The organism is Streptomyces endocoffeicus (assembly GCF_016741935.1).
In the GTDB taxonomy this organism is placed as follows: Bacteria; Actinomycetota; Actinomycetes; order Streptomycetales; family Streptomycetaceae; genus Streptomyces; species Streptomyces endocoffeicus.
In genome coordinates this window covers 114281-171951 of record NZ_JAERRG010000023.1, presented here as the reverse complement: position 1 = coordinate 171951, position 57671 = coordinate 114281, and the positions used below count along the sequence as shown (strand labels likewise).

Annotated in this window: 39 protein-coding genes (1 of these 39 cut by a window edge); 31 read left to right on the top strand and 8 right to left on the bottom strand. The window is 71.8% G+C overall.

Going from position 1 to position 57671, the window contains the following annotated elements:
• The 22 genes from JK364_RS40025 to JK364_RS39920 form a co-directional block, all read left to right on the top strand.
• On the top strand, positions 1–737 hold the 3' portion of the coding sequence (locus JK364_RS40025) for an ABC transporter permease (protein ID WP_201856329.1). It extends 52 nt beyond the left edge of the window; 737 of the gene's 789 nt are visible here — the last part of the coding sequence; its start codon lies beyond the left edge, outside the window; it ends in the stop codon at positions 735–737.
• A 275-nt stretch (positions 738–1012) separates the two neighbouring features.
• Positions 1013–10219, top strand: a complete 9207-nt coding sequence (locus tag JK364_RS40020; RefSeq protein WP_201856328.1) for a non-ribosomal peptide synthetase — start codon at positions 1013–1015, stop codon at positions 10217–10219.
• The gene (locus JK364_RS40015) at positions 10216–25224 is read left to right on the top strand and encodes a non-ribosomal peptide synthetase (protein WP_201856327.1); all 15009 of its coding nucleotides are present in this window, start codon (positions 10216–10218) and stop codon (positions 25222–25224) included. Before JK364_RS40020 ends, JK364_RS40015 begins: the two co-directional genes overlap by 4 nt.
• A gap of 32 nt (positions 25225–25256) precedes the next feature.
• Entirely contained in the window at positions 25257–25475 is a 219-nt protein-coding gene (locus JK364_RS40010; protein ID WP_201856326.1) for an MbtH family protein, read from the top strand.
• Between the two features lie 69 nt (positions 25476–25544).
• On the top strand, positions 25545–25802 hold the full coding sequence (locus JK364_RS40005) for an acyl carrier protein (RefSeq protein WP_201856325.1): 258 nt from the start codon (positions 25545–25547) through the stop codon (positions 25800–25802).
• Between the two features lie 57 nt (positions 25803–25859).
• Positions 25860–26387 (top strand): DUF3995 domain-containing protein, encoded by a 528-nt coding sequence (locus tag JK364_RS40000; RefSeq protein WP_201856324.1) that lies wholly within the window; start codon positions 25860–25862, stop codon positions 26385–26387.
• Positions 26387–27391, top strand: coding sequence for a 2,3-diaminopropionate biosynthesis protein SbnA (gene sbnA / locus JK364_RS39995; protein WP_201856323.1), 1005 nt, complete (start codon positions 26387–26389; stop codon positions 27389–27391). The genes JK364_RS40000 and sbnA overlap by 1 nt, the downstream gene beginning before the upstream one ends.
• A gap of 1 nt (position 27392) precedes the next feature.
• On the top strand, positions 27393–28400 hold the full coding sequence (gene sbnB / locus JK364_RS39990; protein WP_201856322.1) for a 2,3-diaminopropionate biosynthesis protein SbnB: 1008 nt from the start codon (positions 27393–27395) through the stop codon (positions 28398–28400).
• 76 nt (positions 28401–28476) lie between these two features.
• The gene (gene fabG / locus JK364_RS39985; RefSeq protein ID WP_201856321.1) at positions 28477–29217 is read left to right on the top strand and encodes a 3-oxoacyl-[acyl-carrier-protein] reductase; all 741 of its coding nucleotides are present in this window, start codon (positions 28477–28479) and stop codon (positions 29215–29217) included.
• On the top strand, positions 29214–29648 hold the full coding sequence (locus JK364_RS39980; protein WP_201856320.1) for a 3-hydroxyacyl-ACP dehydratase FabZ family protein: 435 nt from the start codon (positions 29214–29216) through the stop codon (positions 29646–29648). The genes fabG and JK364_RS39980 overlap by 4 nt, the downstream gene beginning before the upstream one ends.
• Positions 29635–30117 (top strand): 3-hydroxyacyl-ACP dehydratase FabZ family protein, encoded by a 483-nt coding sequence (locus JK364_RS39975; RefSeq protein ID WP_201856319.1) that lies wholly within the window; start codon positions 29635–29637, stop codon positions 30115–30117. The genes JK364_RS39980 and JK364_RS39975 overlap by 14 nt, the downstream gene beginning before the upstream one ends.
• A gap of 72 nt (positions 30118–30189) precedes the next feature.
• Entirely contained in the window at positions 30190–30447 is a 258-nt protein-coding gene (locus JK364_RS39970; RefSeq protein WP_201856318.1) for an acyl carrier protein, read from the top strand.
• A 5-nt stretch (positions 30448–30452) separates the two neighbouring features.
• Complete coding sequence (locus JK364_RS39965) at positions 30453–31661, top strand: beta-ketoacyl-[acyl-carrier-protein] synthase family protein (RefSeq protein ID WP_201856317.1); 1209 nt, start codon at positions 30453–30455, stop codon at positions 31659–31661.
• Positions 31658–32836: a beta-ketoacyl synthase N-terminal-like domain-containing protein gene (locus JK364_RS39960; RefSeq protein WP_201856316.1), complete on the top strand. Its 1179-nt coding sequence runs from the start codon at positions 31658–31660 to the stop codon at positions 32834–32836. Before JK364_RS39965 ends, JK364_RS39960 begins: the two co-directional genes overlap by 4 nt.
• Entirely contained in the window at positions 32811–33947 is a 1137-nt protein-coding gene (locus JK364_RS39955; RefSeq protein ID WP_201856315.1) for a beta-ketoacyl synthase N-terminal-like domain-containing protein, read from the top strand. The genes JK364_RS39960 and JK364_RS39955 overlap by 26 nt, the downstream gene beginning before the upstream one ends.
• Entirely contained in the window at positions 33944–34921 is a 978-nt protein-coding gene (locus JK364_RS39950; RefSeq protein ID WP_201856314.1) for a beta-ketoacyl synthase N-terminal-like domain-containing protein, read from the top strand. The genes JK364_RS39955 and JK364_RS39950 overlap by 4 nt, the downstream gene beginning before the upstream one ends.
• A 1-nt stretch (position 34922) precedes the next feature.
• On the top strand, positions 34923–35825 hold the full coding sequence (locus JK364_RS39945; RefSeq protein WP_201856313.1) for an alpha/beta fold hydrolase: 903 nt from the start codon (positions 34923–34925) through the stop codon (positions 35823–35825).
• A 2-nt stretch (positions 35826–35827) separates the two neighbouring features.
• Positions 35828–36781, top strand: coding sequence for a thioesterase family protein (locus JK364_RS39940; RefSeq protein ID WP_201856312.1), 954 nt, complete (start codon positions 35828–35830; stop codon positions 36779–36781).
• Positions 36778–37509 (top strand): 2-hydroxychromene-2-carboxylate isomerase, encoded by a 732-nt coding sequence (locus JK364_RS39935; RefSeq protein ID WP_201856311.1) that lies wholly within the window; start codon positions 36778–36780, stop codon positions 37507–37509. The genes JK364_RS39940 and JK364_RS39935 overlap by 4 nt, the downstream gene beginning before the upstream one ends.
• A gap of 18 nt (positions 37510–37527) precedes the next feature.
• Positions 37528–38004: a cobalamin B12-binding domain-containing protein gene (locus tag JK364_RS39930; RefSeq protein ID WP_201856310.1), complete on the top strand. Its 477-nt coding sequence runs from the start codon at positions 37528–37530 to the stop codon at positions 38002–38004.
• The gene (locus JK364_RS39925; RefSeq protein WP_201856309.1) at positions 38001–39332 is read left to right on the top strand and encodes a methylaspartate mutase; all 1332 of its coding nucleotides are present in this window, start codon (positions 38001–38003) and stop codon (positions 39330–39332) included. The genes JK364_RS39930 and JK364_RS39925 overlap by 4 nt, the downstream gene beginning before the upstream one ends.
• The gene (locus JK364_RS39920) at positions 39286–39855 is read left to right on the top strand and encodes an SRPBCC family protein (protein ID WP_201856308.1); all 570 of its coding nucleotides are present in this window, start codon (positions 39286–39288) and stop codon (positions 39853–39855) included. Before JK364_RS39925 ends, JK364_RS39920 begins: the two co-directional genes overlap by 47 nt.
• Before the next feature lie 37 nt (positions 39856–39892).
• Here the strand turns inward: JK364_RS39920 and JK364_RS39915 are convergent, their stop codons facing one another.
• Positions 39893–40591 (bottom strand): SDR family NAD(P)-dependent oxidoreductase, encoded by a 699-nt coding sequence (locus JK364_RS39915; protein ID WP_201856307.1) that lies wholly within the window; start codon positions 40589–40591, stop codon positions 39893–39895.
• Between the two features lie 105 nt (positions 40592–40696).
• Between JK364_RS39915 and JK364_RS39910 the strand changes: the two genes are divergently transcribed.
• Complete coding sequence (locus tag JK364_RS39910) at positions 40697–41572, top strand: helix-turn-helix transcriptional regulator (RefSeq protein WP_201856306.1); 876 nt, start codon at positions 40697–40699, stop codon at positions 41570–41572.
• A 15-nt stretch (positions 41573–41587) separates the two neighbouring features.
• On the opposite strand, the gene JK364_RS39905 is transcribed toward JK364_RS39910, so the two are convergent.
• Complete coding sequence (locus JK364_RS39905) at positions 41588–42781, bottom strand: right-handed parallel beta-helix repeat-containing protein (protein ID WP_201856305.1); 1194 nt, start codon at positions 42779–42781, stop codon at positions 41588–41590.
• A 306-nt stretch (positions 42782–43087) separates the two neighbouring features.
• On the opposite strand from JK364_RS39905, the gene JK364_RS39900 reads away from it, so the two are divergent.
• From JK364_RS39900 to JK364_RS39885, 4 genes are all read left to right on the top strand, one after another.
• A complete protein-coding gene (locus JK364_RS39900; protein ID WP_201856304.1) occupies positions 43088–43882 on the top strand; it encodes an SDR family NAD(P)-dependent oxidoreductase in 795 nt (264 codons plus the stop codon).
• A gap of 168 nt (positions 43883–44050) precedes the next feature.
• Positions 44051–44704, top strand: a complete 654-nt coding sequence (locus JK364_RS39895; RefSeq protein ID WP_201856303.1) for a hypothetical protein — start codon at positions 44051–44053, stop codon at positions 44702–44704.
• 9 nt (positions 44705–44713) lie between these two features.
• Positions 44714–45580 carry a helix-turn-helix transcriptional regulator gene (locus JK364_RS39890; RefSeq protein WP_201856302.1) on the top strand — a complete coding sequence of 289 codons (867 nt, stop codon included), beginning with the start codon at positions 44714–44716 and terminating at the stop codon, positions 45578–45580.
• A gap of 44 nt (positions 45581–45624) precedes the next feature.
• Positions 45625–46608, top strand: coding sequence for a quinone oxidoreductase family protein (locus tag JK364_RS39885; RefSeq protein ID WP_201856301.1), 984 nt, complete (start codon positions 45625–45627; stop codon positions 46606–46608).
• A 30-nt stretch (positions 46609–46638) separates the two neighbouring features.
• Here JK364_RS39885 and JK364_RS39880 read toward each other — a convergent pair whose 3' ends face one another.
• Positions 46639–47247: a TetR/AcrR family transcriptional regulator gene (locus tag JK364_RS39880; protein ID WP_201856300.1), complete on the bottom strand. Its 609-nt coding sequence runs from the start codon at positions 47245–47247 to the stop codon at positions 46639–46641.
• The gene (locus JK364_RS39875; protein WP_201856299.1) at positions 47244–47924 is read right to left on the bottom strand and encodes a TetR/AcrR family transcriptional regulator; all 681 of its coding nucleotides are present in this window, start codon (positions 47922–47924) and stop codon (positions 47244–47246) included. Before JK364_RS39875 ends, JK364_RS39880 begins: the two co-directional genes overlap by 4 nt.
• 102 nt (positions 47925–48026) lie before the next feature.
• On the opposite strand from JK364_RS39875, the gene JK364_RS39870 reads away from it, so the two are divergent.
• The 3 genes from JK364_RS39870 (at position 48027) to JK364_RS39860 (ending at position 52101) form a co-directional block, all read left to right on the top strand.
• Positions 48027–49643 carry an acyl-CoA carboxylase subunit beta gene (locus JK364_RS39870; RefSeq protein WP_201856298.1) on the top strand — a complete coding sequence of 539 codons (1617 nt, stop codon included), beginning with the start codon at positions 48027–48029 and terminating at the stop codon, positions 49641–49643.
• 167 nt (positions 49644–49810) lie between these two features.
• Positions 49811–51583, top strand: coding sequence for an acetyl/propionyl/methylcrotonyl-CoA carboxylase subunit alpha (locus JK364_RS39865; protein WP_201856348.1), 1773 nt, complete (start codon positions 49811–49813; stop codon positions 51581–51583).
• An 83-nt stretch (positions 51584–51666) separates the two neighbouring features.
• Entirely contained in the window at positions 51667–52101 is a 435-nt protein-coding gene (locus JK364_RS39860) for a Zn-ribbon domain-containing OB-fold protein (RefSeq protein WP_201856297.1), read from the top strand.
• Positions 52102–52208: 107 nt separating this feature from the next.
• Here JK364_RS39860 and JK364_RS39855 read toward each other — a convergent pair whose 3' ends face one another.
• The 4 genes from JK364_RS39855 to JK364_RS39840 are packed head-to-tail and all read right to left on the bottom strand — an operon-like array spanning position 52209 to position 56415.
• Positions 52209–53207 (bottom strand): sugar phosphate isomerase/epimerase family protein, encoded by a 999-nt coding sequence (locus JK364_RS39855; RefSeq protein WP_201856296.1) that lies wholly within the window; start codon positions 53205–53207, stop codon positions 52209–52211.
• 23 nt (positions 53208–53230) lie between these two features.
• Positions 53231–54427, bottom strand: a complete 1197-nt coding sequence (locus tag JK364_RS39850; RefSeq protein ID WP_201856295.1) for a Gfo/Idh/MocA family protein — start codon at positions 54425–54427, stop codon at positions 53231–53233.
• Between the two features lie 52 nt (positions 54428–54479).
• On the bottom strand, positions 54480–55337 hold the full coding sequence (locus tag JK364_RS39845; protein ID WP_201856294.1) for a sugar phosphate isomerase/epimerase family protein: 858 nt from the start codon (positions 55335–55337) through the stop codon (positions 54480–54482).
• 49 nt (positions 55338–55386) lie between these two features.
• Positions 55387–56415 (bottom strand): sugar ABC transporter substrate-binding protein, encoded by a 1029-nt coding sequence (locus JK364_RS39840; RefSeq protein ID WP_201856293.1) that lies wholly within the window; start codon positions 56413–56415, stop codon positions 55387–55389.
• Positions 56416–56619: 204 nt separating this feature from the next.
• Between JK364_RS39840 and JK364_RS39835 the strand changes: the two genes are divergently transcribed.
• Entirely contained in the window at positions 56620–57651 is a 1032-nt protein-coding gene (locus tag JK364_RS39835; protein WP_201856347.1) for a LacI family DNA-binding transcriptional regulator, read from the top strand.
• Positions 57652–57671 lie beyond the last annotated feature (20 nt).

Sequence of the window (57671 nt, the reverse complement as noted above, 5' to 3'; positions counted from 1 at the left end):
TGGCCCGCATTCCGGAGAAGCTCCTCAGCGTGACGCTGATGCCGATCGCGTACGTGATCGTCTTCGGCGTGCTGTTCGGCAGCGCGATCTCCGTTCCGGGCAGCGACTACCGCTCGTTTCTGATGGCCGGCATCTTCACCCAGATGATGCTCACCAACGTGGGCAACACCGCGCTGGGCGTCGCCGGAGACCTCGGCAACGGAGTGGTCGACCGCTTCCGCTCCCTCCCCATGTCCCGGTCGGCCGTGCTCATCGGGCGCACCCTCTCCGACGTGGCGCTGGCCGTCATCGCCTGTGTCGCGATGGCCGTCGTCGGATACCTCATCGGCTGGCGGGTGCACCAGGGCATCCCCAAGGCCGTCGCCGGATTCGGCATCCTGCTGCTGCTCGGCTACGCCATGTCCTGGCTGGGCGCGCTCATCGGGCTGTTGGCCCGCAGTGCCGAGGCGGTCAATTCCATCGCGTTCATGCTGGTCATGCCGCTCACCTTCCTCTCCAACGCGTTCATTCCGCTGAACGGGCTGCCGGGCTGGCTGCGGGTGCTGTGCGAGTGGAACCCGGTGAGCGCCGTGGTGGCCGCCTGCCGTGAACTCTTCGGCAACACCTCGACCGGCACTGGTAAGGGCGCCCTCCCCGTCCAGTACCCCATCCCGCTGTCCCTCGCGCTGATCGCGCTGCTGCTCGCCATCGTCGTCCCCGCCGCCGTCGGCGCCTATCGCAAGGCCGCCGCCCGCTGAGGCACCGCGGGCCCGCACGGGCCCGCCAGGAATGCGCGTGGAGCCCTCGCGCCGGGTTCTCCGTCCCCACCGCCATTCCCCATGCCGGCGCCGAGAATTCAGGCGTGCCCCGCTTGGTGTTTCTCTTGTGGATTGACATCTCGCAGCGGAATTCCATTTCACTTCCGTTGGCTTGTCGAGATGTAGTTCACTTCCGAATTTGTCGCGTCGGATGAATCATGCGCCCCACTCGACTCATTATCGATGCGTCATCGCCCGATCAGGACGGATGAACCATGACCGGTTATCAGATTGCCAGCCTGCCGCTCACGGCCGCGCAGTCCGGTATCTGGCTCGCCCAGCGGCTTCAGCCGACGAATTCCCTCTTCAACATCGCTGAATACATCGACATTCACGGCGAGATCGTCCCCACGCTCTTCGAGAGCGCGCTGCGCCGCACCGTGGCCGAGGCCGAGACACTCCGGATCCGGATCCTGGAGGAGGACGGCCGGGCGGCGCAGGTGGTCGAGGAGCGCGTCGACTGGACCCTGCCCCTCATCGACGTCAGCCACGAGGACGATCCCCGCGCGAGCGCCGAGAGCCATATGCGCGACGAGATGCGCCGGCCGGTGGACCCCACCGACGGTCCGCTGTTCGCCTTCGCGCTGTTCAAGGCGGCGGACGACCGGTACTTCTGGTACCAGCGCTACCACCACATCGTCATGGACGGCCTCGGCCTCTCCCTGGTCGGCCGCCGTGTCGCCGAGCTCTACACCGCCCTCGCGGCCGGACTGCCCTGCCCCGAGGCGCCGTTCGGGTCACTGTCCGAACTCCTCGAGGACGAGGCCGCGTACCGGGACTCCGACCGGTTCACGCGCGACCGCGCGTACTGGATGTCACGCTTCGCCGATCAGCCCGCCGCCACCAGCCTGGCCGACCGCACCCCGGCGCTCCCCGAACGGCTGGAGCGCCGGAGCGCCTTCCTCGACGAGCCGACGCTGGCCGGATTGCGCGCCACCGCACGCGAGGCGGAGGTCAGCTGGCCCGCCGTCCTCGTCGCCGCGCTCGGTGTCTATCTGCACCGCATGACCGGCAACCGGCAGATCGTCCTCGGTCTGCCCGTGATGGCCCGGTCCGCCGGACGCGCCCGCACCATCCCCGGGATGATGTCCAACGTCCTGCCGTTCCGGCTGGATCTGCACCCCGGCACCACCGTGGCGGAAGCCGCCCGCCTGGCGTCCAGGGAACTGCACAGCGCGCTGAAGCACCAGCGGTACCGCGCCGAGGATCTGCGGCAGGACCTCGAACTCTCCGGTGCCGAGCACCGGCTCATCGGCCCGCACATCAACATCGTCATGGTCGACTACGACCTGGACTTCGCCGGCCACCGCGGCCAGGTGCACAACCTCGGCGGAGGCCCCGTCGACGATCTGTCGCTCGTGGTGGACGGACGGGCCGCCACGGAGCCGGGACCGTCCGCGAGCGGCGCGCACGCGGCCGGTGGGCTCCGTATCGACCTGGACGGCAATGCGGAGCTGTACGGCCCCGAGCGACTCGCCGACCACCATCGGCGCTTCCTCGGCCTCCTCGGCCACTTCGCCCACACCGCACCCGACACCCCCATCGGCCGGATCGATCTGCTGGCCCCTCAGGAGCGCGAGCGCGTCCTGGGCGAGTGGAACGCCACCGCCCAGGAGGTGCCCGGCTCCTCCCTGCCCGAGCTGTTCGAGGCCCAGGTGGCCCGCACCCCGCAGGCCACCGCCGTGGTCTTCGAGGGCCGCACGCTGACCTACGCCGAGCTCAACCGGCATGCCAACCGGCTCGCCCATCTGCTGATCGCGCACGGCGCCGGTCCGGAGAGCCTCGTGGCCCTCTCCGTGCCCCGCTCCGACGAGATGATCGTGGCGCTGCTCGCCATCCTCAAGTCCGGCGCCGCCTACCTTCCGGTGGACCCCGGCTACCCGGCCGAGCGGATCGCCTACATGCTCGACGACGCCGGACCGGCCATCGTGCTCACGGCCGACGGGGACGCCGCGGGCGGCGATGGCCGCGTCTCCCTGCGCCTGGACGCCCCCGGGACCGCCGAACTGCTCGCCGGGCAGCCGGACCGCGACCCCGTCGACGCCGACCGCACCACCCCGCTCCGGCCACAGCACCCCGCCTACGTGATCTACACCTCGGGCTCCACCGGCCGGCCCAAGGGTGTCGTGGTGTCCCAGGCCAACGCGGTCGACCTCGCCATCTGGGCGGTCACCGACATCGGACCCCGGCAGCTGAGCCGGGTCCTCGCGTCGACCTCGCTCAACTTCGACGTCTCCGTCTTCGAGATGTTCGGGCCGCTGTGCGGCGGCGGGAGCATCGAGGTGGTGCGCGATCTGCTCGCGCTCACCGAGCGCCCGGCGGACGGCTGGTCGGGCAGCCTGATCAGCGCCGTCCCCTCGGCATTCGCCCAGGTGCTGGCGCACGGCGAGGTGAACACCTCCGCGGAGACCGTCGTCCTGGCCGGGGAGGCCCTCTCGGCACACGCCGTGGCCGCCATCCGGAACGCCATCCCGGGCTGCCGCATCGCCAACATCTACGGTCCGACCGAGGCCACCGTCTATGCGACGGCCTGGTACAGCGACCGTGAGGCGGACACCGGGGACCAGGCCCCGCCCATCGGCCGCCCGATCTCCAACACCCGGGTGTATGTGCTGGATTCGGGGCTCCAGCCGGTGCCGGTCGGCGTCACCGGAGAGCTCTACATCGCGGGCGACGGCCTGGCCCGTGGGTATCTGCGTCGTCCGGGGTTGACGGCGGAGCGGTTTGTGGCGGATCCGTATGGCGGGGCGGGTGCGCGGATGTATCGCACGGGTGATGTGGTGCGGTGGCGGGCGGATGGGAATGTGGAGTATGTCGGGCGTGCCGATGAGCAGGTGAAGGTGCGTGGTTTCCGGATCGAGCTGGGGGAGATCGAGGCGGTTCTCGCCCGGCATCCGCAGGTCCGGCAGACGGCGGTGATCGCTCGCGAGGACCGCGCGGGTGTCAAACAGCTCGTGGCGTATGTGGTGGCCGAGGGCGATCCGGAGGCGGGGGAGTGGCGCAAGCATGTCGCCGCGGAGCTGCCCGAGTACATGGTTCCGGCCGCCTTCGTCACGCTGGAGCGGCTGCCGCTGACGCCCAATGGCAAGCTGGACCGCCGGGCCCTTCCGGCACCCGACTTCGGGCCGGTGGCCGAGGGGCGGGCGCCCGCGACAGCGCGCGAGGAGGCGCTGTGCGCGGTGTTCGCCGATGTGCTCGGGCTGCCGGGCGTCGGGGCGGATGACAACTTCTTCGATCTGGGCGGGGACAGCATCGTCTCCATCCAGCTTGTCAGCCGCGCCCGCGCCGCCGGACTGGTCTTCACCCCGCGCGATGTCTTCCAACGCCCCACCGTGGCCGCGCTCGCCGCGGCCGCCACGGACGCCGACGCCACCTCGACGCCGACTCCCGACCAGGGCATCGGTGTGGTGCCGCCGACTCCGATCGTGCACTGGCTGCGGGAGCGTGGCGGGCCGGTGGAGGGTTTCCATCAGTCGATGCTGGTGCGGACGCCCGCCGGGCTGACCCTGGAGGCCCTCACGGCCGGGTTGCAGACGGTGCTCGATCACCATGACGCGCTGCGGATGCGGCTGAGACGCGACGGCGATGGTGCCTGGGAGCTGGAGACCGGGCCGCGGGGCACGGTCGACGCGGCCGATGTGATCAGGCGGGTGACCGATCCGGAGGAGCTGCGCCGGGATCCGCTGGAAGACCGGCCGCTGAGCCCCGAGGCCGGTGCGATGGTCCGGGCCGTATGGCTGGACAACGGCGTGAACACCCCCGGCCGGCTGCTGCTGGTGGCACATCATCTGGTGGTCGACGGGGTGTCGTGGCGGATCCTGTTGCCGGACCTGGCGGTGGCGGTGGAGGGCCGGGAGCTGGAGCCGGTCGGCACCTCGCTGCGGGGCTGGGCCGAACACCTCACCGCACTCGCGGGGCACCCCTCCCGAGTCGATGAACTCCCGCTGTGGACGGGCATGTTCGAGGGGCCGGAACCGTTGCTGGGCGGGCGGGCGCTGGATCCGGCCCGGGACACCGCCGCCACCGTCCGCCACCTCCGGCTGACGCTGCCGCCGGAGCGGACGGAGCCCCTGCTGACGCGGGTGCCCGCCGCGTTCCACGGCGGTGTGAACGACGTACTGCTGACGGCCCTGGGCCTGGCGGTGGCCGACTGGCGGCGCCGCCGTGGTCATGCGGACGCCAGTGGTGTGCTGGTGGACCTCGAGGGCCATGGCCGGGAGGACATCGTCGAGGGTGCCGATCTGTCCCGTACCGTCGGCTGGTTCACCAGCCTCCACCCGGTGCGCCTGGAGCCCGGAGTGGCGGACTGGGACGAGGTCTGGGAGGGCGGGCCGCAGGCCGGACAGGCCCTGAAGCGGGTCAAGGAGCAGTTGCGTGCCCTGCCCGACAATGGCATCGGCTACGGTCTGCTGCGCCACCTCAACCCCGACACCGCACGCGAGCTGGCCGCCCTGCCGACCCCGCAGATCGGCTTCAATTACCTCGGCCGCCTCGCGTCCGGCACCGACACCGACTGGGCGGTGGAGAGCGCGTCCGGCGGCGGCGACGAGGACATGCCGCTCGTCCACGCCGTCGACGTCGACGCGCTGACCCTGGACACCCACGACGGCGCACAGCTGCACGCCACCTGGAGCTGGCCGGACGGGCTGCTCTCCGAGGACGACGTACGGGACCTGGCCGAGACCTGGTTCCGCGCCCTGGACGCCCTCGCCGCCCACGCCGAGGCACCGGGAGCAGGCGGTCGCACCCCCTCCGACCTGCCGCTGGTCTCCCTCACCCAGGACGAGATCGACACCCTGGAGCGCTCCTGCCCCGACCTGGAGGACGTGCTGCCGCCCTCACCCATGCAGGAAGGGCTGCTGTTCCACGCCCTGTTCGACGAGGGCGGCGCGGACGTCTACACCGTGCAGCTCTTCCTCGGCATGGCGGGAGAGCTTGACGAACGGGCCCTGCGCGCCGCCGCGCGGACCCTGCTGAACCGGCACCCGAACCTCCGCTCCGGCTTCCGCCACGAGCAGCTCGGCACCCCCGTCCAGGTCGTCCGCCACGAGGTGGAACTGGACTGGGAGACCAGGGATCTGCGCGGCCTCACCCCGGACGAGCAGACGGCCGAACTCACCCGGATCGCGGAGGAGCAGCGGGTCCGCGGATTCGATCCGGCGGCGCCACCGCTGCTGCGCTTCGTCCTGCTGCGGCTCGCCGACGACCACTGCCGCCTGCTCCTCACGTACCACCACATCCTGCTCGACGGCTGGTCGATGGCGCTGCTGGCCCAGGAGCTGTTCACGCTGTACGCACGCGGCGGCGACGACACGGGACTGCCCCACACCACCCCGTACCGCGACTATCTGGCATGGCTCGCGGACCAGGACCGGGAGGCGGCCGAGGAAGCGTGGCGGCAGGCGCTCGCGGGCATCGAGGAGCCCACGCTGCTCGCCCCGACCGGCACCGACACCCCCGCCCAGCACCCCGAGCGGGTCACCCTCGACCTGTCACCGGAGCTGACCACCGCGCTGACGGACCGGGCCCGCGGGCTCGGGCTGACCATGAACACCCTGGTCCAGGGCGCCTGGGCGGTGCTGCTCGGCCGGCTCACCGGAGCCGAGGACGTGGTCTTCGGCGCCACCGTCTCCGGACGGCCCGGCGAGATCGGCGGCGTCGAGTCGATGGTCGGCCTGTTCATCAACACGCTGCCCGTGCGCGTGGCGCTGCGCCCGGAGGAGAGCTGGGAGCGGCTGCTCACCCGCCTCCAGGAACAGCAGTCGGCGCTGATGGAGCACCAGTACATCGGGTTGCACGACACCCAGCGGCTCGCCGGGGTGGGGGAGTTGTTCGACACCCTCACCGTCTTCGAGAACTATCCCCTGGACCCGGACATGCTGGACAGCGCGGGCAGCGGGCTGCGGATCACCGACGCCGGCGCGGAGGACGCCACCCACTATCCGCTCACCCTCGTGGCGGTTCCGGGCCCGCGGCTCGCCCTGCGCCTCGGATACCGGCCGGAGCTGTTCGCCGCCGACAGCGTGCGCGCCATCGGCACCCGCCTCAACCGGCTGCTGGAAGCCATCGCCACCGCCCCCGACCAGCCCGTCGCCGACGCCGACATCCTGGACGCCGCGGAGCGCGAGCGGACGCTGATCACCTGGAACGCCACCGGGCACGACATCCCCGCCGCCACGCTCACCGAGCTGATCGAGGCCCAGGCGGCCCGTACCCCGCAGGCCACCGCCGTGGTCTTCGAGGGCCGGACGCTGACGTACGCGGAGCTGGGCGCCCGTGCCAACCGGCTGGCGCGGCTGCTGGTCGAGCGGGGAACGGGCCCGGAAGGGTACGTCGCGCTCGCCCTGCCACGCTCCCTCGATCTCATCGTCGCCCTGGTGGCCGTGGTGAAGACCGGGGCCGCCTATGTGCCGGTCGATCCCGACTACCCCGCCGAGCGGATCCGCTACATCCTGGGCAACACCCGCCCCGCGATGCTGCTCACCACCGCGGATGTCACCGAGGCGCTGCCGCCCGACGACGACACCCCCCGGCTGCTGCTGGACACCGCGGACACCCGGGCCGCGCTGGCGGGCCACACCGACCGCGATCTCGGCGACGCCGAGCGGCTCGCCCCGCTGACCGGCCGCAACACCGCCTATGTCATCTACACCTCGGGTTCCACGGGCAAGCCCAAGGGCGTGCTCGTCCCGCACGAGGGAATCGTCAACCGGCTGCTCTGGACCCAGGCGCGGTACGGGCTCGACGCCTCCGACCGGGTGCTGCAGAAGACACCGTCCGGTTTCGACGTCTCGGTGTGGGAGTTCTTCTGGCCGCTCATCACCGGCGCCCGGCTCGTGGTCGCCCGGCCGGAGGGGCACAAGGACCCGGCGTATCTGGCCCGGCTGATCCGCGACGAGGGCGTCACCACGGTGCACTTCGTCCCGTCCATGCTCCAGGTCTTCCTCACCGAGCCCACCGCCGCCCACTGCACCGGTCTGCGCCGCGTGCTGTGCAGCGGCGAGGCGCTGCCCGGTGAGCTGCGCGCACGGTTCTACGAGACGCTGGACGTGCCGCTGCACAACCTGTACGGGCCCACCGAGGCATCCGTGGACGTCACCTCGTGGGAGTGTGCGGCCCAGGACCCGGCCGGGCCGGTGCCGATCGGCGCCCCCGTGTGGAACACCCGGCTGTATGTGCTGGATTCACGGCTGCGGCCGGTGCCCGCCGGGGTCGCCGGTGAGCTGTATCTCGCCGGTGTGCAGCTCGCCCGTGGGTATCTGCGTCGTCCGGGGTTGACGGCGGAGCGGTTTGTGGCGGATCCGTATGGCGGGGCGGGTGCGCGGATGTATCGCACGGGTGATGTGGTGCGGTGGCGGGCGGATGGGAATGTGGAGTATGTCGGGCGTGCCGATGAGCAGGTGAAGGTGCGTGGTTTCCGGATCGAGCTGGGGGAGATCGAGGCGGTTCTCGCCCGGCATCCGCAGGTCCGGCAGACGGCGGTCATCGCTCGCGAGGACCGCGCGGGTGCGAAGCAACTGGTGGCGTACGTCGTCGCCGATGGCGACCCCGACGCCGGGGAGTTGAGGAAATACCTCGGCGCCGAGCTGCCCGAGTACATGGTTCCGGCCGCCTTCGTCACGCTGGAGCGGCTGCCGCTGACGCCCAATGGCAAGTTGGACCGCCGGGCCCTTCCGGCACCCGACTTCGGGGCGACCGTCACCGGCCGGGCGCCCGCCACCGCGCGCGAGGAGGCGCTGTGCGCGGTGTTCGCCGATGTGCTGGGGCTGCCGCGTATCGGGGCGGATGACAACTTCTTCGATCTGGGCGGGGACAGCATCGTCTCCATCCAGCTCGTCAGCCGCGCCCGCGCCGCCGGGCTGGTCTTCACCCCGCGCGATGTCTTCCAGCACCGCACGGTGGCCGCGCTCGCCGCGATGGCCGGTGAGGTCCGGGCGACGGTGGTGGAGCCACCGGACCATGGCATCGGTGTGGTGCCGCTGACCCCGATCGTGCACTGGCTGCGGGAGCGTGGCGGGCCGGTGGAGGGTTTCCATCAGTCGATGCTGGTGCGGACGCCCGCCGGGCTGACCCTGGAGGCCCTCACGGCCGGGTTGCAGACGGTGCTCGATCACCATGACGCGCTGCGGATGCGGCTGAGACGCGACGGCGATGGCGGCTGGGAGCTGGAGACCGGGCCGCGGGGCACGGTCGACGCGGCCGATGTGATCAGGCGGGTGACCGATCCGGAGGAGCTGCGCGGTCAGCCGCTGCGGGACAGACCGCTGAAGCCCGAGGCCGGTGCGATGGTCCGGGCCGTATGGCTGGACAACGGTGCGCATGCCCCCGGTCGGCTGCTGCTGATGCTGCACCATCTGGTGGTCGACGGAGTCTCGTGGCGGATCCTGTTGCCGGACCTGGCGGTGGCGGTGGAGGGCCGGGAGCTGGAGCCGGTCGGCACCTCGCTGCGGGGCTGGGCCGAACACCTCACCGCACTCGCGGGGCACCCCTCCCGAATCGATGAACTCCCGCTGTGGAAGCGGCAGTTCGACGGCCGCGACCCTCTGGTGGGCGCGCGGGCGCTGGATCCGGCCCGGGACACCGCCGCCACCGTCCGCCACCTCCGGCTGACCCTCTCGCCGGAGCGGACGGAGCCCCTGCTGACGCGGGTGCCCGCCGCGTTCCACGGCGGTGTGAACGACGTACTGCTGACGGCCCTGGGCCTGGCGGTGGCCGACTGGCGCCGCCGCAGGGGCCACGCCGACGCCACCGAACTGCTGGTGGACCTGGAGGGCCATGGCCGGGAGGACATCGTCGAGGGCGCGGATCTGTCCCGTACCGTCGGCTGGTTCACCAGCCTCTACCCGGTGCGCCTGGAGCCCGGGGTCGAGGACTGGGCCGACCTCTGGGGCGGTGGCCGCGAGGCCGGGCAGGCCCTGAAGCGGGTCAAGGAGCAGTTGCGTGCCCTGCCCGACCATGGCATCGGCTACGGTCTGCTGCGCCACCTCAACCCCGACACCGCACGCGAGCTGGCCACTCTGCCGACCCCGCAGATCGGCTTCAACTACCTCGGCCGCCTCGCGTCCGGCACCGACACCGACTGGGCGGTGGCGCCGGAGGCCGAGGGGCTCGGCGGCGGGGCCGACGACGCGATGCCGCTTCCGCACGCACTGGAGATCAACGCACTGACCGAGGACGGTCCGGGGGGCGCCCGCCTCGGCGCCGTATGGAGCTGGCCGGACGGGCTGCTCTCCGAGGACGACGTACGGGACCTGGCCGAGACCTGGTTCCGCGCCCTGGACGCCCTCGCCGCCCACGCCGAAGGGCCGGGCGCAGGCGGACACACCCCCTCCGACCTCACGCTGGTCTCCCTCACCCAGGACGAGATCGACGCATTCGAAGACGAACCGGAACCTGGAACCGAGTGGGAGATGCCGAAGTGAGCAGCCAGTCGAGGGTCGAGGACATCCTGCCTCTGTCGCCCCTGCAGGAAGGGCTTCTCTTCCACGCGGTGTACGACACCGAGGCTCCCGACGTGTACACCATGCAGTTCGCGTTCGACCTGGCCGGCCGGGTGGACGTGGCCGCTCTGCGCGCCGCCGCGGCCACGCTGCTGCGCCGCCACGCCAACCTGCGCGCCGGGTTCCGCAGACGCAAGACCGGCGAGGCCGTCCAGATCGTCCACCGCGAGGTGGAACTGCCCTGGGACGAGCGGGACGTGAGCGATCTGGACGAGGCGGCGCAGAGCGCCGAGATCGCCCGGATCCTGGCGGAGGAGAAGGGCCGCAGATTCGACCTCGCGAACCCGCCGCTGGTGCGCTTCGTCGTCGTGCGGCAGAGCGCCGAGCGATTCCGGCTCATCCTGACCAACCATCACATCCTGCTCGACGGCTGGTCGATGCCGCTGCTCGCCCGGGAGCTGTTCACGCTCTACGCCTCCGGGGGAAGCGATGCCACGCTGCCCCGGGTCACCCCCTACCGCGACTATCTGGCCTGGCTGGCCGGGCGGGAGCGGGGCGCCGCCGAGGAGGCGTGGCGGCGGGCGCTGGACGGGGTGGAGGGGCCCACACTGCTCGCCCCCACCGAGGGCGAGCGGCGCGACGCGGCCCAGCCGGAGCGGGTGATGCTGGAGCTGTCCGCCGAACTGACCGCCTCCCTGGGACAGTTCGCCCGCTCCCGCGGGCTCACGCTGAACACCCTGGTGCAGAGCGCCTGGGCGGTTCTGCTGGGACGGCTCACCGGGCGCCGGGACGTGGTCTTCGGCGGCACGGTCTCCGGCCGCCCGCCGGAGATCCCCGGCGTGGAATCCATGGTGGGGCTGTTCATCAACACCCTGCCGGTGCGTGTCGTGCTGCGGCCCGAAGAGCCGCTGTCCGGCCTGCTCGCCCGGGTACAGGAGCAGCAGTCGGCGCTGATGGAGCACCAGCACCTGGGGCTGCACGAGGTGCAGCGGCTGGCCGGGACCGGTGAGCTGTTCGACACCCTGACCGTCTTCGAGAACTACCCCCTGGACCCCGGTGGCCTGGAGCTGCCCGGCACCGGGGTGCGCATCGCGGGCGTCGACGTCAACGACGCCACGCACTACCCCCTCACCCTCGCCGTGATCCCCGGCGACCGGCTCACCCTGCGCCTGGACCACCGCTCCGACCTGCTCGACCACGACGCCGCCCAGTCGCTGGCCGCCCGTCTGGTGCGGCTGCTGGAGACGGTCATCGCCGACCCCGACCGGCCGGTGGCGGCGGTGGACATCCTGGACGCCGCCGAGCGGACACGGATCCTCGTCGAGTGGAACGCCACCACCCGCGACCTGCCGCGGGCCGGGCTCGGCGAGCTGTTCGAGGCCCAGGCCGCGACGACGCCCGGGAACGACGCGGTGGTCTTCGACGGCGGCGCGCTGACCTACGCCGAACTGGACGCCCGCGCCAACCGGCTCGCCCGGCTGCTGATCCGGCGCGGTATCGGCCCGGAGCGCATCGTCGCCCTCGCCCTGCCCCGGTCCGTGGACATGGTGGTGGCGCAGCTGGCCGTGGTGAAGGCGGGGGCCGCCTACCTTCCGGTCGACCCCGACTACCCGGCCGAGCGCATCCGTTTCATGCTGGAGGACGCCCGGCCCGAACTCGTCATCACCACTACCGGCGCCGCCCTCGACCACGAGGGGGCGCGGCTGGACCTCGACGACCCCGCTCTGCCCTCCCGGCTCGCCGCGCTCCCGGCCACCGCCATCGTGGACGCGGACCGTACGGTCCCGCTGAGCGCGGCCCATCCGGCGTATGTCATCTACACCTCCGGTTCCACCGGCACCCCCAAGGGCGTCGTGGTCTCCCACACCGGTCTGGCCTCCTTCGCCACGGCCGCCGTCGAGAACTTCGCCGTCGACGCCGGGGCGCGGGTCCTGCAGTTCGCCTCGCCCAGCTTCGACGCGGCCGTCCTGGAGCTGTGCATGGCGCTGACCTCCGGCGCCGCGCTCGTCGTACCGCCGCCCGGACCGCTGGCGGGGGAGGCCCTCGCCGAGGTGCTGGCCGGCCGGCGGGTCAGCCACGCCCTGATCCCGCCGGCCGCGCTGGCGTCGGTGCCGGCGACCACACCGCTGCCCGGCTTCCGCTCCCTGGTCGTCGGCGGTGACGCGTGCTCCGCCGAGCTGGTGGCGCGCTGGTCGTCCGGCCGCCGGATGGTCAACGCCTACGGCCCGACCGAGTCCACCGTCGCCGCCACCATGAGCGGGCCGCTGAGCGGCGAGCGGACGCCCCCGATCGGCGGCCCCGTCGTCAACACCCGCGTGTATGTGCTGGACACGGGGCTGCGGCCGGTGCCCGTCGGCGCCCCGGGAGAGCTCTATCTCGCGGGCGACGGGCTGGCCCGCGGCTATCTGCGCCGCCCCGGGCTGACGGCGGAGCGGTTTGTCGCCAACCCCTTCGACACCCCGGGCACCCGGATGTACCGCACCGGCGATGTGGTGCGGTGGCGGGCCGACGGCACCCTGGACTACCTCGGGCGCGCCGACGAGCAGGTGAAGATCCGGGGCTTCCGGGTCGAGCTGGGCGAGATCGAGACCGTCATCGCCCGCCATCCGAAGGTCGCCCAGGTGGCGGTGGTCGCCCGTGAGGAGCGGCCCGGCGTCCGGCAGCTGGTGGCCTATGCGGTCGGCGCGGCCGAGACGGCCGAACTGCGTGACCACGTGGCCGAGGTGCTGCCCGCCCATATGGTCCCGGCGGCGTTCGTCACGCTCGACGCGCTGCCGCTGACGCCCCACGGCAAGCTGGACCGCAGGGCGCTGCCCGCCCCCGACTACGGCTCCGTGTCCACCGGGCGGGCCCCCGCCACCCCGGAGGAAGAGGCGCTGTGCGCGGTGTTCGCCGATGTGCTCGGGGTGGAGCGGGTCGGCGTCGACGACAGCTTCTTCGACCTCGGCGGCGACAGCATCGTCTCCATCCAACTGGTCAGCCGGGCCCGTAAGGCGGGGCTGACGTTCACCCCGCGCGATGTGTTCCGGCTGCGGACCGTGGCCGCGCTCGCCGCCATGGCCACGTCGCGGGAGGAGGCCGTGGCCACCGCCGAACCGGACGACTCCGGTATCGGGGTGGTGCCGCTCACCCCGATCGCGCACTGGCTGCGGGAGCGCGGCGGGCCCGTCGACGGCTTCCACCAGTCGATGCTGATCCGCACCCCCGCCGGTCTTGACCAGTCGAATCTGACCGCGGCGCTGCAGGCCGTCCTCGACCACCACGACGCCCTGCGGCTGCGGCTGACCCGGGCCGGCGGCATCATCTGGAGCCTGGAGGTGGCGCCGCGCGGGGCGGTCGACGCCGCCGGCTGTCTGACCCGTGTCGACGCGGCCGGGCTGCGCGGCGAGGCGCTGAGCTGTGTGGTGGCCGGACACCAGGGCACCGCGCAGGCGCGGCTCGAGCCCGAACAGGGGGCCATGGTGCGGGCGGTGTGGTTCGACGGCGGACCGCACGAGAGCGGCAGACTGCTGCTCGTCCTGCACCATCTGGTCGTGGACGGCGTCTCGTGGCGGATCCTGCTGCCCGACCTCGCCGCCGCCTGCGAAGCCGTCACGGCGGGCGACATCCCGGGGCTGGAGCCGGTGGGCACCTCGCTGCGGCGCTGGGCCGAGCAGCTCACCGCGCTCGCCCAGCACCCGGCCCGGCTGGACGAACTGCCGCTGTGGACCGCCATGCTGGAGGCCCCGGACCCGCTGCTGGGCAGCCGCGCCCTGGACGCCGCGCGGGACACCGTGGCCACCGTCCGGCACATCAGCCTCACCCTGCCGCCCGAGCGCACCGAGCCCCTGCTCACCCGGGTGCCCGCCGCCTTCCACGGCGGAGTCAACGACGTCCTGCTGACGGGCCTCGCCCTGGCGGTCGCCGACTGGCGCCGCCGCCGGGACGGCGACGCGGCGGCCCCGCTCCTGGTCGACCTCGAAGGCCATGGCCGCGAGGGTGTCGTCGAGGGTGCCGATCTCTCCCGTACCGTCGGCTGGTTCACCGATCTGCACCCGGTGCGGCTGGACCCGGCGGTGGCGGACTGGGCCGAGCTGTGGGCCGGCGGCCCGCAGACCGGACGGGCGCTGAAGAGCGTCAAGGAGCAGCTGCGCGCCCTGCCCGACAACGGCATGGGCTACGGTCTGCTGCGCCACCTCAACCCGCAGACCGGCCCGGCCCTGGCCCGGCTGCGCACCCCGCAGATCGGCTTCAACTATCTGGGCCGCTTCCCCGCCGCCTCCGCCGGGGACGAGGGCGCCGACTGGTCCGTGGCCCCGGAGGCCGACGGCCTCGGCGGTGGCGTCGACCCGGCCATGCCCGTCCCGCACGTCCTGGAGGTGGGCGCCCTCACCCGGGACCACGCCGACGGGCCGCGGCTGACCGCGACCCTGTCCTGGCCCGGCGATCTGCTGACCGAGGAGGACGCCCGCGATCTGGCCGAGACCTGGTTCCGCGCCCTGGACGTCCTCGCGGCCCACACCGAGACGGCGGGAGCCGGCGGGCACACCCCGTCCGATCTGCCCCTGGTCTCCCTCAGCCAGGACGAGATCGACAGCGTGGAGCGGGCCCGCCCCGGCGTGGCCGATCTGCTGCCGCTGTCGTCCCTGCAGAAGGGGCTGCACTTCCACGCCGTCTACGACGAGGGGGCGCGGGACGTCTACACCGTGCAGCTGCTGCTGGACGTGACCGGGCCGCTGGACGCCCGTGCGCTGCGCCGCGCGGCCCACGCGCTGCTGGAGCGCCACGCCAATCTGCGCGCCGGTTTCTGGCACGAGGGGCTGCGCACCCCCGTGCAGTTCGTGCCCCGGGCGGACGGGACCGAGCTGCCCTGGTACGAGTTCGACCTGTCCGCCGTCCCGGCCGGCCGGCGGGACGCCGAGCTGGAACGGCTGCTCGCCGAGGACCGTGCCCGCCGGTTCGAACTGACCGCGCCGCCGCTGCTGCGCATCACCGTGATCCGGCTCGACGGCGACCGCCACCGGCTGGTGCTGACCAACCACCACATCCTGCTGGACGGCTGGTCCACCCCGCTGCTCGCCCAGGAGCTGTTCACGCTCTACGCCTCCGGGGGAAGCGATGCCACACTGCCCCGGGTCACCCCCTACCGCGACTATCTGGCCTGGCTCGCCGGCCAGGACGGCGGCGCCGCCGAGAAGGCGTGGAAGCAGGCCCTGGAGGGCGCCGAGCCGACCCTGCTCGCCCCCGTGGACCCCGGCCGTGAGGCGGCGATACCGCGGAAGGTCACCGTCGAGCTGTCCGCGGAGCTCACCGCCGCCCTCACCGAGCGGGCGCGGGGTCTCGGGCTCACGATGAACACGCTGGTGCAGGGCGCCTGGGCGGTGCTGCTCGGCCGGCTCACCGGGCGTCAGGACGTGGTCTTCGGCGCCACCGTCTCCGGCCGCCCGCCGGAGATCGCCGGTATCGAGACGATGGTGGGCCTGTTCATCAACACCCTGCCGGTGCGGGTGGCCCTGCGGTCCGAGGAGCCGCTGTCCGGGCTGCTTTCCCGGGTGCAGGAGCAGCAGTCGCTCTTGATCGACCACCAGTACCTCGGCCTCACCGACATCCAGAACATCGCCGGCACCGGCGAACTCTTCGACACCCTCACCGTGTTCGAGAACTACCCGCTCGATCCGGCGGCGCTGGAGCTGCCCGGCACCGGGCTCGGCGTCCTGGGCATCGACGGCCGGGACGCCACCCACTACCCGCTGACCCTCGTCGCCATCCCCGGACTGCCCGGCCAGGGGCTGCAGCTGCGGCTCAACCACCGGCCGGACGCGCTGGACCCGGCGGCCGTGGAGGCGATGGCGGACGGGCTGCTGCGGCTGCTGGAGGTCACCGCCGAGGACCCGGAGCGCCCGGTCGGTCGGATCGATGTGCTCGGCCCCGACGAGCGCGCCCGGCTGCTGGCGCTGGGGACCGGGGACACCGGCCCCCGGCCCGCAGTGTACGGATCGATCCAGCGGCGGTTCGCCGACCAGCTGGCCCGTACCCCGGACGCCGTCGCGCTCAGCGACGCCGACGGGCAGGAGGTCACCTACCGGGAACTCGACGCCCGTGCCAACCGGTTGGCGCATCGGCTGATCGCCATGGGGGTGCGCCCGGAGAGCCCGGTCGCCGTGATGCAGAAACGTTCTGTCGAACTGGTGGTCTCGATCCTCGCGGTGCTGAAGGCGGGCGGCGCGTATGTGCCCCTGGACTCTCGCTATCCGCAGGCCCGGCTGAGCCTGATCGTCGAACAGACCGCCGCCGGTGTGCTGCTCACCGACCGCGAACTGAACGAGGCCGCCCGCGCCTTCCCGCACCGGGCCCGGCCGCTGGTCGTCGACGACCCCGCCCTCGACGGTGACGCACCCCTCGACGGCGAGCCGGACACCGACCCCGGCATCGACGGACACCATGAGCAGCTCGCCTATGTGATGTACACCTCGGGCTCGACCGGCACCCCCAAGGGCGTCGCCGTCACCCACCACGATGTGCTCGCCCTCGCCTTCGACGGCGCCTGGGACAGCGGCCACCACACCCGGGTGCTGCTGCACTCGCCCCAGGCGTTCGACGCCTCCACCTACGAGCTGTGGGTGCCGCTGCTGCGCGGCGGCCACATCGTGGTGGCACCCCCCGGGGAACTCGACGTCCAGGACCTGGCCCGGGTCATCGTGGAGCGGAAGGTCACCGGACTGTGGCTGACCGCCGGTCTCTTCCGGATCCTCGCCGAGGAGCGGCCCGAATGCTTCGCGGACGTATCCGAGGTGTGGTCCGGCGGCGACGTCGTCCCCGCGCCCATGGTGCGCAGAGTGCTGGCCACCTGCCCCGGGCTGGTGATCGGCGACGGCTACGGCCCGACCGAGACCACCACGTTCGCCGCCTACCACCGGATGCGGGCGGAGGACACCGTCCCCGACACCGTGCCCATCGGCGGACCGCTGGACCGGATGCGGCTCTACGTCCTGGACGACAACCTCGCCCTCACCCCGCACGGAGTCGCCGGCGAGCTGTACATCGCCGGGGCCGGACTCGCCCGCGGCTATCTGGACCGCCCCGGGCTCACCGCGGAGCGCTTCGTCGCCGACCCCTTCGGCCCCGCCGGGGCGCGGATGTACCGCAGCGGTGACCTGGTCCGCTGGACCGACGGCGGCCTGCTGGAATTCGTGGGCCGCGCCGACGAACAGGTCAAGGTGCGCGGCTTCCGCATCGAACTCGGCGAGATCGAGGCCGTCGTGTCCCGCTTCCCCGGCCTCGCCCAGGTCGCCGTGATCGTCCGCGAGGACCAGCCCGGGGACAAGCGCCTGGTCGCCTACGCCGTCCCGGCCGGCGGACAGCCCGCACCGGACCTGTCCGCGCTGCGCGACCACACCGCGGCCGCCCTGCCCGCCTATATGGTCCCCGCCGCCTTCGTCGCCCTGGAGACCCTGCCCGTCACCACCAACGGCAAGGTCGACCGCCGGGCCCTGCCCGCGCCGGACTACGGCGCCGCCGCCACCCACCGGGCCCCGCGCACCCCCGAGGAGCGCACCCTCTGCGAGATCTTCGCCGAGGTGCTGGGCCTGGCCGAAGTCGGCATCGACGACAGCTTCTTCGACCTCGGCGGCCACTCCCTGCTGGCCACCCGACTGGTCAGCCGGGTGCGCTCCGGGTTCGGTGTGGAACTGGCGGTGCGCAGTCTGTTCGAGGCCCCCACCCCGGCCCGGCTCATGGCGGCCATCGCCGGAGCCGCCCGCGCCCGCGCCGCGCTGCGGCCCGTGGCGCGGCCCGAGCTGATCCCCATGTCGTACGGCCAGCACCGGCTGTGGTTCCTCAACCGGCTGGAAGGCGCCGCCTCCCCGTACAAGATCCCGATCGCGCTGCGGCTGAGCGGACAGCTGGACCGCGAGGCCCTGCGGGCGGCGCTGGGCGATGTGGTGGCCCGGCACGAGGCGCTGCGCACCGTCTTCCGCGAAACCGGCGGCACCCCGCACCAGGTGGTGCTCGGCGCGGACGCCGCCACCCCGGTCCTCACCACGGAGCCGGTCACCGAGGAGGAGCTGCCCGAGGCGCTGCTCCGGGCGGTCGCGCCCGGCTTCGACCTCGCCGTCGACCCGCCCCTGCGGGCCACCCTGTACGCACTCGGCCCCGACAGCCACGTCCTGCTGCTGGTCCTGCACCACATCGCCGGTGACGGCTGGTCGATGGGCCCGCTCGCCCGCGACTTCTCCCTGGCCTACACCGCCCGGCTGAAGGGCGAGGCGCCCGAGCAGGACCCGCTGCCCGTGGGTTACGCCGACTACAGCCTCTGGCAGCGGGAGGTCATGGGCGGCGAGGACGACCCGGACAGCCCGATCTCCCGGCAGCTCGCCTTCTGGACCCGCACCCTCGCCGGGCTCCCCGACGAACTGGAGCTGCCGGCCGACCGCTCCCGGCCCGCCGTCGCCACCTATCAGGGCGGCACCCTGATGTTCCGGCTCGAACCGGAGCTCCACCACGGGCTGCTGGGCCTCGTACGCGACAACGAGGCGAGCCTGTTCATGGTGGTCCAGGCCGGGCTCGCGGCGCTGCTGACCCGGCTGGGGGCGGGCACCGACATCCCGCTGGGCAGCCCGATCGCGGGCCGCACCGACGAGGCGCTCGACGAACTCGTGGGCTTCTTCGTCAACACCCTGGTGCTGCGCACCGACACCTCGGGCAACCCCGCCTTCCGGGAGCTGCTGGCCCGGGTCCGGGACACCGACCTCGCCGCCTACGCCCACCAGGACACCCCCTTCGAGCGGCTGGTCGAGGTGCTCAACCCGGCCCGCTCGATGGCGCGCAACCCGCTGTTCCAGGTCATGCTGGTGCTCCAGAACAACGTCCAGGCCGATCTGCGGCTGCCCGGACTGGACGTCACCGTGGAGACCGCCGGAGCCCACGCCGCCCAGTTCGACCTGTCCTTCGACCTCACCGAGCGCTACGCCGAGGACGGCGCGCCACTGGGCCTGGACGGCCGGTTCGACTACAGCACCGACCTGTTCGACCACCCCACCGCACAGCGGCTGCTCGGCTGCTTCGTGCGGTTCCTCCAGGCCGCTGTCGCCGAGCCGGACCGCCCGGTGGGGGACCTGGACTTCATCGAACCGGGGGAGCGGCGGCAGCTGCTGCTCGACTGGAACCGCACCGAGCGCGACACCGGTATCACCGGAGTCGTGGAGCGGGTCCGGGAGATCGCCGCCCGCCGCCCGGAGGCCACCGCCCTCACCGACGACCGGCACACCGTCGACTACGCCACCCTGGTGGCCCGCGCGAGTGCCCTCTCCCGCAGGCTGCTGGCGAGCGGCGCGGACGCCGGTGCGGTCGTCGCGATCCTCTCCGACCGCACTGTCCGGGTGCCCACGGCCGTCCTCGCCGTCCTCGGCATCGGCGCCGCCTATGTGCCGCTCGACCCGCGCGCCCCGCTCCGGCGCAGCGCCGGAATGCTCGCCGACAGCGGCGCCCGCCGGCTGCTGGCCGCGCCGGAACACCTGGAGCGGGCCCGGGAGCTGGCCGAGGCGGCCGAGATCCCGGTCGAGGTGCTGGCGCTGGACGACGCGGCCGACGACGCCGACGGACTGCTGCCCGTCGCCGGAGGCCCCGGCCATCTCGCCTACGTGATCTTCACCTCCGGCTCCACCGGCCGCCCCAAGGGCGCGATGGTGCACCGGCGCGGCATGGTCAACCACCTCCTCGCCAAGATCGAGGACCTGGGGATGACGGACACCGACAGCGTGGTGGCCAACGCCCCGCTGACGTTCGACATCTCGGTGTGGCAGATGCTGTCCGGCCTCGTCACCGGCGGCCGGGTACGGCTGGTCGGCGAGGACACCGCACTGGACCCGCAGGCGCTGTTCACCCGCGTCGCCGAGGAGCGGATCACCGTCCTCGAGGTCGTCCCCTCCCTGCTGCGCACCGCGCTGGACGCCTGGGAGTCCGGGGCGGACACCGTCGAACTGCCCGAGCTGCGCTGGCTGATGGTGACCGGTGAGGCCCTTCCGCCGGACCTGTGCGCCCGCTGGTTCGCCCGCTATCCGCACATCCCGCTGGTCAACGCGTATGGCCCGACCGAGTGCTCGGACGATGTCACCCACGCCGTCATCGAGGCCACCACCCCGCTCGGCGGCGTCCGGGTGCCGATCGGCGCCACCATCCGCAACACCCGGCTCTACGTCCTGGACACCCGGCTCCAGCCGGTCCCGGTCGGCGTCCCCGGCGAGCTGTACGTGGGCGGCACCGGCGTCGGATACGGCTATGTCGGCGACCCCCGGCGCACGGCGACCACCTTCGTGGCCGATCCGTATGCGGACGAGCCCGGCAGCCGGCTGTACCGCACCGGCGACCGGGTGCGACGGCTGCCCGACGGACAGCTGGAGTTCCTCGGCCGGCTCGACCACCAGGTCAAGATCCGCGGCCAGCGCATCGAACTGGGCGAGGTGGAGGCCGCGCTGCGCGCGATCCCCGCGGTGACCGACGCGGTGGTCACCGTCGGCACCGACCCCGCCGGGCAGAGCCGCCTCGTCGGCCATCTCGTCGGCGCGGCCGACCCCCGGCGGGTGCGCTCCGAACTGGCCGCGGCGCTGCCGGAGGCGATGGTGCCCGCGGTGCTGATGGCCATGGACGCCCTGCCGCTCACCCCCAACGGCAAGGTGGACCGCAAGGCCCTGCCCGCCCCCGACTTCGGGTCGGCGGCCACCGGCTCCGGACGGGCCCCGCGCACCCCGCAGGAAGAGCTGCTGTGCGATGTGTTCGCCGAGGTGCTCGCACTGCCCCGGGTCGGCCCCGACGACGACTTCTTCGACCTGGGCGGCCACTCGCTGCTCGCCACCCGCCTGGTGAACCGGATCCGGTCCGCCTTCGGGGTGGACCTCCAGGTCAGGGCGCTGTTCGAAACGCCCACCGTGGCCGGGCTCGCCACCTCCCTCGCCCTGGGCACGGGAGGCAGGGCACCGCTGGTCCCGGCCGGGCGGACCGGGCGGATCCCGCTGTCGTACGCCCAGCGCCGGCTGTGGTTCCTCAACCGCTTCGACGGCGACAGCGGCGCCTACAACGTGCCGCTGGCGCTGCGCCTGACCGGTGACCTCGACCGCGCGGCGCTGCGCGCGGCCCTCGGCGATGTGGTGGCCCGGCACGAGAGCCTGCGCACCGTCTTCCCCGAGACCACGGGACCGGACGCGGACGGCGGCGCGCACCAGCGGATCGTGGACGCCGAGACGGCCCGGCCCGCGCTGCCGGTCACCGACACCGATGAGGCGTCCCTGCCCGGACAGCTGGCCGCCGAGGCCGCCACCGGATTCGACCTCACCCGCGAACTCCCGCTGCGCACAAGGTTGTTCGCGATCGCGCCGGACAGCCACGTACTGCTGCTGGTGATGCACCACATCGCCAGCGACGGGGCCTCCGCGGCACCGCTCGCCCGCGATCTGGCCTCCGCCTACGAGGCCCGGCGGGTCGGCGAGGCGCCGCGGTGGACACCGCTGCGGGTGAACTATGCCGACTACAGCGTCTGGCAGCGCGAGGTGCTCGGCGACGAGAGCGACCCCGAGAGCCCGATCTCCCGGCAGCTCGCCTTCTGGACCGGCACCCTGGCCGGTCTCCCCGACCAGCTGGAGCTGCCCACCGACCGCCCCCGCCCCGCGGTGGCCACCGGGGCGGGCGGCATCGTCCCCGTGACGATCGACCCCGAGCTGCACCAGCGGCTGGCCGGACTCGCCCGCGAGAACCGGGCGAGCGCCTTCATGGTGGTCCAGGCCGGGCTCGCGGCGCTGCTGACCCGGCTGGGGGCGGGCACCGACATCCCGCTGGGCAGCCCGATCGCGGGCCGCACCGACGAGGCACTGGACGACCTGGTCGGGTTCTTCGTCAACACCCTGGTACTGCGCACGGACACCTCGGGCAACCCCACCTTCCGGGAGCTGCTGGCCCGGGTCCGGGACACCGACCTCGCCGCCTACGCCCACCAGGACATGCCGTTCGAGCGGCTGGTGGAGGTCCTCAACCCGCCCCGCTCGCTCTCCCGCCACCCGCTGTTCCAGATCGCCCTGGCCTTCCAGAACCCCACCGAGGTCGGCCAGGACGTCACCGGCCTCACCGTGGCCGGGGAACCGCTCGGCAGCGCGGGCGCCAAGTTCGACCTGTCGATCAGCCTCGCCGACCGGCGCGACGAGAGCGGTGGCTGCCAGGGCATCGAGGGCCATGTCGTCCACAGCGCCGACCTGTTCGACGCGGACACCGTCACCGACCTGGTCGCCCGGCTGATCCGGCTGCTGGAGGCGGCCGTCGCCGACCCGGACCAGCCGATCGGCCGGATCGGGCTGCTCGACCCCGCCGAGCGGAACCGCATGGTGGTCACCTGGAACGACACCGCCACCGACGTCCCCGAGGTGACCCAGCCCGAGCTGTTCCAGGCCCAGGTGGCCCGCACCCCCGACGCCCCCGCGCTGGTCTTCGGCGCCCAGGAGCTGTCGTACGCCGAGCTCAACGCCCGCGCCAACCGGCTGGCCCGCCTGCTCATCGACCGCGGCGTGGGCCCGGAGCGGTTCGTCGCCGTGGCCCTGCCCCGGTCGGCACGGCTGGTGGTGGCCCTGCTCGCGGTGCTCAAGGCCGGCGGCGCCTACGTACCGGTGGACCCGGCGTACCCGGCCGAGCGGATCGGGTTCATGCTCTCCGACACCGGCCCGGCGCTGCTGCTCACCGACGCCGACACCGCCGCCGCGCTGCCGGAGGGCACCGGGGACATCCCGCGCCTCCTCCTCGACGACCCCGCCACCGACACCCACCTCGCCCGCTTCGCGGCCACCGACCCCGACGACGGAGACCGGCTCGCGCCACTGCGCCTGGCCAACCCGGCCTATGTCATCTACACCTCGGGTTCGACCGGACGGCCCAAGGGCGTCGTCATCCAGCACACCTCGCTCACCGACTACCTGGTCTTCGCCGGGGGCGACTACGACGGGGTGCGCGGCACCGCGCTGCTGCACTCCTCGATCTCCTTCGACCTGTCGGTCACCGCCACCCATGTGCCGCTCACCGTGGGCGGCACCGTCCAGGTCGTCAGCGACCTCCAGGACCCGGACCCGGGGACCGCCGAGGCGCTGCGCACCCGCCCGTGCACCTTCCTCAAGGCCACGCCGAGCCATCTGCCGGTCCTCACCACGCTCCCGGAGGAGTTCGCGCCCACTGCCGAACTGCTCCTCGGCGGCGAGCTGCTGCTGGGCGAGCGGGTCGACGCCTGGCGCGCGGACCACCCCGGCACCACCGTCCTCAACATGTACGGGCCCACCGAGACCACGGTCAACTGCAGCCAGTTCCGCATCGCGCCGGACACCCCGATCCCGCCGGGCCCGCTGCCCATCGGCGGCCCGATGCCCAACACCCGGTTCCATGTGCTCGACGACCGCCTCGAACTGGTGCCGCCGGGCGCGGCCGGAGAGCTGTACGTGGCGGGCGACTGCCTGGCCCGCGGCTATCTGGGCCGCCCCGATATGACGGCCGCCCGGTTCGTCCCCGACCCGTTCGGCGCCCCCGGCACCCGCATGTACCGCACCGGGGACGTGGTGCGCTGGAACCCGGACGGCACACTGTCCTTCCTGCGGCGGGTGGACGACCAGGTCAAGCTGCGCGGCTTCCGGATCGAGCTCGGCGAGGTCGAGGCCGTGGTCGACCGCCACCCCGCCGTCGCCGGGTCCGCGGTGATCGTGCGCGAGGACCGCCCCGGCGACCAGCGCCTGATCGCCTATGTGGTGCCCGCGCCCGGCGCCGAGCTCCCGGCCCCGGCCGAACTGCGCCGCCACGCCGCCGCGGGCCTTCCCGAGTACATGGTCCCGAACGCCTTCGTCCCGCTGGACACGCTGCCGCTGACCCCCAACCGCAAACTGGACCGCCGGGCCCTGCCCGCACCCGAGTCCTCCGCGGTGTCCGGCGGCCGGGCCCCCCGCACCCGCCAGGAGCGGCTGCTGTGCGAGCTGTTCGCCGAGGTCCTCGGCACGGAGCGGGTGTCGATCGACGACGGCTTCTTCGACCTCGGCGGCCACTCCCTGCTGGCCACCCGGCTCATCGGCCGGGTGCGCGCCACCTTCGGGGCGGACATCGCCATCCGCACCCTCTTCGAGGCGCCCACGGTGGCGGAGCTGACCGAGCGGCTCGGCACCGGGGAGGACGACGGCCAGGGCGCCTTTGACGTCCTGCTGCCGCTGCGCCGCAAGGGCGGCCGCCCGCCGCTGTTCTGCGTCCACCCGGCCAGCGGTTTCAGCTGGTCCTACGCCGGGCTGATGCGCCACCTCGGCCCCGACCACCCGATCTACGGCCTGCAGTCGCGGGGCATCGCCGAACCCGGTGACCTGCCCACCGGTGTCCAGGAGATCGCCGCCGACTACCTCAAGCAGGTGCGCACCGTCCAGCCCACCGGCCCCTATCTGCTGCTCGGCTGGTCCTTCGGCGGACTCGTGGCGCACGCCATGGCCGAACAGCTCCAGCGCGCCGGTGAGCGGGTCGCCCTGCTGGCCATGCTCGACTCCTTCCCCCGGCTCCCCGAGAGCCACGGCGGCGGCGCGGGGCGCCCGGCGGAAGACGCGGTCCTGTCCCAGCGGGAGTTCCTCGCCGGAATGCTCGACCTGGCCGGCTACGAGCGGGCCGAGTGGGACGGGCAGCCGCTGGAGTACGGCCGGGTCGCGGAGATCCTCCGCGGCCAGGGCGGCATCCTCGGCAGCCTCGAGGAGCGGCACGTCGCGGCGCTGTACGAGGTGTTCGAGAACAATTCACGGCTCGCGCGGGGCCATGTTCCCGGGACCTACGTGGGTGACGTGCTGTTCTTCGAGGCGACGCTCGGCAAGCCGGAGAACGCCCCCGGGCCCGAGGTGTGGGCGCCCTTCCTGGAGGGCTCCATCGAAGCCCACCCCGTCGAGTCCGCCCACGACGACATGACCCAGCCGGAACCGCTCGCCGGGATCGGCCGGATCCTCGCCGCCCGGCTCCGCGACCTCACCTGAGACCCCTCCACGGAAGAGAGACGAGACGAGAGATGAGCAACCCCTTCGACGACGCGGACGCCATGTATCTGGTGCTGGTCAACGACGAGGGCCAGCACTCCCTGTGGCCGGTCTTCGCCGAGGTCCCGGCCGGCTGGACAGGCGTCCACGGCCCCGACGGGCGCCAGGCCTGCCTGGACCACATCAACGAGAACTGGACCGACATGCGCCCCAAGAGCCTGGTCGAGGCCATGGACTCGGCCACCTCCTGACGGCCCGCGAACCACCCCCCTCGCCCCACAAGAACACCCACCCGAGAAACACACCCTGAGGAGCACACCATGTCCGAAGCGCGTGAGCAGCACCTGGACGAGCTGCGCGAGATCGTCGCCGAGGTGCTCGAGGTCGAGCCGGAGGAGATCACCGAGACCGGTTCGTTCGCGGAGGAGCACGAGGCGGACTCGCTGCGGGCGATCGAGATCCTCGCCCGGATCGAGAAGAAGTACAAGATCGACATCCCGCAGTCCGAGCTGCCCCAGATGGAGAACCTCAAGGCCGTCTACGACGTCGTGGCCACGCAGGCCGGCTGGCAGGACTGAACCCTTCGCACACCACGGCGACGACGACGTCACGAGGGAAGAAAGCGGACCACCGACATGAATGCTCCAACAGCCCCGGACACCGGGGGCCGGCAGATGGCCTGGGCCGGATACACGGCCGCGGTACTGGCCGTCGGCTTCGGCCTGTTCAGCTTCTACTGGGCGGCCGGGGGCACCTTCGGCCTCGACACCCTGGGCGGCGCGATCCAGCGGATGGCGGAACGCCGGAACTCCGGCTTTATCGCGGTCGTCTGGATCACCGGCGCGCTCAAGGTGGCGGGCGGTCTGTTCTCGTTGTCGCTCGTCCGGCCGTGGGGCCGCGTCGTCCCCCGCCCGCTGATGCTTCTCGCGGGCTGGGGCGGCGCGGTGCTGCTGACCGTCTACGGCGCCTTGCAGGTCGGCAGCCTGCTGCTGGTGGCGACCGGTGTGCTCACTCCGTCCGACCCCGTCGAGTGGAAGCCGCTGCTGTGGCGCCTGTTCGTCTGGGACATGTCGTTCCTGGTGTGGGGAGTCCTGCTCTTCCTCGCCACCCGGACCTATGTCATGAACCATCCGCGGCGCCCGGAAAGGCGCGGAGGAAATTGATGTACGACAGCGCGCAGGACCTGGTCTTCGACCGTGTCTTCCTGCGGATCGATGGACTCGTCCCCGATATCCGGCTCCTGCTCAAGATCGAGGGTTTCAATCCGGCCGGTTCGATCAAACTCAAGACCGCCATCGGACTCGTCGAGGACGCCGAGCGGTGGAATCTGCTCAGACCCGGCGGCCACATCATCGAATCGTCCTCGGGCAACCTGGGAGTGGCGCTCGCCTCCGTGTGCGCCGCCAGGGGATACCGCTTCACCTGTGTCACCGACCCGAACACCTCGCCCCAGAACGCGGCCCTGATCCGGACCTTCGGGGCGACGGTGGTGGTCGTCGACAAGAAGGACGCCAACGGCGGATATCTGCAGTCGAGGATCGACTACATCCACGACCGGCTGCAGCAGGACCCCGCCCTGTTCTGGCCGAACCAGTACGCCAATGAGGCCAACCCCCGGATCCACCGGGACCGCACCGCCGCCGCCATCCTCGACGAGGTTCCCGAGGTCGACCACCTGTTCATCGGCGCCGGCACCACCGGCACCCTGATGGGCTGCGCGGCCCACTTCCGCGAACGCTCCCCGCACACCCGGATCGTCGCGGTGGACACCGCCGGATCCGTCACCTTCGGCTTCCCGCCCGGCAAGCGGCATCTCCCGGGGCTCGGCACCAGCCGCAAGCCCGAATTGTGCGACCCCCGGCTCGTCGACGACATCGTCATCGTCCCCGAGGCCGAGGCGGTCCGCATGTGCCGCACCATCGCCAGAAGCCGGGGCATCGCCACCGGCGCCTCCACCGGCTCGGTCCTGGCGGCCGTGGTGCGCAGGGGCCCGGCGCTGCCGCCCGGATCCACCGTGGTGGCCATCGCCCCCGACACCGGGGACCGCTACCTCAACACCATCTACAACGACGCCTGGGTCGAGGAACGCTTCGGACACCAGGCCCTGATCCCGGCGGGCGCGGACGACCATCCGGACGCCGACGGCTCACTGCTTCTGAAAGGCTGACATGTTCGACTTCCATGTCGTCAGCGGCGAAACCGCCCGCCGTGTGATCGGCCGCTCCCGGTCGCAAATCGTCGACCAGGTACGGGACACCTACCTCACCCATGACCTGGGTGACTCGGTCAATCCCAACAGCTACTTCCTGCGCTTCCCCGACAAGCCGGACAGCCGCATCATCGCCCTGCCCGCCTATCTGGGCGGTGCGCACTCGGTCGCCGGCATCAAGTGGATCGCCAGCTTCCCCGGCAATATCGAGCGTTCGGTGCCGCGCGCCTCGGCGGTCCTGCTGCTCAACGACTACGAGACCGGGTATCCGTTCGCCTGTCTCGAAGCCGCCCAGATCAGCGCCGCCCGCACTGCGGCCTCCGCCGTGCTCGCCGCCGAGACGCTGCACGGATCGCGGACCGTCCGGCGGCTCCTGGTGATCGGCGCCGGCATCATCGCCCGCAACATCCTGGAGTTCTTCACCGACCGCGACTGGCAGCTCGACGAGGTGCTGGTGCACGACCGGGACCCGCGCTACGCCGAATCGCTCACCGCGTATGCGTCCGGCACCCTCGGCCACCGTGCGAGCGTCGCCGCCGAGCGGGACAAGGCGATCGCGGAGGCCGATGTGGTGGTGCTCGCCACCACGGCAGGAGAGCCCTACATCACCAGGCCGGGCACCTTCGCCCCCGGTCAGATCGTCCTCAACATCTCCCTGCGGGACATCGACCCGGAGATCATCGCAGGCGCCTACAACATCCTGGACGACATCGACCACTGCCTCACCGCCAACACCTCGCCGCATCTGGCCGAGCAGAAGTTCGGCCACCGGGAGTTCATCAACGGCACCCTCGCGGATGTGATCCGCGCCCGCCGGAAGGTGGCCCCTGACCGGCCCGTCATCTTCTCGCCCTTCGGCCTCGGCGTGCTCGACCTCGCCGTCGGCGCGTTCGTGCACCGGGCCGCCCTGGAGGAGAACGAGGCCACCGCCATCAAGGGGTTCTTCGGCGAGACCACCCGCTGGTGAGCGCCCCCCGCTCGTGACCCGCCGTCCCGTACCACCCACTGACCCGTCTCCGGACCCGACCCACGAGGTAATTCCCATGTCCACACAACGCCGTGCCCTTGTCACCGGGGGATCGCGCGGTATCGGCGCGAGTGTCGCCCTCCGTCTCGCCCAGGACGGAATGGACGTCGCGTTCTGCTACCGCAGCGAGAAGGAGCGCGCCGAGGAGACCGCCGAGCGGATCCGCGAGCTGGGCGTGCGCTGCTTCCACGCGCCCTGTGACGTCGCGGACTTCGAGGCCGTGCAGTCCTTCATCAAGGAGGCCGAGGCCGACCTCGGCCCCATCGACACCCTCGTCAACTCGGCCGGCATCGTCCGCGACAACCCGCTGGTGCTGATGCCGGTGGAGGACTGGGACGCCGTCATCGACGCCAGCCTGACCGGTGTCTTCAACTTCTGCCGGTCGCTGGCGTTCGGCTTCATGAAGCGCAAGCGGGGCGTCATCGTCAACGTCTCCTCGGTGGCCGGCGTCTACGGCAACAAGGCACAGACGAACTACTCCGCCGCCAAGGCCGGTATCAACGGCATGAGCAAGGCGCTGGCCAAGGAGCTCGCCCCCTACGGCCTGCGGGTCAATGTCGTCGCCCCCGGGTTCATCGAGACCGACATGACCGCGGGCCTCACCGACAAGGTGCGCGCCCAGGCGATGGAACTGGTCCCCATGCGCCGCTTCGGCACCCCCGAGGACGTGGCCGAACTGGTGTCGTTCCTGGTGTCCGACCGGGCGGGCTACATCACCGGGCAGATCCTCCAGGTCGACGGGGGCATCGTCCTGTGAGCCGCCGGTTCGCCGCCCCGCTCACCGCGGTCGACACGGTGGACATCGTGGACGCCCCGGCCGGCGCGCGGGTGGAGGCGGTCAAGCGGATCGCCGGCGACGACCCGTATCTCGGCGGCCACTACCCGGACTTCACCATCTACCCGGGTGTGTTCACCCTCGAATCCGTCCACCAGGCCATCCGCCACTGGGCCACCGAACGGCACGGCCCCGGTGCGGTCGCCGAACTGGCCGCCATCACCTCGATCAGCTTCGCGGCCCCGCTCCTGCCCGGGGACACCCTGCGCATCGGCTGCGATCTGACGACACGCGACGACACACCCACGGCGGTGCGGGCCAAGGTGCGCTGCCACCGCGGCGACGGCGCCCTGTCCGCCCGGATGACCCTCGAACTGCGCATCGACCGGAGGGACGGCGATGACCACGCTTGAACACGCCGACATCCGGCGCATCCTGCCGCACCGCCACCCCGTTCTGCTCGTGGACCGCGTCCTGGACCTCGAACCCGGGGTACGCATCGTCGCCACCAAGACCGTGACCGGCAGCGAGCCCTGCTACGCCGGGCTGGAGGAGGACCTCCCCGCTTCCGCCTACGCCTATCCGGCCTCCCTGCTCGTCGAGTCGTTCGGCCAGACCGGCGCCGTGCTGTGGCTGTACTCGGCCACCACGTCCGGGGAGCGGCGCGAGGGCACCCTCATCTTCGGCTCGGCCCGCGATGTGACGATCACCGGCAGCGCCTACCCCGGCGATGTGCTGCGTCACACCGTGGAGATCGACCAGCTCATCGGCGACAACGCGTTCATGCGCGGCGAGACCTGGGTGGGCGACCGCCGCATCGCCACCCTCGGCTCGGTCCTCGCCGTCGTACGCGAAGGGCTCGCCGCCGGCACCGGCTCATGACCCTCCGCACGCTCCAAAGTCCCAGATTTGTGCCTGCCACCCCCCGTCCCCGCCAGATTCAGGAGAAAACCCATGTCCGAAGCGCGTGAGAAGCATCTGGACGAGCTGCGCGAGATCGTCGCCGAGGTGCTCGAGGTCGAGCCGGAGGAGATCACCGAGACCGGTTCGTTCGCGGAGGAGCACGAGGCGGACTCGCTGCGGGCGATCGAGATCCTGGCCCGGATCGAGAAGAAGTACAAGATCGACATCCCGCAGTCCGAGCTGCCCCGGATGGAGAACCTCAAGGCCATCTACGACGTCGTGGCCACGCAGGCCGGCTGGCAGGACTGATCAGCATGAACCGACGGGTCGTCATCACCGGGCTCGGCCCGGTCTCCAGCATCGGCACCGGTGTCACGGCGTTCGGCCAGGCCCTGCGCGCCGGCACCAGCGGCATCTCCGCCATCTCCAGCTTCGACTCCTCCGGCTTCCCGCACTACATGGCCGGTGAGGTTCCCGACTTCGACCCCAAGGCGCTGCTGCGCACCCTCTCCACCGCCGAGTGGGGCCGCACCAGCCTGTTCGCGGCCGCGGCGGCGCGGCTGGCCGTCGAGGACGCCGGAATCGACGAGAAGGTGCTCGCGGGCGCCGCCGCCGGCTCCAGCATCGGTACCACCAGCGGTGAGTCCCAGGTCATCGAGGCGCTCACCGCCGAGTGGGTGCACAGCGGACTGGCCGAGGTCACCCCGGCGTACGCGGCCCAGGTCCCGGCCTCCCGGCTGGCCGCCGCCGTCAACCAGGAACTCGGTCTCACCGGCGAGGCCGTGACCCTGTCCACCGCCTGCTCGGCCAGCAACTACGCACTCGGCTACGCCTACGACCAGATCGTCACCGGCGACGCCGACTACATGATCGCCGGTGGCGCGGACTCGGTGTGCCGCTGGGCGCACGCCGGCTTCTACCGGCTCGGCGCGCTCACCGAGAAGGTCTGCTCACCGTTCGACAAGGACCGCTCCGGCATCCTCACCGGCGAGGGCGGGGCCGCCCTCTTCCTGGAGACCCTGGAGTCCGCCACCGAACGCGGCGCCCACATCTACGCCGAGGTGCTCGGCTACGGCCTCAACTGCGACGCCAACCACATGGTCGCCCCCGACCCGGTGAGCATCGCCGCGTGCATGCGCCGGGCCCACCACAACGCCGGTATCACCCCCGCCGACGTCGACTACATCTGCGCCCACGGCACCGGCACCCCGGCCAACGACGCCATGGAGGCCCAGGCCGTCGTCGAGGTCTTCGGCACCCGGCCCCCGCCGATCAGCTCCATCAAGTCCATGCTCGGCCACACCATGGGCGCGGCCAGCGGATTCGGCGCCATCGCCTCCGCACTCGCCCTCGACGCGGGCTTCCTGCCCCCGACCACCAACTACCGCACCCCCGACCCCGAACTGCCCGCCATCGACCCCGTGCCGAACGAGAGCCGCCCGGCACAGCCCAAGGTCGTGCAGAACAACGGCTTCGCCTTCGGCGGCAACAACGCCATCACCATCCTCGGACGGGTCGCATGAACGCCACCGCCACCACCCCGGACACCACCGGCCACAGCGCCGTCCGCGAGAACACCCTGGCCATCACCGGCTGGGGCGTCGTCACCTCCCTGGCCATCGGCGCGGCCGAGTTCACCACCGCCATCGGCGAGGGCCGCAGCGGGCTGCGCGACGTCACCGGCATGTTCGACGAGGACCTGCCCGAGGACCAGGCGTTCGCCATGCCCGACTTCAGGGTGCGCGACCACCTCGGCCGCAAGGGCACCAGCTTCTTCGACCGCAGCACCTCCCTCGGTCTGCTGGGCTGCACGCTCGCCCTCGACGACACCGACCTGACCGTCACCGACGACAACCGCGACCGGTTCGGCATCGTCCTGGGCACCACCGCCGGCAGCGTCAAGGCCACCAGCGACTACAGCCGGGAAACCCTGGAGGGCGACCGGCCGTTCCTGGTCAACCCGGTGCTGTTCCCCAACACCGTGATGAACTGCGCCGCCGGCCAGTCCGCGATCTGGCTGGGGCTCAAGGGCGTCAACGCCACCGTCGCCGGCGGCCGGCTCGCCGGGCTGAGCGCCCTGCGCTACGCCCGCAACCAGATCCGGCGCGGCTACGCGGACGCCCTGCTCGTCGGCTCCGTCGAGGAGTTCAGCCCGCACACCGCCTGGTTCAGCCACCGCCAGCACTCCGCCGAGGAGGGCCGGGCCAAGGTCGGCGAGGGCTCCGCCGTCTTCGTCGTCGAGAACGCGGAGGCGGTACGCGCCCAGGGACGCACCCCCGACGCCGAGGTCCTGGCCGTCGAGGTCGGCACCTACGGCGCCCCGGGCCGGGAGCCCGACGCGGGAGCCGGGCTCGCCGACTGCATCGGCCGCGCCCTGAGCCGCGCCGGGGTGGAACCGGCCCAGGTGCGGGCGGTCGCCACCGGCGAGAGCGGAATCGCCCGCCTGGACGACATCGAGCGCCGTGGCATCGAGGCCGCGCTCGGCGCCGGGGTGTGGCGGGTGCGGGCCACGGAGTGGGTCGGCGAGTGCCAGAGCGCCTCCGGCTCGCTGCAGATCGCCGCCCTGCTGGCCGGCCACCGCGGCCACCCGGAGCTGGACGGCGCGGTGTCCGTGGTCACCTCGGTCTCTCCCGACGGCGGTGTCGGCGCGGCCGTACTGAGGGGGTGGCACCGTGCACGTGGCGATCACCGGAGCTGATCTGCTCACCTGCCACGGCGGCACCGACGCCACCTTCGCCGCCCTGGCGAAGGGCGTCGACGGCAGCCAGGACCTGCGGTTCTACGACACCGACCGCATCAACGTCACTCGTGGATACCACGTCGACGACACCGCCGACGACGAGGAAGAACTCCCGCTGCGGGCCGGGCGCTGGCTCGCCCGCTGCGTCCTCGGCGCGGTCCGCCAGGCCGGAGTGGACCCGGCCGCCGAGCGGGTGTCCGTCATCGTCGGCACCGGACTGCGCGAGCTGCGGGCCATGGAGCGCTGGGCCGTGGACGGGGTCCCGGTGCGCCGCCGGGATCTGCACTTCACCACCGCGGTGCGGGAGGTGCTGCCCGAGGTCACCGAGGTGATCACGGTGTCCAACGCCTGCTCCGCGTCCGGCCACGCCCTCGCGCTCGCCCAGGACCTGCTCGCGGCGGGCGAGGCCGACGCGGTCGTGGCGGCGGGCTGCGACGCGATGAGCGAATCCATGCTCACCATGATCGGGCGGGTCGCCGACGCCCCCACCCCCGCGCTCCGGCCCTTCCAGGAGGGACGCGCCGGAGTCCTGCTGGGCGAGGGCGCGGTCGCGGTGGTCCTGCGGCGGGCCGCCGACGCCGGGCCCGGCGCGCTCGCCACCGTCCTCGCCACCGGGCTCTCCTGCGACGCCCACCACGAGACCGCCCCGGACGTGGGCGGGATCGTCGAGGCCATGCGGGACGCCCACCGCCGCGCCGAGGTCACCCCGCACGACATCGGCCTGGTCCTCGCCCATGGCACCGGCACCGCGCTCAACGACCCGACCGAGGCCGCCGCCCTGGACACGGTCTTCGCCGGTGCCGCGCCGGGCCCGCTGGTGACCGGCATCAAGGGCGCCATCGGCCACACCTCCGGCAGCGCGGCGCTGATGAGCCTGCTCGTCGCCGCCTGGGCGATGCGCTCGGGCTCGGTGCCCGCCACGGCGGGGCTCGCCGAGCCCATCGAGGCGGCCGCCGGACTCCGGCTGGTCATCGGCGAACCCGCGCCCTGCGACGCCCGGGTGGCCCAGGTCAACGCCTTCGGATTCGGCGGAGTCAACGCCGTCAGCGTGATCGGGGTGGACCGATGACCATGAACCCCGGCGAGGTGACCGTCACCGCGCACACCCTCCATGTGCCCGACCCGATCGGTGGCTCCGTGGCGACCGCGGCGAGGGACCTCTTCTCCTCCGTGGCCCCGGAACCGGCCTGCGGCCCGGACCAGGCGCACACCGTACTGGGCCGCAAGGGGCTGCTGTTCAAGGAGGACGCGACCCGGCTGGCGCTGTGCGCGGTCCACCGCGCCTTCGGACTGCCCCCGGGCAAGCTCACCGAACCGCTCCCCGGAGCGGAGCACACCGCCGTCGTCGTCAGCTCCAACGTCGGCAACGCCCGGACCGTCCGCGACATCGTGGCCGGGATGCGGGCCGGCTCCGCCCACGACGTCTCCCCGCTGAACGGCCCCAACGCCTCCAGCAACGTGATCGCCAGTACCCTCGCCATCCGCTACGGCTTCACCGGGCCCAATCTGATGGTGTGCTCCGGCGCCACCTCCGGCCTGGACGCCGTCCGGCTGGGCGCCCTGCTGCTGCGCGGCGAGCGCGCCCGCCGGGTCGTGGTGGTCGGGGTGGAACCCGATGACGAGGTGGCCCGCGGACTGGCCGCCCTCCGCCCGGCCGTGCCCGGCACCACGGTGCCGGTCCCGCTCCGGGCGGCCGCCGCCTGCGTCGTACTGGAGCCCGGCGGGGCCGGACCGCGCCTGGGGACCGTACGCCGCCACACCCGGCCGGACGACATCGCCGGCGACCTCGCGCCGCCCGCCGCGCTCCGGCTCACCGCCCCCGGGGCTCCGGGGGCCGGCGGTGGCATCGACCTCACCCCGCATCTGGGGGAGGTCTACGGAGCGCTCGGCGTGGTCCAACTGGCCGTGGCCGCAGCCTGGTTGGACTCCGGACAGGCGTCCGGGCCGGGCGGGGCGCTGATCACCTGCGGCGACGGTGAGGACGGCTACGCCTCGGTGCGGCTCGACCCGGCGGACGTCCCCGCCCTCGCGGGAGGAGGCTGACATGGCCGAGCCGAACGGGGCGCGCCCGGGACCCCCGCCGGACTGGTGGACCACGGTCGCCGAGGTCCGCGGGGCGCGGGAGCGGCTCGCCGTGCTGGGGACGCAGTCCCCGGCACCGCGCCCCGGCCCTCCCGTGGCGGCCCTGGTGCACGGCCTCGAAGGCGGGTGGGCCGGATGGCAGCCGCTGGCCGGAGAGCTGGCGGGCCACTGCCGGACCTACGCGCTCGACCTGCCGTGGCGCGCGGGCAACCGCTACCGCTGGCGGCACCACGGCACCCCCGCGCACTGGCTGCGCGAGGCGCTCGCCCTGGTGCCCGAGCCCGTCGACATCCTGATCGGCCACTCCTTCGGCGCCAACGCCGTCCTGGAACACCTGGCCGACCGGGACGGCGCGCCCCAGCCGCGCGCCGCGGTGCTCCTCGCCCCGTTCTTCCGCCCCGACTCCCTCCGGGTGGACTGGCCCCTGCACGACGCGGCGCTGGCGGGCTTCCGGCAGATCATCACCGACGGCGTACGCGTCGGACTGGGGCGGCGGGCCGCGGACCTGGACCCCGAGGTGCTCGCCGCCATGGCCGACACCACGGTCGAGCGGATCGGCCCGGTCGGATTCCTCAGCCTGTTCCTGCAGTTCACCGGCACCACCGAACTCGACCTGGGCGCCGTCACGGTGCCCACCCTCGTCCTGGCCGGGCACGGCGACGCCTCGCTTTCCGAGGACCGCGCGGCAGCCCTGGCCGCCGCCATGCCCGCGGCGACCGTCCGCAGACGCCCCGGCTACACCCACTTCTGCCACGCGGAGCAGCCCGGGGACGTCGGCGCGGACATCGCCGGCTTCCTTGACGACCTCACCGCTCTCCCGGCGACCACCCCCTTCGCCACGACCCTTCTCACCACAAAGGAATGACCATGACGGAGCTGCTGGACGGCACCCTCACCACCCCCGTGGGCAGGCCCCGCTACGAGGGCGCCAACATCCGCACCTGGATCGGCTTCAAGCACTTCATGTATCTGACGGAGGAGGCGATCCTCCAGTACTTCCGCGAGCGCGGGGTGGGCGCGGAGACGCTCTACCACACCTACGGCCTCGGCCTGGAGATCGTCGACCACTCGGTCAGCCTGCCCGCCACGCTCGGCATCGACGACGCGGTGACCGCCGTCGTGGAGCCGGGCAAGCCCAAGCCCGGCCACGGCGCCCCGTTCAAGGTCCGGCTGACCGTCGAGCGGGACGGCGCGACCGTCACCGTCCTCACCGGCAAGATCCGGGTCGCGCTGGTCACCCTGAAGGACGCCCCGGCGGACATCCAGCCGGTCCCCGCCCACCTCGAGCCCTACACCGTCCCCGAGGTGGCCGCGCTCGCCGACGCCGCGGACCACGAGCCCCGGACCGTCGCCGACAGCGAGCTGGCCGCCGTCCTGACCCCGGCCGGCTCCAACGCCTTCCTGTGGTCCTGGCGCATCCCGTACTTCTACTGCCACTTCTCCGACCGGCTCCAGCACTCCGGCTACGTCCGGGCCATGGAGGAGGTCGTGGACCGCTTCCTGGAGGACCGCGGCATCTCCATCCGCACCATGCTCGTGGAGCGCGGCTGGATCCCCGTGGTGTCCCGGGCCCGGGTGCACATGCTCGCCGACGCCCTCATGGAAGAGACCCTGCACACCGTGTTCACCGTCCAGGAGATCATCAAGGACGTGATGTACACCGCCACCTTCGACACCTATGTCCACCGCGACGGACGGCTGGTGCACACCGCCACCGGGACCATCATGCACGGCTACGCCGTCAGCCGCGGCGAACTGGCCGGCACCCTCGCCGAGTTCGACGACACCACCCGCGCCGCGCTGCTGGGGGACGCCCGATGAAGCGACGGCCCCGCCTGTACTTCAACCTGCGCTCCCCGTTCAGCTGGATGGGGCTCAAGCGGCTCGAGGAGCGCTTCCCGCAGGCCCCCGAGGTCATCGAGTACTACCCGTACTGGGACCCGGACGAGAAGACCCGGGCCGCGCTGGAGGAGCGCGACTCCGGCTTCCACTACACCCAGATGAGCAAGGCCAAGCACCTCTACATCCTCCAGGACACCAAGCGGCTCTCCACCCGCTTCGGATACACCATGTCCTGGCCGGTGGACATCGACCCGTGGTGGGAGGTGCCGCACCTGGCCTGGTTGAAGGCGCGCCACCTCGGCCGTGAGCGCGAGTTCTACGCGGCGGTGACCGCGGCCCGCTGGGAGCGCGGCGAGAACATCTGCGACACCGAGGTGCTGCACCGGGTGGCCGAGGCGGCCGGGTTCGACGGCGACGAGATGGTGGCCGCCGTCCACGACCCCGCACTGCGCGCCGAAGGCGTGGCCGCCCTCGCCGCCGCCTACGACGACGATGTGTTCGGCATCCCGTACTTCAAGGTCGGACGCCACCGCTTCTGGGGCCTGGACCGGGTCGACAGCTTCCTCGACGAGCTGATCCCGGCCCTGCGGAAGGCCGGTGTGGACGTGGCCGAGCCGGTGGCCGAATCCGCGGACGACCAGATGCCGGCCGCACTGCTGGAGCGGGTCGGTGGCTACGACTCCGACTCCGCCGGCGGCTGCGGCTGAGGCCAGGAGAGAGATCCCATGCTCATGAACCCCGTCAACGCGGCCGTCGCCCCGCGCGGCCGCACCGTACTGCTCAGCAGCGTGTCCTCGGATTCCCACACCTGGAACCTCGTCTTCCTTCAGCTGCTGCTGGAGGAGATGGGCCACCGTGTCATCAACCTCGGTGCGTGTGTGGCGGACGAACTGCTGGTCCAGGAATGCTCCGCGATCCGTCCCGACCTGGTGGTGATCAGTACGGTCAACGGTCATGGGCAGGTGGACGGAGCGCGGCTGATCGGCAAGCTCCGGTCCGATCCGCGGACTCGGGACGTCCCCGTGGTGATCGGCGGAAAGCTGGGCATCACCGGGGGCGCCGAGGCGGACGACATGGCGCGGCGGCTCGTCTCGGCGGGCTTCAGCGCCGTGTTCCAGGACGACGCCGAACCGGCCGAGATCGGTCGGTTCCTGGCCGCCCTGGACCACCCCGTCCCCCGCCACCCGGTCGCCGCCTCATGAGCACATCCGGCTCCTTCGCCGGGCTGGCCGCCCGGCGGCGCTCCACGGGGCCGCTGGTCCAGCCCCGGATGGGCTTCAGCGGCCCACGGCGGATGCGCGCGGGGCTGAAGGCCGTCCGGCGGGCGCGGGCGGCCACCGTCGGCACCCTCACCCTCGACAGCTATACGCGGGTGAAGGACTACGCCTCGGCCGAGCGCGCCCTGGCCGATGGCTTTCCGCTCAACGGCTATCCGCTGGTCACCCACGGCCCGGACACCACCCGTGCCGTGCTCGACGGCATCCAGGGCCCCGACTTCCCGGTCCAGGTCAGACACGGCTCCGCGCTGCCGGACGACATCATCGCCGCCCTCGTCGCGGCCGGTCTGGACGCCACCGAGGGCGGGCCCGTCTCGTACTGCCTGCCCTACAGCCGGGTCCCGCTGCGGGAGGCCACCGCGAGCTGGGCACGCTCCTGCGAGCGGTTCGCGGAGCTGCGGGACCGGGGCGTCGAGCCCCATCTGGAGAGCTTCGGCGGGTGCATGATGGGCCAGATGTGCCCGCCCGGACTGCTCATCGCCATCACCGTGCTCGAAGGGCTCTTCTTTCACCGGCACGGACTGCGCAGCATCTCGCTCAGCTACGCCCAGCAGACCGACGTCCGGCAGGACGAGGAGGCGGTGGCCGCGCTGCGGTCGCTGGCCACCGCGTTCCTGCCGGACGACACCGACTGGCACATCGTGGTGTACACCTACATGGGCAAGTACCCGCGTACCCACGGCGGTGCCCTTCTCGTGCTGCGCGCGGCCGCCGGACTCGCCGTCCGCACCGGCGCCACCCGGCTCATCGTCAAGACACCGGCCGAGTCGTACCGCATCCCCACCATCGAGGAGAACGTCGAGGCGCTGGAGTTCGCGGGCGCCGCCGCGGCGACCGAAGCCACCCGGACACCCCCGGACCCGGCCCCGCCCCAGGACACCGGTATCGCCGCCGAGGCCCGGCAGCTCATCGAGGCCGTGCTCGACCTCCATCCGGACGTCGGACAGGCCCTGGTGCGCGCCTTCGCCAAGGGCTATCTCGATGTGCCGTACTGTCTGCACGCCGACAACCGCGGACGCTCCCGCGGCTATATCGACGAGGCGGGGCGGCTGCGCTGGGCATCCGTCGGCTCGATGCCCATCCGGGGCATCACCGGCGGGACACGCGAACACGACGTCGGCAGCTCGGAGTTGCTGTCGGCGCTGTCGTACGTGGAACGCACACACGATCTACTGGCCCTGCGGAGCCAGGACACGAGGACAAGCGATGCGCTGGACGCTGGAACGACTGCTGCCGACCTTCGACAAGCGTGAACACCACAGCCGCCGGATCGACGCCCCGCCGGAGCGGGTCTGGCATGAACTCATGGACCTGCGGGTCGGCGAACTCGCCGTGACCCTCGGCCTGATGCGGGTGCGCGGCGGCCCCAAGACCTGGGTCAACGGTGTCGACACCGGCGCCCACCAGGGCATGGACCTGCGGGTTCTGGAGTCGATGGCACCCCGGGAGATGGCCGCCGACCCGCCCCATGAGGTGGTACTCGGCGACATCGCCCGCTACACCGCGCTGCGCCCCGCGCGCCCGGCCGTCGAACGCGGCGATCCGGAGGCGTTCGCACACTTCGACGAGGCGGGCTGGTCCAAGGTGGTGATGAACTTCCGCCTCACCCCCGAGGGCGACGGCACGCTGCTGTCCACCGAGACCCGGGTCCTGAACACCGACCCCGCCACCCGCCGCGCCTTCGCCCTCTACTGGGGCTTCATGCGTGCGGGCAGCGGCATGATCCGCCATGACCTCCTGCGGGCCATCGCGAAGAAAGTGGCCCCCGGCGGCTAGGGCGCGTTTGATGGCCCTTGCCGGGGCACGGCCGGGTTCAGGACCAGGCGATCTCGCCATGGCGGTCGATGAAGCGTCCGGTGCCGGCGCCGGGCTCCTCGGTGGCGAGGGCGACGATCGCGTCCGTGCCCTCGGTGACGGTCTGGGGGCCGCTGTGACCGTTGAGGTCGGTCGCGGTGTAGCCGGGGTCGGCGGCATTGACGCGGATGCCCTCGAGCCCCTTGGCGTACTGCGTGGTCAACATCGTCAGCGCCGCCTTCGAGGAGGTGTACAGCGGCACGACGACGTGCGACTCGGGCCGGTCGGGGTCGTGCGTGAGGGCGAGGGAACCCATACCGCTGCTGACGTTGACGATCACAGGGTCGTCCGAGCGGCGCAGCAGCGGCAGGAACGCGGTGGTGGTGCGGACGACGCCGATGACGTTGACGTCGAGGACGGCCAGGGCGTCGGCGGCGGTGAGGTCGCCGGGATCGCCGACGGGGCCGTGCACACCGGCGTTGTTGATCAGGACGTCGATCCTGCCCTCGTGTCCGGCGACGTTCTCGGCCGCGGCGGCCACGGACGCGTCGTCGGTCACGTCGATGGCGACGTAGCGTGCGCCGAGCGCGGCGGCGGCCTCCTCGCCCTGCTCACGGTCGCGGGCTCCGACCAGCACGGTGTGGCCGTACTCGATCAGGCGGCGGGCGGTCTCGCGGCCGAGCCCCTTGTTGGCTCCGGTGATGAAGGTGATCGTCATGCGTTCAATACTGGTCACGACGACGGAGGCGGACCAGGGACGCTTCGACGGTAGGAAGACCGGTACCACCCTCGCGCCCACACCCACGACCGGGAATGCGGGAGGATGGGGATCATACCGACGACCCCCGGAACCGGACTGGGCGCGATGATCCGCACCTGGCGGGACCGGCTGCCCCCGTCGGCCGCCGGGCTGCCGGTGGCCCGCGGGCGCCGGGCGGCCGGGCTGCGGCGCGAAGAGCTGGCCGACCTGGCCGGGGTATCGGTCGACTACATCGTGCGCCTGGAACAGGGGCGGGCCACGACCCCCTCGGCGTCGGTGGTGGCGTCCCTCGCGCGCGCCCTCCAGCTGTCCACCGCCGAGCGGGACCACCTGTACCGGCTGGCCCGGCTCGCACCGCCGGTGGACGGCGCCATCTCCGACCATCTCCCGCCCGGCGTCCGGCGGGTGCTCGCCCGCCTCGGGGACGTGGCGGTCGCCGTGTTCGCGGCGGACTGGCAACTGGTGTGGTGGAACCACGGGTGGGCCGGCCTGCTGGGCGACCCCTCCGCCTCGCCGCCGCGGCTGCGCAACTTCGCCCGCGACAGGTTCCCGGTGGACGCCGGCCCCGTCCACCTCGCACGGTGGCCGGTGACCGAGGCGGACCGCGCCGCCACCGACGCCGCCGTCGTCTCCGACCTGCGCCGCGCCACTGGCCGCTTCCCCCAGGACAGCCGCTTGGCCACGCTGATCCGTGAACTGAACGCGGGCAACGAGAGGTTCGCCGAGCTGTGGACGGCCGGAGAGGTGGCCGCGCACCGCGAGGACCACAAGACGATCGACCACCCGTCGGTGGGCCCGGTCACGGTGGACTGCGACGTCCTGACCGACGGCGACTCCGAGCTCAAGATCGTCATCATGACCGCCGTGCCCGGCAGCGAGGACGAGACCAAGCTCCGGCTCAGCACCGTCATCGGTCCACCGGCCACCACCCACAACTGATCCGTCAGAAGGGCCCTAGCCGCCGAAGCTCACGCGGAGGCTGCCGTCCGCGGCGAAGGACCACTTCAGCGCGCCGGTGTAGGACGAGCACCGGGATCCGTTCGTCCCGGACCAGAACTGGTTCGAACTGTCGGCGTCACCGATGGTGCGGTCCTTCGTCCCGCTGCTGCCGCTGCGGCACGACACATTGTCCCGGAACACCGAAGTGCCGCCGTCGAACGAGAAGTTGCGCTGCCCGTTGTCGATGCCGACGTTGCCCGACACCGACATATGGCCGGGGTTGCTGTTGTAGGTGAACCCGTGCTTGCCGTTGTGGTAGGCGACGCTCCGCCGGATGACGTGGTCGACGGCGATGTCCGAGCCGCCGAGCTTGTAGCCGTTGCGGTCGCCGTTGGAGTTCTGGGTGCCGTCCGAGAGGGTGCCGTTGCCGTAGGCGAGCGAGTCCTCGATGGTCACCGGGCCGATGGGGCCGGTGTCCTTCTTGGTGTAGAGGTCCCAGCCGTCGTCGATGTTGTTGTGGGACACGTCGTAGCGGAACACGTTCCCGGAGCCGACCGTGAGCTTCGCGGCGAATCCATCGGCGTCCTCGCCGTCGGAGTCGGCGTTGTCATGCGACTCCGAACTCACGACGAGGTTGTTCGACGGCCACTGGTCGTGGGGGGTGCTGGAGGCGATGCGGGAGATCTGGAGCCCGGTGTCACGGTTGAAGCGGGTCACCGTGCGCTCGATGACGTTATTGCTGCCACCGACGGAGATTCCGTTGTCACCGGCGCGTTCGACGGTGATGCCGGAGACGCGCCAGAACGATCCGTTGAGGGCGAGCCCGCGGTTCCCCGAATCCTCGCTCATGGCCGAGAAGTTCAGCACCGGGGTCTCGCCGGGGTAGGCGACCAGTTCCTTGCGGGCGCTCGACGTGCCGTTGTTGCCCGGTGCGATGGTGACCGTCTGCGAGAGGTTGTAGGCCCCGCCGCGCGCGTAGATCGTGCCGCCCGCGGTGATGCGGGTGATCGCCGAGGCGAGTGTGGTCGGAGCGGACTCCGTCCCGGGGGCGTCCGCACTGCCCCTCGGCGACACGAACAAGTCATCGGCGTCGAAGGACGCGGACTGCGCCCGCGAGACGGGCGGATGGACGGCGAGCAGACCCGCCGACGCGACCAAGGCCGCGGCCGCGGCGACGAGGGCGCGAGGGAATGTCCGAGAGTGCTTCATGGCGCTGAGACCTCCTGATGTGGGGGAGCTTGCCGTGGCGACGACAGACAGCACATGAGAGCGATTGCTGACCGTCTCCCATCGTCCAAGCCCAGAGGTGAAGGGCATTGATGGCTGACGGTGCGGCATGCGAGTCGGAAAATTAGCAAGCGCTTTCAGGCGCGTCAATGTCCCTCACCAAGACGGCGGTTGGCCTTCCGGGCTTGTCGTGCGCCAGTTACAGTGACGGGTTGGGAGCGCTCCCATGCGCTCGATCCTCTTCGGAGATCGGCGCCGCTGTCACAGGCGTGGTCTAGCGTGCGAAATATGGACCTGGAGCTTGCGGGACGACGGGCGATGGTGACGGGGAGCAGCGGGGGTATCGGTGCCGCGGTGGCCCGGCGGCTGGTCGACGAAGGGTGCGCTGTGCTGGTGCACGGTCGAGACCCCGCGCGTGTCGGCGAGGTCGCGGAGCGGCTCGGTGCTGTCGGCGGGGTGGTGGACGTCGTGCTGGGGGACCTCGCTGATGAGGCTGGAGCCGAGACGGTGGCCGAGCGGGCCCTGGAGTGGGGTGTGGAGATATTGGTCAACAACGCCGGCCCATTCGCCGAGCACGACTGGGAAACCGCGGAGCCGGCGTTGTGGCTGGACGCGATGAACGGGAACGTCGTGTCCGCGGTGCGGATGATCCGGGCCCTGGTGCCCCGGATGCGCGAGCGCGGATGGGGAAGGGTGATCAACGTGGGCAGCCGGGCCGCGACGACTCCATTGCCGAACATGGTCGAGTATTCGGCGGCGAAGGCGGCGGTGGTCAACATGACCACCAGCCTGGCCCGGCATCTGGCCGGATCCGGCATCACCGCGAACACCGTGAGCCCCGGTGTGATCGTTACGGACGGCATGCGGCAGATGTTCGAGGACGGAGCGGCCGCACGCGGCTGGCCAGGGCAATGGGCAGAGCTCGAACCGCTGGTGGCGGCGGAGTACGCCCCGAACCCGACGGGCAGGCTCGGCACCGCGGCGGATATCTCGGCGGCGGTCGCGTTTCTCGCCGGCCCGTCGGCCGGATACATCAACGGAATCAATCTGCGCGTCGACGGGGGCATCGCGCTGGTGCCGTAGCGGGCATCCAGGCGCGCGGGAGCGCGGGGCGCGAGATCGAGGCGAGCGACCAGTTCCAGGATGGGCATCCGGGCGCGCGGGTGCGCGGGCGGGTGCGCACGTCGGGAGTGGCGTCGTCGCCAGGAATCGGAAGACTCCTCCATGGAAGGCTCCTCTAGGATCGTCGGCATGGCGAAGCGCGTGGTCCATCGGCGGGCCCGGAAGATATTGGGCGAGGAGCCCGTGGCCCTGGTCTGGTGCGAGATCCACAAGTCCATTCCCACGCCGCCCAAAGAGGTACACCGCGCCGCGGGCAGGGGACGGCTGAAGGCGGGCCACCACTGGCTGCTGTACGTCGGTGCCGTGGTGTTCTTCTTCGTCGTCGTCCCGGTGATGCTGATCGACAAGCTGGGTACCGGCCGACGTGACCGGCCGAACGCCCGCTCCTCCGGCTCCGGCTCCGGCTCCGGCCGCGATCGCGATCGCGATCGCCGACAGGATCCGGCGAACCACGTCTTCGACGGCGACTGGAACCTGACGGCGGGCCAATTGCTGCTGCACTGGTACGGGCACTCGCCCAACCCCAAACGCCTGGTCATGCTGGCCCGTGATCGCGTCTGTATCGCCACGTCCCCGCGCCGTCGGCTGTCGCCCACCAAGGCCGACGACTTCCGGATCGTCACGGAGTTCCCCCTCGATCAGGCCCGCGTCGAAGGCGAGGCGGGTCAGCCGCGCGGATTCGCCACGTTCCGGCTCCGCTTCACCGACGGCTCCTGGCTGGAAGTAGGACGGCTGGGCGAACCCGAGGACGCGGACCACTTCCTTCGCACCATCAACGGCTGATCGGCGGTCATGGCCACCTCTCATTCGCCCCTGTCCCGCGACGACCGGCGCACCGAGCTGCGGGAGTTTCTGCGCAGCCGCCGAGCCCGGGTCTCGCCGGCCGATGTCGGTATGCCCGACGGTGGCCGGCGGCGCACACCGGGGCTGCGGCGCGAGGAGGTCGCGGTGCTGGCGGGCGTCGGAGTGTCCTGGTACACGTGGCTGGAGCAGGGGCGCGACATCAAGGTGTCCGAGCAGGTCCTCGACGCGATCGCCCGGGCGCTGCTGCTGGGCTCCGCCGAGCGTGCCCACCTGTACCGCCTGGCCGGACTCAATCCGCCGCAGGTCTCCTCCGCGCCCTCGGTGGCACCCTCGCCCGAGGTGCGGCGGTTGCTGGATGCCTGGTCACCGCGGCCCGGCTATGTTCGCGACCGCCACTGGAACTTCACCGCCGTCAACGACGCGGCACGCGTGGTGTTCGGCTACGGCGAGAGCGACCACAACTGCCTGGTCTCCTTCTTCACCAACGCCCGCTACCGGGTGCGGCACCGCAATTGGGCCGAGACCGCGACCGAGGTGGCCGCCGCCTTCCGGGCCGACGCGGCGCGCTACCCGGACGATGCGGAGTTCGGCCGCATCGCCGCCGACCTGGCCGCGGTCAGCCCCGAATTCGCCGAGCTGTGGGCGCGCCACGACGTGGCCGAGCACACCAGCGCGGTGAAGGCCGTCGAGCACCCCGACGCCGGGACGATGATCTTCGATGCCACCTTGCTGCCGCTGCCCGAGCACCCCGGGCACCATCTGATCCTGCACAACCCGCGTCCCGGCACCGACACCCAGCAGCGGCTGGAGACGCTGCTGCGGCAGCACAGCCTGGTGGTGCCACACCCAGGATGAGTGGGCACTGCCCGCGTTGCCGCCGTGCCCGCAGGATCGTGGACATGAACAACGGCAGCAGGCAGATGAAGGCAGTGACCATCCCCGAGTTCGGCGACGCCGAGGTGCTCCGCGTCGCCACCGTCCCCGTCCCCGAGCCCGGACCGGGCCAGGTCGCCATCGACGTGGCGTACGCGGGCGCCAACTTCGCCGAGGTCCTCTACCGGCGCGGCGTCGTCGACGTGCCGCTTCCCTTTGTGCCCGGCATCGAGGTGTCGGGGCGGATCCGGGCGGTCGGTGAGGGCGTCGAGGATCTGACCGTCGGGCAGCCGGTGGCCGCGCTCTCGATCGTCGACAGCGGTGGCTACGCCGAGGTGGTGGTGACCTCGGCGGCCCTGGCCGTGCCGCTGGACGGCCTCGGTATCGGGATGGACGTCGCCGCGGCGCTGCCGTCCAACAGCACCACCGCGTTCCTCGTGCTCGACCGGGTGGCCCGGATCGAGCCCGGAGAACGCGTGCTGATCCATGCCGCGGCCGGCGGCGTGGGAAGCCAACTCGGCCAGGCCGCCCGCCTGCTGGGCGCGGGCCACGTGGTCGGCACCGTCGGCAGCGCGGCCAAGATCGAGACCGCCAGGCGCTTCGGCTACCACGAGGTGATCACGCGGGACCGGATCGCCGACGCGGGCGAGTTCGACGTCGTGGTCGACATGGTCGGCGGCCCCGCCCGCCGCGCGGGCCTGGACCGGCTGGCCCCGATGGGACGCCTGGTGGTGATGGGCAACGCCTCCGGCGCCGCGGACATCGGTATCCCGGCCAACGAACTGTGGTTCACCAACAGGACCGTCTCCGGCTTCAACCTGGCCGCCTTCGCCGCCGCCTTCCCCGGGGAGACACGCCGGGCGCTGCGCCGCGCGGTGGCGGCCGCGGCGACGGGAGACCTGCGGACGCGGGTCGAAACCCTGCCGCTGGAACAGGCCGCCGAGGCCCACCGCCGCATCGAATCGGGCACCACCACGGGCAAGCTGGTGCTCGAGGCCGCGGCGTTGTGACCTACGGCCGAGGATTCGCGGTGCGTCGCATCAGACGTCGGGACGCGGGTGTTCGACGGGAAGGCGGGCGGGCAGGCCGCGCAGCAGCGTGTCGAGGAAGAGGTCGAAGCGGGGCGGCGCACCCTCCATGGAGACGCCCTGGTCGACCCCGCCGAGCCACTGGACGACGCTCAGGCCGAAGACGTACCAGCTCTGCCGCGCCGCCTCCGGTGCGGCCCCGGCCGCGATGAACGCGGCCTCCACCCGCTCGCGCAGCCGCCCGAACGAGGCCGGGTTGTGCCGGTGCGGATGCGCGACGCGGGCCGCGTATCCGGGGACGGCCAGGAACTCGTCGTGCATGGCCCATGCGAGGCGGGCCAGCCATGAGCGCCAGGTGTGCTCCGTGGGGTCGTCCGGCGGCAGGATGCGCTCGACCATGACCTCGCTGATCAGGTCGAAGAGCCCTTCGCGGTCGCGGACCCAGCGGTAGAGCGCGGAGTGCGAGACGCCGAGGTGGGTGGCGAGTTCCCGCATGGTGAGCGTGGTGAGGTCGCACCGCAGCGCGGTGGAGACGATCAGCTCGCGGCTCAGCCGTGCGGGGCGCCCCCGTGCGGGGCGCGCGGTGCTCGTCGTGTGAAGGCGATGCCGAGGCGCGCTCAAGGGCCGTCCTCGATGAGGCGTCGCAGCGAGGGGAGCAAGGCATCGAGATCCTGGCTGGTCCGGAACGCGACGAGGGTGGTGCCGTCATCGTCCCTTCCCCCGGGGGACTGAGGTGTCGGGAAGAGAGCGAGGACTTCGCGCATCGCCTCGTCGACCTCCGCGACGGGGTCGGCGGACTCGCCGCGGAGCCATCGGCGCAGTACGTGGTTGTGGGCCGCCACCACTGCCGCCGCCATGAGCTCGGCCCGAAGCGAGGCCGCCTCGGTGGGGTCTCCCATCCAGTCCGCGATGAACTCGCGGAACAGTCGCTGGTAGCGCGCCACGCTGGCGATCTCCCGATCCCGTAGGGCGGAAACCTTGCTGGTCAGCGCGTACCTGCGGCGTGCGAGGTCGCCCTCATCGATGTAGTGCAGCAGCACCAGGCGTACGGCGTCGGATACGGCGACCAGGGCGGTGCTGTCACTGGAGGTGGCCAGGCGGTCCCTGATCAGCTCCAGCAGCCGGTCATGATCGGGGAAGATGACCGCTTCCTTCGACCGGTAGTGCCGGAAGAACGTCGTACGGCCCACTCCGGCCCGTTCGGCGATGTCATCGACGGTGGTCCGCTCGTATCCGCGTTCGTCGAAGAGAACGAACGCGGCGTCCGCGAGCCGGATCCGCGCGGCTGGCTTGCTCATGACCGCTCATCCTCCCTTGTCTCAGTGCCCGGAGACCACTTGCCCCACCGGGCGGTACTGAGTACCGTTCATAAGACATTGAGTACCATAGGAGGTTCCGGCGTGGATTCCGTTACGCAGAGTGAGCACCGCCCGCGGTTCCACACCACCGCGGGCAAGCTCGCGGATCTTCAGCGCCGTACCGAGGAAGCGACGCACGCCGGCTCCGCGCGCGCCGTCGAAAAGCAGCACGCCAAGGGCAAGCTGACGGCTCGCGAGCGGATCGACCTGCTGCTCGACGAGGGCTCCTTCGTGGAGCTCGACGAGTTCGCCCGGCACCGCTCCACCAACTTCGGCCTGGCCGGCAACCGCCCCTACGGCGACGGCGTCGTCACCGGGTACGGCACGGTCGACGGCCGACCGGTGGCCGTGTTCTCCCAGGACTTCACCGTCTTCGGCGGCGCGCTGGGCGAGGTCTACGGCCAGAAGATCGTCAAGGTGATGGACTTCGCGCTGAAGACCGGCTGCCCGGTCATCGGCATCAACGACTCCGGCGGCGCCCGCATCCAGGAGGGCGTGGCCTCCCTCGGCGCCTACGGCGAGATCTTCCGCCGCAACACCCACGCGAGTGGTGTCATCCCGCAGATCAGCCTGGTCGTGGGCCCCTGCGCGGGGGGAGCCGTGTACTCCCCGGCGATCACCGACTTCACGGTCATGGTCGACCAGACCTCGCACATGTTCATCACCGGCCCGGACGTCATCAAGACCGTCACCGGTGAGGACGTCGGCTTCGAGGAGCTGGGCGGCGCCCGCACCCACAACACCACCTCCGGTGTCGCGCACCACATGGCCGGGGACGAGAAGGACGCCATCGAGTACGTCAAGCAACTGCTGTCGTACCTGCCGTCCAACAACCTCTCCGAGCCGCCGGTCTTCCCCGAGGAGGCGGACCTCGCCGTCACGGACGAGGACCTGGAGCTGGACACCCTCGTACCCGACAGCGCGAACCAGCCGTACGACATGCACAGGGTGATCGAGCACATCCTCGACGACACCGAGTTCTTCGAGACACAGCCGCTGTTCGCGCCGAACATCGTCACCGGCTTCGGGCGGGTCGAGGGCCACCCGGTGGGCATCGTCGCCAACCAGCCGATGCAGTCCGCCGGCTGTCTGGACATCAAGGCGAGCGAGAAGGGCGCGCGCTTCGTACGCACCTGCGACGCCTTCAACATCCCGGTCATCACCTTCGTCGATGTGCCGGGCTTCCTGCCGGGCGTGGGCCAGGAGCACGACGGCATCATCCGCCGCGGCGCCAAGCTGATCTACGCCTACGCGGAGGCGACGGTCCCGCTGATTACGTTGATCACTCGCAAGGCCTTCGGCGGCGCCTACGACGTCATGGGCTCCAAGCACCTGGGCGCCGACCTCAACCTGGCCTGGCCGACCGCCCAGATCGCTGTCATGGGCGCCCAGGGCGCGGTCAACATCCTGCACCGCCGCACCCTCGCCGAGGCCGAGGCCGAGGCCGAGACCGGCGGCGACGTGGAGGCGACCCGGGCGCGGCTCATCCAGGAGTACGAGGACACCCTCCTCAACCCCTATGTCGCGGCCGAGCGCGGCTACGTCGACGCGGTGATCATGCCGTCCGAGACCCGTCGGCACATCGTGCGCGGCCTGCGTCAGCTGAGCACCAAGCGCGAGTCGCTGCCGCCCAGGAAGCACGGCAACATCCCCCTCTAGCCCGGACCGCTCCTACTGGCCTCGTTGAACGAGCAGACCCCGACTCTTGGAGAAAGCAGCATGAACGACCTGTTGGAACGAGCGGAGCAGGCCGGCGCCGTCGCGGCACCGCACGCGCGCGTGGTGCACCGGCTGACCGCGGCTGGGAACGAGCTGGAGTCGGAATGCTGACGAAGGTGCTGATCGCCAACCGTGGCGAGATCGCTGTCCGCGTGGTCCGGGCCTGCCGGGACGCCGGGATCGTGAGCGTGGCCGTCTACGCGGACCCGGACCGGGACGCGTCGCACGTCCGCGCCGCGGACGAGGCGTTCGCCCTGGGCGGTGACACCCCGGCGACCAGCTACCTGGTGATCGACAAGATCCTGAACGCGGCACGCGAGTCCGGCGCGGACGCCATCCATCCCGGATACGGCTTCCTGTCGGAGAACGCCGAGTTCGCCCAGGCGGTCCTGGACGCCGGTCTGATCTGGATCGGCCCGCCGCCGCGGGCCATCCGCGACCTCGGTGACAAGGTCGCCGCCCGGCACATCGCCCAGCGCGCGGGTGCCCCGCTGGTGGCCGGGACCCCCGACCCCGTCTCCGGGGCGGAGGAGGTCGTGGCCTTCGCCGAGGAGCACGGCCTGCCCATCGCCATCAAGGCCGCCTTCGGCGGCGGTGGCCGCGGCCTGAAGGTCGCCCGCACCCTCGAAGAGGTCCCCGAGCTCTACGAGTCGGCGGTCCGCGAGGCGGTGGCCGCGTTCGGGCGCGGCGAGTGCTTCGTCGAGCGCTACCTGGACAAGCCCCGGCACGTGGAGACCCAGTGCCTGGCCGACACCCACGGCAATGTGGTCGTGGTCTCCACCCGTGACTGCTCCCTCCAGCGCCGCCACCAGAAGCTGGTCGAGGAGGCCCCGGCGCCGTTCCTGTCCGAGGAGCAGGTCGCGCAGCTGTACTCCGCCTCCAAGGCCATCCTCAAGGAGGCCGGTTACGTCGGCGCGGGGACGGTGGAGTTCCTGGTCGGGATGGACGGCACGATCTCCTTCCTGGAGGTCAACACCCGGCTTCAGGTGGAGCACCCGGTCACCGAGGAGGTCGCCGGCATCGACCTGGTGCGCGAGATGTTCCGTATCGCCGACGGCGAGGAACTCGGCTACGGCGACCCCGAACCGCGCGGCCACTCCTTCGAGTTCCGCATCAACGGCGAGGACCCGGGCCGGAACTTCCTGCCCGCCCCGGGCACGGTCACCACGTTCGATCCGCCGTCCGGCCCGGGCGTGCGCATGGATGCCGGTGTGGAGGCGGGCAGCGTGATCGGCCCGGCGTGGGACTCGCTGCTGGCCAAGCTGATCGTCACGGGCGCCACCCGTGCGCAGGCCCTTCAGCGGGCGGCTCGCGCCCTGGCCGAGTTCCGGGTCGAGGGCATGGCGACCGCCATCCCGTTCCACCGCGCGGTGGTCAAGGACCCGGCGTTCGCCCCCGAACTGACTGGCTCCACCGAGCCGTTCACGGCCCACACCCGCTGGATCGAGACCGAGTTCAGCAACGAGATCAGGCCCTTCGCCGCCTCCTCGGACGCGGAGACGGACGAGGAGCCGGGCCGTGAGACGGTGGTCGTCGAGGTCGGCGGCAAGCGCCTGGAGGTCTCCCTGCCGTCCTCGCTGGGCATGTCGCCGTCCCGCACCGGCCACGCCGCGGGCGCCCGCCCCAAGCGGCGTGCGGCCAAGAAGTCGGGCCCGGTCGCCTCGGGTGACACCCTCGCGTCCCCGATGCAGGGCACGATCGTCAAGGTCGCCGTCGAGGAGGGCCAGGAGGTCAAGGAGGGAGACCTGGTCGTCGTCCTGGAGGCGATGAAGATGGAGCAGCCGCTGAACGCGCACAAGTCCGGCACCATCAAGGGCCTGTCCGCCGAGACAGGCGCCGCCCTCACCGCCGGCGCCGCGATCTGCGAGATCAAGGACTGACGACACATCAGCCGACCAGGGCCGCCCTCGTTCCCTTCACAGAGCCGTTCCGCCGCACCGGACAGCGGTCAGGAGAATTCGCCATGTCCCATACAGTGATCGAAACCGCAGACAACGGCCCCTTCGAGGGGGACGGCGTCCCGACTGCCGCACCGCAGATGGACGCGGACCATCGGAGCCCCATCCCAGCAGGGGGGATCCGGGACGGGGTGCTGTACTTCCAGCGCTGCCGCTGGTGCCATACCGCGGTCTTCCGCCGCCTGCTGTGCCCTGTCTGCGGCTCCACCGACATGGCCGAGGAACGCAGTGACGGTATCGGCGTCATCCATCACGTCACCTTTGTCGGTCGCAGCGTGGGCAAGCCCCGCGCCATGGCCATCATCGACATGCGCGAAGGGTTCCGCCTCCGCGCCAGGGTCAGCGCCGTGCCGCTGGCCAGGGCGTGTGTCGGAGCCGAGGTACGGCTGGGGTTCGGGGCGCAGCCACAGGAGATCGCCTTTCAGCTCTGCGACGCATAGCGGGCCCGCGAACGTCCGGTTCGCCCTCCTTGATCATCAGCGAGAAGTACAGCAGCGGCGCCCGCTTCCGCCGGCCGGCGGAAGCGGGGCCCACGGGTGCGGGTGGATCAGAGGGCTTCCGCGGCGCCGCGGAGGTTCTTGGCGGCCAGGGCCAGACCCTCGGTCTGGGAGTAGGCGGCGTCCTCGTGCTCGATGTTGACGGCCATGTCGGGGTTCACCTCGGCGAGGGCACGCAGGAACTCCGTCCAGAAGGGGACGTCGTTGCCGAGGCCGACGGCGACGAACTTCCACGCCGGGTTCTCGGGCCAGGCGTTGCACCAGAAGCCGTAGCCGGTGGGGACCTTGCCGGGGGCGTCGGCGGGGACACGGGTGAAGGACGTGTCCAGGACGCCGCGGATGTCGGCGCCGGGGCAGAGCGTGGCGTCCTTCGCGGCGGCGTGGAAGACCAGCGGGCCGAGCCACTTGATGGAGGCGACGATGTCCATGCCCTGCCACATCAGATGGGAGGGGTCCATCTCGGCGCCGACGTTGCTCGCACCGGTCTCGTCGACGAGCCGCTTCAGGGTGACAGGGGAGAAGACGACGTTGTGCGGGTGCATCTCGATGGCGACCCGGACGTCGTTCTCCCGGGCGAGCGCGTCGATCTCCTTCCAGAATTCGACGGCCACGCCCCACTGGTAGTCCAGGACGTCCATGTACACGCCGTCCCAGGGGTTGACGACCCAGGAGGGGTACTTGGCGTCGGGGTCGGAGCCCGGGGTGCCGGACATGGTGACCACGTGCCTGACGCCGAGCAGGCCCGCGAGGCGGATGGTGCGGCGCAGGTCGTCGGCGTGTTTCGGGCCGACACCGGGGAGGGGGCTGAGCGGATTGCCGTTGCAGTTGAGGCCGGTCAGTTCCATCCCCCGGTCGGCGAAGGCCGCCAGGTACTCCTCGCGTGCGGTGGCCGAGGACAGCAGCAGGTCGACCGGGCAGTGCGGGGCGGGGATGAAACCGCCGGTATTGACCTCGACCGAGGTCAGACCGTTCTCCTTCAGGATGTCCAGGGCCTCGGAGAGGGTGCGGTCGTGCAGGCAGGCGGTGTAGGCGCCGAGCTTGAGGGCCATGGGTGCGACTCCTTACGGTTGTTTCAGACGGCGGGCGGAACGACGACGGCGGTGCCGCCCTGACGCGAGGACTCGACGACTGCCTGGATGATCTCCATCGTCCGCAGGGCGTCGGCGAACGTGGCGCAGGGCGGCAGCGGTTCGGCGACGCCCGCGACCTGGTCGAGGAAGGCCCGCGCCTGGTAGGTGAACATCTCGGCGTTGCCGCCGCCCACACCCGGCGCCTCCATCGGGTAACCACCCTTGAAGTAGGGCAGGTTCGGGCCGGCGATGATCTGGCGGGCGCCGCTCGGGCGAGCGTCGGGCTGTGCGTCGTCGAAGAGGTACTCGGCCGGGCGGTGCTGGTCGAACGCGGCCCGGCCGCCCACGCCCAGGACGTCGAAGGCGAGCCCGTTGGGCAGGCCGAAGGCGGTGCGCGAGACCGAGAAGGTGCCGACCAGACCGGACTCGAAGCGGACGGTGAAGGACGCGGTGTCCTCGTTCTCGACCGCGCCGAGCTCGTCCGAGACGGGCGCGGCGTTATGACCGACGACCGCGCCCAGCGGCAGGGGCCGCTTGGGGACCTGCGTCGACAGCGAGGCACCGGAGACCGCGGTGATGGGGCCCGCGATGTACTCGGCGGTGTCGATCACGTGCGCACCGACGTCCCCGAGCGCACCGGAGCCGGGCCCGCCCTTGAACCGCCAGCTCAGCGGCCCCTTCGGATCGGTCGCGTAGTCGCACCAGTACCGGCCGCCGAACAGCGTCAGATCGCCCAGTTCATCGCGCAGGACATGATCGCGGATCGCGGCGATGGCGGGCGAGCGGCGGAAGGTGTACCCGACGGCGGTCACCACATCGGCGCCACGCTCCAACTCGGCCATCGCGCGGGCATCCTCGAGCGTTCCCGCCAGCGGCTTCTCGCACAGCACATGCTTGCCCGCCGCGACCAGCGCCTCGGCGATCGGGCGGTGCAGATCGTTTCCCACCACGATGCTGACGGCGTCGATCGTCGGGTCCTCGGCGACGGCCTCCCAGCTCGGCAGCGCCTTCTCATAGCCGTAGCGGCGGGCGGCGTCCTCGCCGAGCGCGATGTTGGCGTCGGCTATCGCGGCCAGCCGGACCGGTGGCAGACCCGCGTCGAAGACGGTGTTGACGTTGCGGTAGCCGGCGGCATGGGCGCGGCCGGCCATCCCGGCTCCGATCACCGCGACGGAGAGGGGCTGGGCGGACGTGGTCATGGCGGATGCCTTTCGAAACGAGGGAAAGGGAAAACGATGGGGGTGCGGCCGGTCAGGAGTGGGCGGTCAGGTATTCGTCGATCTTCTTCCGCATGAAGGCGGAGGACTCCCTGGCCCGTTCCTCCCAGGCGAAGACGCAGGCGGTCAGGGTGGAGTCGAAGCCATGTGCGCGCAGTTCGCGGAAGAGCTCGTCGAAGTCCACCTCGCCCTGGCCGATGTCGAGGTGCTGATGGATCCGGGCCGGGGTGCCGGGCGGGTTGAGGATGTAGCGATTGCCCGAGGACGCGGTGTGGTCGAAGGCGTCCGCGAGGTGGACATGGGTGAGGAGGTCGCCCGCGTACTCGATGATGCCGGGCGCGTCGTCGCCGATGTGGAAGGTGTGCGGGGCGCAGTAGAGGAAGCCGACGTGGGAGTGGTTGATGCCGCGGATCAGGTTGATCGCGTCGTAGCCGTTCTCGATGAAGTCGTCCGGGTGGGGTTCCAGTGCGAGCTTGATGCCCTCGCGTTCGAACACCGGGAGCAGTTCCTCCATCGAGCGCCAGAACTGCGCCTCGCTGCGGTCCGGCTCCTCGGGGCGGCCGTTGAACTCCGAGATCATGCTGTCCACTCCGAGGTCCGCACAGATCTGGATCGAGCGCTTCCAGTACCGGACCGCGGCCTGCCGTGCGTCCTCGTCCGGGCCGGACCAGCGGAACAGGGGAAGCAGGGAGGAGACGCCCACTCCGGCCGTGTCCAGCGCCTTGCGGAACTTACCTACGGTGGCGTCGTCGACACGGGGGTGGCGGAAGAAGGGGATGAAGTCCTCCCGGGGGGAGAGCTCGATCCACTCGTAGCCCAACTCGGCTACCACAGAAGGCAGTTCGAGGAGCGGAACGTCGCGGATCATAAACGGGTCGAGGGCGATCTTCATGGGGAATCCCTTCGGGCCGGGGGAACATGGGCGGAGTGGGTCATGCGCATCACCGGGTGCCCTTCGCGGCGAACTTCGCGATCGTGTCGACGTTGGACTTGTCGACGAAGGCCGGTCCGGTCAGCACCGGCTGCTCACCACCGCCGCTGAAGTTGCCGTTGGTCTTTCGGAGCCACAGCGAGTCGATCGCCAGATAGCCCTGCAGATACGGCTGCTGGTCGACGGCGAACTGGATGTCGCCCTTCTCGATGGCGGAGACGAGTTCCTTGTTGAGGTCGAAGGTGGCGACCTTCGCCTTGCCGCCGCCCTCGGACACGGCCTGTACGGCGGTGAGCGCGATGGGGGCGCCGAGCGTGACCACCTCGTCGATGGAGCCGTCCTGCTTGAGCTTGGCGTTGATCGTGGACTTCACGGACGGCATGTCGGTGCCGTTGACGTAGAGGATCTCCGTCTTGCCGCGGAAGGTCTTCTTCACACCGGCACAGCGCTCTTCGAGGTTGACGTCGCCCTGGGCCTGGATGACACAGAGGGCGTGTTCGGCGCCGGTGCCGTTGAGCTTGGTGCCGAGCGCCTGGCCGGAGACGGACTCGTCCTGTCCGAAGAACGACAGCAGGCCCTGCTCCTTCCAGACGCTCAGCCCGGCGTTGAGGCCGACGACCGGGATGCCCGCCTTCTCGGCCTTGGCGACCACCGCCTTCAGGGCGTCGGGCTTGGCGAGGGTGACGGCGATGCCGTCGACCTTCTGGTTGATCGCGTTCTGCACCAGGTTGGCCTGGTCGCCCGCGTTCTCGTCGCCGGAGTAGATGAGCTTGACGTTGTCCTTGGCGGCGGCCGCCTGGGCGCCCTTGTGGACGGTGTCCCAGAAGGTGTCGCCGGCGGGCGCGTGGGTGACCAGCGCGATCGTCATCCGGGGGGTGCCGGACTTGCCCGCGGAGACGTCGGCCGCCTCCTCCTGGGCCTTCTTCCCGCCCGAGCCGCTGGAGCAGCCCGCGAGCGTCAGGGCGGCCGCGGCGGCGACGGCCACGACGCGCGGGGATCCGGTGGATCTCGGGGGACGGGGGAGAGATATGCGGCTCATGCTGCGTGCACCTCGCTGTGCGTCGGGGAGGGGAGGGTGGATCGCCGGCTGCCGGCGGGGCGGACGCCACGACGGCTCCGGTCGGCGCAGCCTTTGTTGGGACGACAGGACAATTTAAAGCGCTTTAAGTCCTGGTACTATCGGCCGTGTCGCGCGAGGGTGTCAAGGGTGTCGCACAAGGAGATTCGCGCCGGGGAGGCACAGGTGGAGGACGGTGGTTCCGGGCGTCACCAGCACGGCGCGCCCAAGCGCCCCAGGCTGGAGGACGTGGCCGCGCGGGTGGGCCTGTCCACGGCATCGGTCTCCCTGGTGCTGCGGGGTGTGCCCGGCCCGAGCGAACGGACCCGGCAGCGCGTCCTGAAGGCGGCCGCCGACCTCGGCTATCAGGCGGACCGCACCGCCAGCACACTGGCCAGCAGGCGCAGCCGCCTGCTCGGCGTCATGGTCGACATCCACAGCCCCTTTCACGCCGAACTGGTCGAGCATCTGCACACCGCGGCCGAGGGGGTCGGCTACGACCTGGTCCTGAGCACCCTCACCCGCACCCGCGACGAGCGGACCGCGGTGGACACCCTGCTGGCCTTCCGCAGCGAGGCGCTGATCCTGCTCGGCCCCACCGCACCCGCGGACGCGCTCGCCGTACTCGACAACAAGGCCCCCGTCATCACGGTCGGCCGCCGGATCGCGGACACCGCCCTGGACGTCGTACGCACCGCTGACGACGACGGCGTGCGTCAGACCATCGATCACCTGGCCGGACTCGGTCATCGCGAGATCGTCTACGTGGACGGCGGGAAGGGCGCCATCGCCACCGACCGGCGCCGCGGTTACCGCACCGCCATGCGCCGCCACGGCCTTGGCGACCACATCCGCGTGCTCGCCGGAGACCACACCGAAGCGGCCGGCGAACGCGCCGCCCGCCACCTCCTCGACGGCGGCCGACTGCCCACCGCGGTGGTCGCGTACAACGACCAGTGCGCCATCGGCGTCCTGGCCGCCCTCGCGCGGGCCGGAGTCGCCGTCCCGGGCGAGGTGTCCGTGGCCGGCTACGACGACGACACGCTCTCCCGGCTGAGCTGCTTCAACCTGACCACGGTCAGCCAGAACGCCCGGGAACAGGCCCGGCACGCGGTGACCGCCGCCGTGGAACGCCTCGACCAGGACCGCACCGAGCCCCGCGAGGTCGTCCTCACCCCGCGTCTCGTCGTGCGCGGCACCACGGCCGGGCGTGGGTAGGGGAACATCGCGCGTCTCGC

Coding starts and splice junctions, on each gene's coding strand:
- JK364_RS39875 (WP_201856299.1), bottom strand. CDS start 47,924: ATGAGCAAGCCAGCCGCGCGGATCCGGCTCGCGGACGCCGCGTTCGTT.
- JK364_RS39890 (WP_201856302.1), top strand. CDS start 44,714: ATGGCCACCTCTCATTCGCCCCTGTCCCGCGACGACCGGCGCACCGAG.
- fabG (WP_201856321.1), top strand. CDS start 28,477: ATGTCCACACAACGCCGTGCCCTTGTCACCGGGGGATCGCGCGGTATC.
- JK364_RS39855 (WP_201856296.1), bottom strand. CDS start 53,207: ATGGCCCTCAAGCTCGGCGCCTACACCGCCTGCCTGCACGACCGCACC.
- sbnA (WP_201856323.1), top strand. CDS start 26,387: ATGTACGACAGCGCGCAGGACCTGGTCTTCGACCGTGTCTTCCTGCGG.
- JK364_RS39970 (WP_201856318.1), top strand. CDS start 30,190: ATGTCCGAAGCGCGTGAGAAGCATCTGGACGAGCTGCGCGAGATCGTC.
- JK364_RS39930 (WP_201856310.1), top strand. CDS start 37,528: ATGCTCATGAACCCCGTCAACGCGGCCGTCGCCCCGCGCGGCCGCACC.
- JK364_RS39925 (WP_201856309.1), top strand. CDS start 38,001: ATGAGCACATCCGGCTCCTTCGCCGGGCTGGCCGCCCGGCGGCGCTCC.
- JK364_RS39920 (WP_201856308.1), top strand. CDS start 39,286: ATGCGCTGGACGCTGGAACGACTGCTGCCGACCTTCGACAAGCGTGAA.
- JK364_RS39960 (WP_201856316.1), top strand. CDS start 31,658: ATGAACGCCACCGCCACCACCCCGGACACCACCGGCCACAGCGCCGTC.
- JK364_RS39840 (WP_201856293.1), bottom strand. CDS start 56,415: ATGAGCCGCATATCTCTCCCCCGTCCCCCGAGATCCACCGGATCCCCG.
- JK364_RS39950 (WP_201856314.1), top strand. CDS start 33,944: ATGACCATGAACCCCGGCGAGGTGACCGTCACCGCGCACACCCTCCAT.
- JK364_RS39935 (WP_201856311.1), top strand. CDS start 36,778: ATGAAGCGACGGCCCCGCCTGTACTTCAACCTGCGCTCCCCGTTCAGC.
- JK364_RS40020 (WP_201856328.1), top strand. CDS start 1,013: ATGACCGGTTATCAGATTGCCAGCCTGCCGCTCACGGCCGCGCAGTCC.
- JK364_RS39945 (WP_201856313.1), top strand. CDS start 34,923: ATGGCCGAGCCGAACGGGGCGCGCCCGGGACCCCCGCCGGACTGGTGG.
- JK364_RS39900 (WP_201856304.1), top strand. CDS start 43,088: ATGGACCTGGAGCTTGCGGGACGACGGGCGATGGTGACGGGGAGCAGC.
- JK364_RS39915 (WP_201856307.1), bottom strand. CDS start 40,591: ATGACGATCACCTTCATCACCGGAGCCAACAAGGGGCTCGGCCGCGAG.
- JK364_RS39895 (WP_201856303.1), top strand. CDS start 44,051: ATGGCGAAGCGCGTGGTCCATCGGCGGGCCCGGAAGATATTGGGCGAG.
- JK364_RS40005 (WP_201856325.1), top strand. CDS start 25,545: ATGTCCGAAGCGCGTGAGCAGCACCTGGACGAGCTGCGCGAGATCGTC.
- JK364_RS39860 (WP_201856297.1), top strand. CDS start 51,667: ATGTCCCATACAGTGATCGAAACCGCAGACAACGGCCCCTTCGAGGGG.
- JK364_RS40010 (WP_201856326.1), top strand. CDS start 25,257: ATGAGCAACCCCTTCGACGACGCGGACGCCATGTATCTGGTGCTGGTC.
- JK364_RS40000 (WP_201856324.1), top strand. CDS start 25,860: ATGAATGCTCCAACAGCCCCGGACACCGGGGGCCGGCAGATGGCCTGG.
- JK364_RS39850 (WP_201856295.1), bottom strand. CDS start 54,427: ATGACCACGTCCGCCCAGCCCCTCTCCGTCGCGGTGATCGGAGCCGGG.
- JK364_RS39965 (WP_201856317.1), top strand. CDS start 30,453: ATGAACCGACGGGTCGTCATCACCGGGCTCGGCCCGGTCTCCAGCATC.
- JK364_RS39885 (WP_201856301.1), top strand. CDS start 45,625: ATGAACAACGGCAGCAGGCAGATGAAGGCAGTGACCATCCCCGAGTTC.
- JK364_RS39940 (WP_201856312.1), top strand. CDS start 35,828: ATGACGGAGCTGCTGGACGGCACCCTCACCACCCCCGTGGGCAGGCCC.
- JK364_RS39910 (WP_201856306.1), top strand. CDS start 40,697: ATGGGGATCATACCGACGACCCCCGGAACCGGACTGGGCGCGATGATC.
- JK364_RS39845 (WP_201856294.1), bottom strand. CDS start 55,337: ATGAAGATCGCCCTCGACCCGTTTATGATCCGCGACGTTCCGCTCCTC.
- JK364_RS39905 (WP_201856305.1), bottom strand. CDS start 42,781: ATGAAGCACTCTCGGACATTCCCTCGCGCCCTCGTCGCCGCGGCCGCG.
- JK364_RS39975 (WP_201856319.1), top strand. CDS start 29,635: ATGACCACGCTTGAACACGCCGACATCCGGCGCATCCTGCCGCACCGC.
- sbnB (WP_201856322.1), top strand. CDS start 27,393: ATGTTCGACTTCCATGTCGTCAGCGGCGAAACCGCCCGCCGTGTGATC.